Raw genomic sequence first — 50621 nt, 5'->3', positions numbered from 1 at the left:
CCTCACCCTCATGGATCAGACCAAGAAGAATGTGCTCCGTACCGATGTAGTTGTGATTGAGCATCCGGGCCTCTTCCTGAGCCAGGACCACAACCCGCCGCGCACGGTCGGTGAACCTCTCGAACATGTCGGCTCCCTCCGGGAGAACAGTTGCGGAGTTAAGACTCCGGTAAACCACACTACCCGCGAGGGGCCGTGCCGACAGCTCCAGCGGGGGTCCGGCGGTTCGGCGTCGTCGGAAGAAACCGCAGGTAGAAGCCGTGTGCCCGGAACCGTTCGCGAGCAGCGGAATCAGAGACACGGCGTTTGACGCGGTCACGCCCGCCCACATGCGGTCACACAGCCACACACGCGGCCGGGCTCCCGGCGTCATGCCCGCGCGGCCCCCGGAACTGTCGGTGCGGGCCGCCAGAATGGCGTCATCGTGATCAGCACATCGCCGCCCGAGGCACTCACCCGACCCCTGCCCGTCGACCTCGTCGACGGGCCCGCCGGCCTGCTCTACCTGCTTCCGCGAGCGCCGCTCACGGTGGAGGACTGCGAGACGCTGTCGGCCCTCCTCGCCGCCCGGGCCGCCGCGGAACGCCGGCGGCCCCGTCGATCACCCGTGCCGGATCGACGGCCGGAAGACGGCCGTCAGGAGACGGCCGATCGCGCGGCGGGCGGCCGGGCGGCCTCCGGGATGGTCAGGAACGGCCGCTCAGCCGGATGAACTCCTCCAGGGAGAACCGTCCGTCCGCGTCCACATCCGCGACCCGGTCGAGCTCCGCCACGCCCTCGTCCGGCAGGTCGGGGAAGTGCGCACGCAACTCCTCCTCGGTGACGTAGCCGTCGCCGTCGCTGTCGATCGACTCGAACTGCCGCTTGAGATCCGCCAGCCGTTCCTGGGTCAATTCCTCCGCCACCGCGACCTGCCTTCCTACGGAAACCACACCAATGCCGCCAAACTATGACGGACGTCCCGCATGTGGCGACAGGGGCCGGCCGGATACGACCCACGGCCGAATATGATCCGGGGAGGACGCGCGGACACCGTTCGTGGACAGGCTGCGATCACGAGGAGATCAGCGATGACCCACCCCCTGGACACGCGGTACGCGCACCAGCGCACCCCTCTCAGCGCGGAGGAGAAGGTCCGGGCGGAGGCGGGCTTCGTCCCTCTCGTCGCGCAGCACCTCGCCGACAGCGGACGGTTCAGGGTGAGCGCAGACACGCCCGAGTTGGTCGAACTCTTCCAGGGTGTCGCCCGCCGGGTCGGCGAGATGCTCGGGCGGCCCGTCGTCAGCTACGCCAACGGCCGCTACATGGTCATCACCTTCGGCCCGGACGCCGGGCAGGACTCCGGCGCGATCGAGCGGGGACCCCGCTCGTTGGGCGAGTAACACTCCGGGCGTCACTCACGCGGCGATCGATCGAGGCAGTCGATCGAGGCGGTCGAGGCGATCGCGGCGGCTCGTGAAAGTTTCCGGCGCGCGATCGCTCGGGAGGCCCGCGGCGCTGGTCGGCGAGGAAAGGCGGACCACCGCGTTCGCCGTCCGTTGTTTCCGCCCGCGGACGCCGGGTAGCGTCCGGCTGCCGAGGAGCTCACAGCCGACGTCCAGGTTCTGGAGAGCACGTGATGCCCAAGCGTCTCAGCCCACCCCCCATCGCCGTCCTCCCCACGCTGGCCGCTGTCCTGGCCACCGTACTCACCACAGTGCTGGCCACCGTCCTGACCACCGCGGCGTTCGTCGTCGTCGATCCGCTCACCGCCGGGGCGGCGACCGGCGGGTTCGACTTCACCCGGGCGCAGGTCGCCACGACAGGTCTGCAGGCGCCGTGGGGAATGGCCTTCCTCCCCGACGGCAGCGCCATCGTCTCCGAACGCGACACGGCCCGGATCATGCAGGTGCGGCCGGGCTCGGCGCCAACGCCGGTGGCCACCGTGCCGGGCGTCACGCCCAGCGGCGAGGGCGGCCTGCTCGGCATCGCCGTCTCCCCCTCGTACGCCCAGGACCAGTGGGTGTACGCGTACTACACGAGCAGCACGGACAACCGTGTCGTCCGGTTCCGGCTCAACGCGCCGCAGACCCAGCAGGTGCTCCTCTCCGGCATCGCGAAGGCGAGCTTCCACGACGGCGGGCGGATCGCGTTCGGCCCCGACGGCATGCTGTACGTGTCCGCCGGCGACGCGGGCACCACGTCCAACGCGCAGAACGTCAACAGCCTGAACGGCAAGATCCTGCGCATGCGGCCCGACGGGAGCGTGCCCCCGGACAATCCCATCGCGGGATCGCGGGTCTACAGCTACGGTCACCGCAACGTCCAGGGGCTGGCCTGGGACGGTCAGGGACGGCTGTACGCCACGGAGTTCGGCCAGGACACCTGGGACGAGATCAACCTCATCGTCGGCGGCGCCAACTACGGCTGGCCGACCTGCGAGGGCAAGTGCAACGACACGCGCTTCCGCGACCCCCTGGTGACCTGGCGCACCGCCGACGCGTCGCCGAGCGGCCTGGCCTACGCGAACGGCACCCTGTTCGCCGCGGCGCTGCGCGGGACGCGCCTGTGGACCATCCCGGTCAACGGCTCGACCGTCGGCACCCCGGCGGCCGAGTTCCAGGGCACCTACGGCCGGCTCCGCACGGTGGCGGTCGGACCGGACGGCTGGCTCTGGATCGCCACGAGCAACCGGGACGGCCGGGGGACCCCGACGACGGGCGACGACCGCGTCCTGCGCGTTCCCCCGGCCGGAAACCCCTCCCCGAGCGCCACGCCCAGCCCGTCGCCCAGCGCCACCCCCAGCCCGGCCGTGAGCCCGACTGTGAGCCCGACCGTGAGCCCGACGCCGCCGGTCAGCCCTCCTCCCGGCGCGGGTTGCGCGGCGACGTACCGGGTGACCAACGAGTGGCCCGGCGGCTTCCAGGGCGAACTGACCGTGGTCAACACGCGGACGACGGCCATCTCCTCCTGGACCGTCACGTTCACCTTCCCCGGCGGCCAGCGCGTCACCCAGCTCTGGGGCGGCCGCTACACCCAGTCAGGGGCGAGTGTGACGGTAACCAACGAGTCGTGGAACGGCGCCCTCGCCCCGAACGCCTCGACGACCGCCGGCTTCACCGGCAGCTGGTCGGGCACGAACGCGACTCCGTCCGCGATCGGCTGCACGGCCACCTGAGGCCGCCTGAGGCCGCCCGGGCCCGATCGAGCACCGGCCGCGCGCGCACGCGGCCGGTGCGGCACTCTGGGAGGTGAGATCGGGACAGGGCGGAGAGGTCGCCGATGGCGGACGGGAAGATCACCAGAATCGGGCGATGCTACGCGTGCCGGGAGACCTTCGGATACGACCCCGACACGGTCACCACTGTCCTGATCGATCCCCAGACGAGGCTGCCCCCGGGCATGACGCCCTTCGGAACGCGACGGCAGCCGTCTCCCGCCGCGCTCGCCCGAGCGGAACGTGAACCGATCTGCCCCCGCTGCGTCGAACGGGCCCGCCGGTTCAGGGAGGAGCAGACGGCCGACCCGTCGGCGGGCTGGCCCACGTGGCGGCGTGATCAGGGCGATTCCGGAAGCCAGGCGCCGTAGCGCCGTCAGCCCGCAAGCGTCCCGTCGCGCAGCTCGATCACCCGGTCGGCGAGGCCGAGCAGGCTGGGGTCGTGCGTGGCGACAAGAGCGGTCACGCCCTCGCTGCGGACCAGTACCCGGAGCAGTTCCATGATCTGCAGGGCCGTCTGGGAGTCGAGCTGGCCGGTGGGCTCGTCGGCGATGAGCAGCCGGGGCCGGTTGGCCAGCGAACGGGCGACGGCCACCCGCTGCTGCTGCCCTCCCGACATCTCGTACGGCCGCTGCCCGGCGTGCTCGGCGAGGCCGACGAGCGACAGCAGCACGCGCACCCGCTCGTCCCGCTCGGCGGCGGGGACCCGGGCCAGCCGGAGCGGCACGCCGACGTTCTCTGCGGCCGACAGCACCGGGATCAGCCCGAACGTCTGGAAGACGAAGCCGATCACGTCGCGACGCAGCGTGAGCAGTTCCGCCTCGGCCAGCTCGGTCACCCGGCGCCCGGCCACCTCGACGGTGCCCTCGTCCGGCCGGTCGAGACCGCCGACCAGGTTGAGCAGGGTGGTCTTGCCGGAGCCCGACCGGCCGCGTACCGCGACCAGCTCGCCGGGGTGCGCCTCGAACGACACGCCGCGCAGGGCCTCCACGCCGCCGGGATACACCTTGCGCAGCCCCTCGACCACAATCACCGGCCGGTCGCTCATGTGGTCGGGCATCTGGTCACTCACCGGCGTCGCCTCCCTGGTCCGCGGGCCAGACGCCGATGTGGTCGCGTTCCAGCTCCAGCCGCACCCGCTGCTCCATGCTGAGCGCGGTCATGAACTCGCGCGGCAGCTGGAGCCGGCCCGCCCGGTCGAGAACGGCGTACTCCTCGGCCACCACCTCGCCGTCCGAGGAGGCCCGGCGGAGCGTCTCGCTCGATGTGCGGCCGTCCCGGATGCCGATCGTCCGGTCGACCTGCTCGGAGACCAGCGAATCGTGCGTCACGACGACCGTGGTGACGCCCAGCTCGCGGTTGGCGTGGCGCAGGGCGGCGAACACCTCGTCCGAGGTCTCGCTGTCGAGCTCGCCGGTCGGCTCGTCGGCCAGGATCACCTCGGGCGCGTTGGCCAGCGCGACCGCGAGGGCCACCCGCTGCTGCTGCCCGCCCGACATCTCCCCGGGCCTGCGCTCGGCGCAGTCGGCGACCCCCATGAGCTCGAGCAGCTCGCCGGTGCGCGCCCGCCGCTCCCGCCGGCTCCCGCGGCCGGCGAGCCGCATGGGCAGCGTCACGTTCTCGAACGAGGTCAGGTACGGCAGCAGGTTGCGGGCCGTCTGCTGCCAGATGAACCCCACCACCGACCGGCGGAAGCGCAGCCGGTCGCGCGGAGTCATCGACAGCAGGTCGACGCCGGCCACCCGGGCCAGCCCGGCCGTGGGCACGTCGAGCCCGGACAGGACGTTGAGCAGCGTCGACTTCCCCGACCCGGAGGCGCCCACGATGGCCACCAGCTCGCCCCTGCCGATGAGCAGGTCGAGCCCCTGGAGCGCGACCACCTCGACGGCGGAGGCCCCTCCGGTCTTGTAGATGCGCACGAGGTTGTCGCACAGGATGTGCGCGTCCGCGCCGAACACGGGCGCCCGGCCGGCGGCCCGTGCCTCCAGATCAGCGAGAGTGTCCACGACTGCCTCCAAGGTAGGCGCCGGCGAGTGCGATCGCGGTGACGGCCGCCGCCACGAGGAGCGGGAGGACCGGCATCCCGGTGTAGGCGGCCGGATCCGACGCCGGCGAGCCCCCCGCGTAGGCCGCCGGGTCGACACCGCGGCCGAGCAGCCACGGCAGGCCGAGCCCGAGCAGGAGTCCCGCCGCGGCCGTCACGAGCAGCGGCGGCGCCGTCTCCACGACCGCCGTCGCCCCGGCCTGCGGGCGCGTGAGACCGAGTGAGCGCAGGAGGGCGAGCACCCGCGCCCGGCGGGGCGCCCCGGCGACCAGCGCGATCAGCACGGCGGCCAGCGCGTACGCCGCCAGCGCGGCGGCCATGACCCGCAGGCCGCCGGTGACGGCCGACATGAGCGGTTCGCGCGCCAGCTCCGCGAGCGCGCGGTCGACCGTGGTGATGCGGACGCCCGCCTCCACGATCCCCCGCACCGCCGCCTCGTCCCCGTCCACGAGCAGGGTGTTGGGGTGCTTCGGCGCGCCGGGCACGACGATCAGCGCGCCGTCCGCCGGATCGACGGCGGGCATCCCGGTCACGACGCCCTTCGGCGTCACCGTCGCCGGTTCCGGCCAGTCGATCTCGAAGCTGCGCATGGCGGACAGGTCGCGCGAGACGAGCGCTCCCCCGGCCCCCGGCGACGCCGGAAGGGTCACCGGGTCTCCCGCGACCAGCCGCCGGTAGGCGTCGAGGTCGACCGCGAAGACCGTGGCGGCCCGGCCGCCGAAGCCCACCTGGGCCGTCGCCCGGCCCACCGCGGCGGGAACGACGTCCCGGACCCCCGGGAGGCGGCGGACCCGTTCCACCTCGGCGGCCGTGACCTCCCGATCCCATTCCAGCCGGACCGGGGCGCCGACCTGCTGCCACGCGGTGACGCGCTGGGCGACGCCGATCGCGTCCTGGGTGACGCCGGCGTACGTGCCGACGGCCAGCGCGGGCAGGAGGGTCAGCGCGGGCAGGACCGCGCCCGCCCCGGCGCGCGCCCCCATGATCAGCCCGAGGTACGGCAGGGGCCCGCGGCGGCGGGACGCCAGCCGTACGGCCAGGCGGAGCGGCAAAACGTAGAGGCGCAGGACGACGAGGGCGAGCGCGACGGCGAGCAGCGCAGGCACGGCGACCAGGGTGAGGTCGCCGCCCGCGAGGCCGCGCGTCCGGAGCAGGATCGTCCCGCCCACGCCGAGAACGAGTACGAAGCCCTCCAGCACCAGGCGGCGGCCGGACGGCGACGCCGACACCAGGTCGTCGCGGGCCTCCTGGAGCGGCCCGCTCTGGGCGCGGACCGCCGCCGCGCAGCCCGTCGCCGCCGCCGCCAGGGCGAGCGCCACGGGTCCGAGCACGGTGACGAGTGTCGCGGGTCCGGGCACGAGGGTGGCCAGGGCCGCACCGATGATCGCCGCGGGGACCGTCGCCAGCGCGACCGCTCCCCCGCCCACGGCCGCGATGTACGGCAGTGAGGCGCCCCTGGCCCGCATCAGGCGCAGGGCCGGGCCCATGTGCTGGGCGAGCAGCAGGATGCCGAGCGCCAGGGCGCCGAGGCAGACCAGGACGAGGGCGCTCAGGGCCACCCCCATCAGGGCCCGGGTGGCCCCGAGCTTGTTCAGATACTCCGTCAGCACCCGGTCGAGACCGGTCGACAGGGCGACGTCGAAATCCTGCCCGCCCAGCCGCCTGCCGTAGACGTCCAGCCCGGCCAGCGCCGGCGCCGCGTCGCCCGCGGTGACCTTGGCGGCGTCCACATCGACGATCCACGAATAGACGAGCGGCGTGTCGGCGGCTGCGGCCAGCCCGTCGCCGTCCGTGAGGCCGGTGACGTAGAGGTCCTCCTCGTCCGCGAGCGGGGGGAGGCGGTGCACGACACGGGTGAGGCCCGACTGCGACGCCCAGAACCGGTCGGCCGGGCGCACCGGCTCGAACAGACCGCTGACGCGTGCCGTGATCGAACCGGCGTGCAGCACGTCGCCGACGTCGAGTGAGAGCTCCTTGGCGGGCGCCGCGGCCAGGGCCACGTCCATCCGGCCGCCGGAGGCCGGGCCGGGCGGAGCGCCGCGCACGAATCGGACGCGCCCCTCGATCCCGGAGAGCCACTGCAGGGTGAGGTACGTGTGGCGGCGGACGCCCGTCGCCGGGGTGGCGAAGCCGTAGGTCCCGGTGTCCGCCACGATCTGCCGCAGGCCCGGGGGCACCAGGGCCCGCAGGGCGGCGTCGCGCGCGCCCGCCTGGGACACGCCGTGCGCTCGTAAGGGATCGAACGGGCTGCTGGTGTAGGTGAGGAGCATCGAGGTCGCGACCGGCGGAGCCGTACGGACCGTCTCGGCCGCGGCGGCGTCGAGGGACGACTCGATCATCCGGGGCAGGCCGGAGACGAGCAGTGTGGCGCCCAGCATGAGCGCGGCGAGCAGCGCCGCCGTCCCGCGGTGGACCGCCGACAGCCGGATCACCGGTCCTCCCCGAGACGCAGGGCGCCGGCCGGGCCGCGGCGGTGCAGCGCCCGGGTCAGCGCCGTCACGATCACGGTCAGCACGGCGAGCAGAGTGGCGATCAGCGCCGCCACCGCGGCCCACGGGACGTGGAGCAGCACCGGCGGGGTGACCACGGCGGCCTGCCCGGTCACCACGATCGCGGGGACGACGGTGGAGAAGAGGGCGGCGGCCACCAGGACGCCTCCCGCGAGCGAGATGCCGATCACGAACGACTGCTCCACGACCATGAGGCCGAGCATCTGCCGGAACGTCACACCGAGCGCGCCCAGCACGCCGAACTCCGCCCTGCGCTCCCGGGCCGAGACCGCGGCGTTGACCAGGAATCCCAGCACGGCGAAGACGAGGGCCGCCGCGAATCCCAGCAGCAGCGCGCCCTGCAGCCCGGCCGCGAGCGGGTCGTCCCGCAGCCGCCGGGTGAGCGCGCCGAGGTCGGTCACCGCCAGACCGGGATCGCGGGCGAGTACGGCGGCCGCCGGGGCCGTGTCGTGACCGGCGACGGCGAGCCACCATTCGGTGACGTCGGCCGGGCGGCCGCTCGCGCGCAGCGCGGACAGGTCGGCGAGCAGCGCGGAGCCGCCCGCGGGCGTGCCCGGCACGGCCGCGACCACCGCGACCACACGCACGGGGAGGGCGGCGGAGCCGAGGGTCACCCGGGTCGTCTCCGCCAGGTCCGGAGTGACGGCCACGGGCAGCGGACCGCCGGCGGCGGCCAGCCGCGTGGCTATCACGCCGAGGGGCACGTCAGAAAGGTCGGGACGCAGCGCCATCACCCGGCTCAGCCGCGACGCGTCCACGGCCAGCAGCGTCGCCTGCGTGCTGCCCACGAAGGCGTCACCGCGGTGGACGGCGGCCGCGGCGGTCACCCCGGGGAGCCCGGCGAAGCCGCGACCGCCTCCCGAGGATCCCGAGGATCCCGAGGATCCCGAGGATCCCGAGGATTCTGAGGATTCTGAGGCTCCGCCGGTCCCCGAGGTCCCCGGCGGGACGGCCACCCGCAGGTCCGCGCCCGCGAGGTGCCGCGCCTGGTCCTCCTGGGATCCACGCCAGGTGGCCGCCGTCGTGAGTGACAGAACGCCGATCGCCACGGCCATGGTCAGCAGGAGCGCGGGACCGGCGTGGCGGCCCGGTCGTCTGCTCACCTGCCGCGCGGCGAGCGCGGCGGCGAGCCCGGCCCGCCGCGCGGTGAGCCGTTCCACCAGCCGCGACGCCAGGGGGACCAGCCGCAGGCAGAGCAGTCCTCCGCACAGGAGGGCCAGCGCCGGGCCGGCCACCGTCAGCGGGTCGACGCCGAGGTCGCCGCCCACCCGGGCGGACAGCGCACCGCCCTGGTCGCGGAGCTGCCAGACGGCCGGCACCGCGATCACGATCAGGACCAGGTCGGCGCCGGTCCGCTGGATCAGCCCGCGCCGCTCGCCCCGGCCCCGCGCGGCCTGCTCCTCCACATACGTACGGCGGCCACCCAGCACGGCGGGCGCGGCCAGCAGCGCAGCGCACACCGGCGCGACCGCGGCGGCGACGGCGAACGCGGACGCCCCGGGCGTCGCCGGGATCCGCACGCCGGAGGCGCCGATCCACGGAAACGCGCCCACCGCGCGCAGCAGCAGGGGCGCGAGGAACGGCGCCGCGACCGCGCAGGGCAGCGCGACGAGCAGGGCCTCCCCGGCCGCGAGCGCCGCGAGACGCCCCGGGCCGCCGCCACGGGAGCGCAGCAGGGCCAGTTCCGGCCTGCGGTGCTCGGCCAGCAGCCGGGCGGTCAGCGCCAGGGCGTAGGCGGCCAGCACGATCAGTTGAAGCGCCGGGACCAGCATCGTGGACCGGGCGACCACGGCCGCCCGGTCGAGCTGGCCGAGCATGTCGGGCAGCGGGCTGACCGCGGCGCACTGCCCGCAGTCGGCCCTGAGCGCGGCGCCGATCCCGGCGATCGACGCCGCGCTGGAGCGGAGCCGCTCCGGTGGCAGCCGCCGCAGGTCGGGCTCGGCCAGCCAGGTGGCCGTCACGCCGGTCGCGAAGCGTCCGAGGAAGGTCTCGGCGGGCACCACCAGCGGGCCGTACGTCGTGAAGTCGCCCCCCTGGACGCCCGTGCGGAGCAGTTCGTCCCCGGCCCAGCGGCCGTCGTACGGGTCGCGGAGCCGGAACACGCCGCTCACCCTGACCGTGATCCTGCGCCCGTCAAGCCGTCCGACGATCGTCAGCTCGTCTCCGGCGGAGAGTCTCATGGCCCGGGCGGCCGGCTCGGACACCGCCACAGGGACCGCCGGCTCCGTCCCACCGCCTGTTCCGGCTCCGGATGCGGGGGCGGGGGCGGGCCAGCCGCCGCTCACGAGTTCGGCCCGGCCGTCCAGCCCCTCGTAGGTGGCGAATCTGGTCAGGTCCGGGTCGGATGGCTTCCCCTGACCGGTCTTCCGGCCGTTCCCCTGGCCGGTCTTCTGACCGGACTTCTGGCCGGACTTCTGGCCGGTCTTCTGGCCGGACTTCTGGCCGGACAGGGCGTACGAGTCCGACTGGATGCCCACGGTCACCTGGACGGGGATCGTGCCGTAGCCCTGGGCGACACGGGTGCGGACCGTCCGGTCGACGCCCGGGAAGTCGTCCGCCCCCACGGTCGAGGTGACGGTCGTCGCCCGCACGGACAGCGGTGCGAGGTCCATCGCCCGCCGCACTCCGGCATCGGTGACCAGCGCCGTGTAGAGCGCGAGGGCGGAGAGCGTCGTCGTGGCCAGCAGGATGGAGCCGAACGCCGCGAGCAGCAGGGAGGGCTCGCTCATGGCCCGCCGCACGATCAGCGGGCGCCGCCCCCGTCTGTCCCGTCCCACTGGTGCTGCCGCTCCGCGTTTCTGGCGTTGTCTCTGGCGCCATTTCCGGCGCCATTTCTGGCGCCATTTCTGGCGCATTTCTGACGCTATTGCTGGCGTTCACGCAAGCCCACAGGGCTATCGCCCCAATATATTTGGCTCGTCATCTAAGCACATAACGGCGCGCCAAAACAACCCCTCCGCACGGCACGGCTTCGGACGGCCGCGTCCGTGACTGCATCGTGATCATTGCCGGGGAGGATGCGTGGGCGCCGCGAGGGACGCGGCCCACGACGGGAGGAACGCCCATGAGGCGAACGATCGCCGCCCTGATCTGCGCCGCGTCGGCCGTGCTCGCCGCGCCGGGACTGGTCGCACCCGCCCACGCGCGGACGCGGCCGGCGGCCGGCGCCACGGATCCGGCCGCGGCGCTGCGTGCTCAGTACGTGCCCGGCCGCGGCGTGCACGTCGCCACCACCACCGTGCTCGGCTCGCGGGGGCAGCGGAACACGATCTCGACGCACGACGAGGGCGACGTCGAGTTCGGCCGCTCGGGCGTCGCGGCGTCCGACTTCACCGCGTCCGTGACGCTGAGCGGGGCGCCGGACGAGATCGCCGGCCTCCTGGGCGACCAGACGGCGCCCACCCGGACCGTCATCGTGAAGGGCGTCGCCTACACGCAGGGCGGCCTGTTCTCCGACGTGCTGCCGCAGGGCAAGACCTGGCTGCGGTCACCGAAGGCCGACCCGGCCGCTCCGCTCTGGTCGAGCCTGCAGGTCGTCCAGGCCCTCGACCCGGCGATGCTGGCCGCCACCCTCGCCGCCACGAACGCGACCGGACGCGGGGGCACCGTGGACGGCACCCCGACGACGCTCTACCGCGGCACCATCACGCTCCAGCGGCTCTACTCGGCCGTCCCCACCCTGAAGCCACAGCTCAAGTACATGTCCGCGCGGGAGCGCGCGACACGCGTCTACTGGCGGATCTGGATGGGGGCCGACCGTCTGGTACGGAAGGTGACGACGGCGACGCGCGCGACGCTCAAGGTCGGCAAGACCGAGGACGAGATGATCATGACGGGCACCACCCGGTACACCCACTGGGGAAGGAAGTTCCGCGTCACGCCGCCGCCCGCCTACCTGGTGGCGGACATCTCGGAGATCAACTTCCCCACGCCTGCCGCCCTGCCGGACTACATCAACCTCGGCGACTGATCCCGGGACCCGGCCGGCATCCGTCCGGCCGACCTCCCGAACCCGCAAAGAGAAGGTCAGCCGCAGGTCAGCGACGGTGTTGACGGTTTTCCCAGGGGCACAAGCCTGGCACCCGACAAACGAGGAGGGTGAAGCATGACCGTCTCGGGCATCATCTCCGCGATCATCATCGGCGCCATCATCGGCGCGCTCGGCCGACTGATCGTGCCCGGCCGCCAGCCCATCCCGATCTGGCTGACCATCGTGATCGGAATCGTGGCCGCCCTCATCGGTTCCGCCATCGCCCGCGGAGCGGGGGTGGCCACCACACCGGGAGTCGACTGGATCGAACTGCTCATCCAGGTCGCCCTCGCCGCGCTCGGCGTCTTCGTCGTCGCCGGCCTGTACAAGCGCCGCAGCGTCGGTTGACCGGCGAACCCGGTAGATCTTTACATAATCACCGACATCGCTTTTGTCCCGGCCAGCCGGGCCGGGCGTACGGTCGATTTCGAGGGGCTCTCCGGGCCGGGGGATCTCCCCCGCCCGGAGCGGAAAGACACTCGCGACCTGGGGAAGTGGTCCGTCGTGGACCAGTCCGTCCTGGCATCCGTCGCGGAGATCTTCGCCCGCCGTACGCGCCCGGCACGCGATCTGGCCCTGGAGGCGGACGCGGTGGCGCGGGCGTGCCACGCGATGGCGAGGCGCTTCCACGACGGCGGTCGCCTCATCGTCTTCGGCAACGGTGAGGCCGCGACCGACGCCCAGCACATCGCGGTGGAGTTCGTCCACCCGGTCATCGTCGGCAAGCGGGCGCTGCCGTCCTTCTCACTCACCGGCGACGTGGCCACAATCACGGGCGTCGCCGCGGGCGGCGGCGTCGACGACGTCTTCGCGCACCAGATCAGGACCCTCGCCGTGGCGGAGGACATGGCGCTCGGCGTCTCGCCGTACGGACACTGCGGCAACGTGCTGCGCGCCCTGGAGACCGCCAGGTGGATGGGACTGCTGACGCTCGCCCTGACGGGCGGCGACGGCGGTGACATCGGGCGCAGCCCGGCCGTCGACCACGTCGTGATCGCCCGGTCCGACGATCCACGGGTGATCAAAGAGGTGCACGTCACGACGTACCACATCCTCTGGGAGCTGGTCCACGTGTTCTTCGAGCAGCCCGGAGTGCTCGCCCCCCGGGTGGTCGCGTGACGGCCCCCGAGCCCGGCGCGCCTCGGGCCTGTCCCACGGGGACCCCCACGGGGACCTGCGTCACGTGCTCCGACGAGGCGGTGGCGGTCGTCGTGGTGAAGATGCTCGGGGACGGCCTCGCCACCGTGGAGACCGGCCGCGGCCGCGAGGAGGTGAGCGTCGCCCTGGTGGACGCCCGGATCGGCGACACCGTGCTGGTCCACGCCAAGGAGGCGATCGCGGTGGTGAGGGGGTGACCGCCCGATGAGCGGACCGGACAAGCCGACGCAGCCGACGGACCCGATGGACCCGATGGACCCGACAAAGTCGACGGACCCGATGGCGTCGCTGTACCCGTTCCTCTACTCCGGGACGGACGAGGCGGACGCGACCCCCGGCTCGGGGTCGGCCTCTGCACAGTCCTCTGTCCTGGCCCCGGTGCTCGCCGCCGTCCGTGACTCGACCGTCGAGAAGGCGAACGAGATCGTCGCCCTGCGCCGGACCGTGCTCGAACGCGACGGCGACCGGCTGGCCGCCTGCGCCCTCGCGATGGCCGAGGCGTTCCGGCGGGGCGCGCGGCTGTTCGCCTTCGGGAACGGCGGCAGCGCCACCGACGCCCAGGACGTCGCCACCCTGTTCCTCCACCCGGCACCCCGGCCCGGCGGCGCGGCTGTGTCCCTTCCACAGCCACCGCCACCCCCACTGCCCCTGCCCGCGTTCGCGCTCACCGCCGACGTGGCGGTGGTGACGGCGCTGGCCAACGACATCGGGTTCGACGTGGTGTTCTCCCGCCAGCTCGCCGCATCCGGCCGCGCCGGGGACATCGCCGTCGGCCTGTCGACCAGCGGGAACTCACGCAACCTCGTCACGGCCTTCCAGGAGGCGGCACGGCGCGGCATGCTCACCGTCGGGCTGGCCGGATACGAGGGCGGCCAGATGGCCGAGATCGGCACGATCGACCACCTGTTCGTCGTGCCCTCCTCCTCGGTGCACCGCATCCAGGAGGCGCAGACCACGATCTACCACGCGCTGTGGGAGCTGACGCAGGACGCGCTGGCCACCGCGCGGGCAGGCACGTCGTCACGGGGATGGAGAGACCGATGACAGCGCCCGTGAACACCCAGGAAGACACCTCGGCGGCCCGGGAGGAGCCGGTCGTCCACCTCCTGTGGATCAACGCAGGACTCAGCTGCGACGGTGACTCCGTCGCGCTCACCGCGGCGACCCAGCCCAGCATCGAGGAGATCGTGATGGGGGCGCTGCCGGGGCTGCCGAAGATCGCCGTGCACTGGCCTCTGATCGACTTCGAGTGCGGGCCCATGCAGGGCGCCGACACCTTCATCGAGTGGTTCCACCGGGCCGACCGCGGCGAGCTCGAACCGTTCGTCCTGGTCGTCGAGGGATCGATCCCGAACGAGTCGATCAAGCGGGAGGGCTACTGGTGCGGTTTCGGCAACAACCCCGACACCGGCCAGCCGATGACGACCAGCGAGTGGCTCGACCGTCTCGCGCCCAAGGCCACGGCGATCGTCGCCGCCGGCACCTGCGCCACGTACGGCGGGATCCACGCCATGGCGGGCAACCCCACGGGGGCGATGGGCGTCGCCGACTACCTGGGGTGGGACTGGCGGTCGAAGGCCGGACTGCCGATCGTGAACGTGCCGGGCTGCCCGATCCAACCGGACAACATGTCGGAGACGCTGCTCTACCTGCTGCACCAGCTGGCCGGGCAGGCGCCGATGATCCCGCTGGACGAGGCGCTGCGGCCCACGTGGCTGTTCGGCCAGACGGTCCACGAGGGGTGCGACCGGGCCGGCTACTACGAGCAGGGCCAGTTCGCCACCGAGTACGGCACGCCCACCTGCCTGGTGAAGATCGGCTGCTGGGGTCCGGTGGTGAAGTGCAACGTGCCCAAGCGGGGCTGGATCAACGGGATCGGCGGCTGTCCCAACGTGGGCGGCATCTGCATCGCGTGCACGATGCCGGGCTTCCCCGACAAGTTCATGCCGTTCATGGACGAGCCTCCCGGCGCCCGGATCTCGTCGACGACGAGCGCGGCGTACGGCACGGTGGTCCGCGCCCTGCGCGGCTTCACCCTCAAGACGGTGGACAAGGAGCCGAAGTGGCGCAGACGGGGCCGCGAGCTGCTCACCGGATACAAGGCGCCCTGGAGCTGAGATGAGCCTGGAGCCGAGATGACCCTGGAGCCGAGATGACGCTGCAACACGAGAAGGACCAGGCGTTCCGCCAGGAACAGGACCGCGAGCTCGTCGAGATGGCGTGGGATCCCATCACCAGGATCGTCGGCAGCCTCGGCATCTACGCGAAGGTCGACTTCGCCAACCGGGAGGTCGCCGAGTGCTACAGCACCTCGTCGGTGTTCCGCGGCTACAGCATCTTCATGAAGGGCAAGGACCCGCGCGACGCGCACTTCATCACCAGCCGCATCTGCGGGATCTGCGGCGACAACCACGCCACGTGCTCGGTCTACGCGCAGAACATGGCGTACGGGGTCCGCCCGCCGCACCTCGGCGAGTGGATCATCAACCTCGGCGAGGCCGCCGAGTACATGTTCGACCACAACATCTTCCAGGAGAACCTGGTCGGGGTCGACTACTGCGAGAAGATGGTCCGGGAGACCAATCCCGGCGTGCTCGCGCTGGCCGAGCGCACCGAGGCGCCGCACGCGCGCGACCATGGCTACCGGACGATCGCCGACATCATGCGCTCGCTCAACCCGCTGGAGGGCGGGTTCTACCGCGAGGCGCTGGCCATGAGCCGCGTCACCCGCGAGATGTTCTGCCTGATGGAGGGCAGACACGTGCACCCGTCCACGCTCTACCCGGGCGGGGTGGGCACCGTGGCGACCGTCCAGCTCTTCACCGACTACCTCGTCCGGCTGATGAGGTACGTCGAGTTCATGAAGCGGGTCGTCCCGATGCACGACGATCTGTTCGACTTCTTCTACCAGGCGCTGCCCGGATACGAGGAAGTGGGCCGCCGCCGGGTGATGCTCGGCTGCTGGGGCAGCCTCAACGACCCCGAGCACTGCGACTTCTCCTACGAGACCATGGGCGACTGGGGCCGGCGCATGTTCGTCACCCCCGGGATCGTCGTCGACGGCAGTCTGGTCACCAACGACCTGGTCGACATCAACCTCGGCATCCGCATCCTGCTCGGCAGCTCCTACTACGACGACTGGGAGGATCGGGAGCCGTTCGTGACCGCCGATCCGCTGGGCAACCCGGTGGACATCCGGCATCCATGGAACCAGCACACCATCCCGCATCCGCAGAAGCGCGACTTCAGCGGCAAGTACAGCTGGGTGATGTCGCCCCGCTGGTACGACGGGACCGACATGCTCCCCCTCGACACCGGCGGCGGCCCGCTGGCCCGGCTGTGGTCGACGGCGCTCAACGGGCTGGTGGACATCGGCTACGTCCGGGCCACCGGGCACAGCGTGCTGATCAACCTGCCGAAGACCGCCACCCGGCCGGAGACGACGTTCGAGTGGCGCATCCCGGAACGGGGCGGCGAGCTGCTGTCCAACGCCATCGAACGCAACCGGGCCAGGACGTACTTCCAGGCGTACGCGGCGGCCTGCGCGCTCCACTTCGTCGAACGGGCGCTGGACGAGGTGCGGCAGGGCCACACGATGACCTGGTCGCCGTTCACCGTGCCGGAGGAGGCCATCGGCTGCGGCTTCACCGAGGCCGTCCGCGGTGTGCTCTCCCACCACATGGTGATCAGGAACGGCAAGATCGCGAACTACCACCCGTACCCGCCGACGCCGTGGAACGCGAGCGTCCGGGATCCGTACGGCACGCCGGGGCCCTACGAGGACGCGGTGCAGAACACCCCGATCTTCGAGGAGAACCCGCCGGAGTCGTTCAAGGGCATCGACATCATGCGGGCCGTGCGGAGTTTCGACCCGTGCCTCCCGTGCGGCGTCCACATGTACCTCGGCCGGGGCAGGGAGCTGCGCCTCGTGCACAGCCCGCACGCCTTCGCGCCCGGAGAGTGAGCCGTGCCCCGCGGCCCGGAGGTGCAGGCGGCCGGCGAGCGCGTCGAGGCGCTCGTGGGGGAGCTCGGCGCGCTCGCCGACCCCGTCGCGCGCGCCAGGGCGGAGGAGCTCGTCCGGGTCCTCGTCGAGCTGTACGGCACGGGGCTCGAACACGTGATGACGATCGTCACCGACGCCGGGGCCGGGGACGTGCTGCATGGGCTGATCGAGGACGAGCTGGTCTCCGGGCTCCTGGTGCTCCACGATCTGCACCCGCTGACCACGGAGGAGCGGGTGCGGATCGCGCTCGACGAGGTCCGGCCCTACCTGGGGTCGCACGAGGGCGGCGTCGAACTGCTGGGCGTGGACCGGGCCGGGGTCGTGAGGTTGCGCCTGGAGGGCACCTGCCACGGCTGTCCCTCCTCGCGGGTCACGGTGACCCAGGCCATCGAACGCGCGATCACGAAGGCCGCCCCCGAGGTCGTCCGGGTGGACGTGGACGGGGTGGACGTGGACGGGGCGACCGCGCCGGTCCGGCCGCTGCTGCACATCGCGCCGCGCCCGCCCGGACCGTGCCCGGTGCCGGAGGAGGTGCCGTGACGAACGGACTGCGCCGCTTCCGCGCGCCCCCGAGTGCCGGGCCCGCCCCCGAGGCCGCCCAGGCAAACGCCCAGGTAAACGCCCAGGCGACCGCCGGGGTGGCTGGCCCGGTAGCTGGCCCGGTGGCTGGCCCGGTGACCGCCCGGTGCGAGATGTGCGCCGAGCCGGTCGGCGACGACCACGGTCACGTGGTCGACGTGGAGACCCGGTCGCTGATGTGCGCCTGCCGCGGCTGCCGCCTGCTGTTCACCGCGCGGGCCGCCGCGCGGGGCCGGTATCGGGCCGTGCCGGACCGCTACCTCTACGCGCCGTCCTTCCGCATCGCCACCGCCGACTGGGAGGAACTGAGCATCCCTGTCCGCACCGCGTTCTTCTTCCGCAACAGCGCCCTCGGCCGCACGGTCGCGTTCTACCCCAGCCCGGCGGGCGCCACCGAGTCGCTGCTGCGCCTGGACATCTGGGAGCGGGTGCTGGCCGACAACCCCGAGCTCGCGGACGCCGAGCCCGACGTCGAGGCCCTGCTGGTCGACCGGGGTCCGGCCGACCGGGGTCCGGCCGACGGGGGTCCGGCCGGGTTCGCCTGCCATCTCGTGCCGATCGACGCCTGCTATCACCTGGTCGGCCTCGTGCGGCTGCACTGGAAGGGCTTCGACGGCGGCCAGGAGGCGTGGAACGCCATCGACGGCTTCTTCGCCGGGCTGCGCGAACGGGCGAAGGTCGTCGAGCCCGAGAGGGGCCCGCATGGCCGATGACCTGAGCATCGAGTGCCTGGGCGCGCGGGCCGACCCGTACGCGGCCGCGCCGACGCTGGTCTTCCGGCTGCGCCTCGCCGACCCCGCCCCCGAGGGCGTGCACGCCGTCGCGCTGCGCTGCCAGATCCGGATCGAGCCGCGCCGCCGGTCGTACGCGCCGCAGGAGGCGGACCTGCTCGCGGACCTTTTCGGCGAGCCGTCGCGGTGGGGCGACACGCTCAAGCCGATCCAGTTCGCCGCCGTCTCCACCGTGGTGCCCGGCTTCACCGGCGAGACCGAGGCGGATCTCCCCGTGGCCTGCGGATACGACCTGGAGGTGGCGGCCGGGGCCTACTTCGCCGCCCTCGACGAGGGCGAGATCCCCCTGCTCCTGCTGTTCAGCGGCACCGTCTTCGGCGCGGTCTACGGCCGGGACCATGCCCGGTTCGCCGCCCGTCCCGTGCCGTGGGACCGCGAGGCGCGGCACCGCCTTCCCGTCGCGGTGTGGCGTGATCTCATGGACCGGGCGTTCCCCGGCGCCGGTTGGCTGCGGCTGGGCCGCGACACCCTGCGTGACCTGCGCCGATTCAAGACCGAGCACGCCCTGGCCACCTACGACGAGGCGCTGGGACTGCTGCTGAGGGAGAAGGGCCGATGAGCGCGCGGCTGGAGGCGGCGTGCCGGGTCGCCGACGCCGTCCTCTACGAGGGATACCTGCTCTATCCCTACCGGGCGTCCGCCGCGAAGAACCGGCTGCGCTGGCAGTTCGGCGTGCTGGTTCCGCCAGGCTTCTCCGCCACCGAGGAGCCGTCGGCGAGCGTCACCGAGTGCCTGCTCGAAGCGCCCGGCGAGGCGACCGTCGAGCTGTGGCTGCGGTTCCTGCAGGTGCGGGCCAGGACCGTCGAGCGCGCCGAGGCCGGCGGCTACCGGCCCGTCGCCGAACTGGAGGCGGGCGGACGGACCCACCTTTCGTACGACGACGCCACCGACCGCGAGGTGCGGCACGTCCTGCCGCTCGGCCGCATCCTGGAGGCGGAGCGGGTCATCGGGGTGCACCTGCCCCCGGACTCGTGGACCGAGCCCCTCCTCTCCCCCACCGGTGAACGGCTTGGCCGGGTCGTCGCCGCCCGCCAACGGGTGGACGCCGCCCTCCGGGTCGCCGCCGAGCGGCTGCCCGGGCCGTACCGGCTGGTCCGGCTGCACGTGCGGATCGAGAACCTGGCCGATTGGGACCTGCCCGACGCGCCGCGTGAGCACGCGCTGCGCCGCTCGCTGGTCGCCGCGCACGTGCTCCTCGGCGTGACCGGCGGGGCCTTCGTCTCGATGCTCGACCCGCCCGAATGGGCGAGGCCGGCCGCCGAACTCTGCCGCAACGAGCACACCTGGCCGGTGCTGATCGGCGACCGGGACCACCGTGACGCCGTGCTCTCCTCGCCCATCATCCTGTACGACTACCCGTCCGTCGCCCCGGAGAGCCAGGGCGACCTGTTCGACGCCACCGAGATCGACGAGCTGCTCACCCTGAGCACCCTCGCCCTGACCGACGCCGAGAGGCGCGAGGCGCGGGCCACCGACCCACGGGCCGCGGCGATCCTCGACCGGATCGGCGACCTGCCGCCTGCGGTGCTGGAACGCCTGCACGGCGCCGTCCGCGAGACCGAGGTGATCACGGGCGGCACCGCTGACAGCACCACTGGCGGTGCCACCGGCGAGACCCCGTGGTGGGATCCGCGCGCCGACCACGAGGTGTCGCCCGAGACCGACGGCGTGGTGATCGGCGGGGTGCCGGTAGCGCGCGGCAGCCGGGTCAGGCTCGCCCCCGGCCGGCGCCGCGCCGACCCGTACGACATGTTCCTGGCCGGGCGGACCGCCCGCGTGGAGGCCGTCCTGCTCGACGTCGACGGGAGGCGGCACCTGGCCGTCACCCTGGACGACGATCCGGGGGCCGACCTGCACCGCGCGCACGGGCGGTACCTCTACTTCGCCCCCGACGAGGTCGAGCCGATCGAGGAGGAGTCGTCATGAGGATCCTGGTGGCGGGGGTCGGCAACGTCTTCCTCGGAGACGACGGCTTCGGTGTGGCGGTCGCCCACCGCCTCGCCGAACGAGATCTCCCGCCGCAGGCCGAGGTGGGCGACTTCGGCATCCGCGGAGTACACCTCGCCTACGAGCTGACCTCCGGGTACGACCTGGTGATCATCTTGGACACGGTGTCGCGGGGCCGTCCGCCCGGAACCCTCTACGTCCTTGAGCCCTCTCCAGCCGACCTGGCGCCGTCCTTCGTCGATGCGCACGCGATGACCCCGGACGCGGTGCTGGCGCTCGCGGTCACGCTGGCCACGAAGTTCACCGGCCGGATCCTGCTGGTCGGCTGCGAGCCGGCCGACGCCTCGCCCGGCATGGAGCTGAGCCCCGCGGTCTCCGGGGCCGTCGGCCGGGCCGCCGATCTCGTGATCGAAATGATCGCGCAGGAGACGGGAGCGCCCGCCGTTCCCCGGCGCGAGGAGGAGAGACGATGCTGAAACGACTGATCATCATGTTGTTCCTGACCGGCCTGGCCGTCCTGGTCGTCCAGTCCATCCCGGACATCAGGCGTTACCTGCGGATCCGCAGGATGTTTCTCGCCCCCGCGCCGTGTCGCGGGGCGCGGCGGGGAGGCGGCCATGCATGAGTTCGGCATCGCCGAGGCGGTGCTCGACGCCGTGGAGCGCCGGGCGAACGGCAGGCCGGTGCGGCGGGCGCGGCTGCGGGCCGGCGCGCTGCTGCGGATCGCCGAGCCCGCCATGGGCCGGGCGTTCGCCCTGGTCACCGAGGGAACGGTGGCGGAGGGCGCGACGCTTGAGCTGGTCATCGAGCCGGTCCGGCTGAACTGCAGGACCTGCGGGGAGAGCACCGAGTCGGCCGACCCGCTCGCGTTCTGCCCGTCCTGCGGCGGCGCGGACCTCGACAGCGAGGGCGGGGACGGCCTCGTCCTCGAATCCATTCAGATCGGGGAGGTCTCCCATGTGCCTGGGGATTCCCGGCGAGATCGTGGAGATCGAGCCGGATCGGAGTGATCTCGCGAAGGTCGACGTCAGCGGGGTGCGGCGGGCGATCAACATCGGCCTCCTCGAAGGCGAACGGCTGGAGCCGGGCGACTGGATCCTCATCCACGTCGGCTTCGCGCTTTCGAAGATCGACGAGGCCGAGGCGAAGGCGGCGCTGGAGTTTCTGGAGGGCATCGGCCAGGCCTACGACGACGAACTGGCCGCGCTCCGGGACTCGTCCATCGACAGGGGGTGATCGTGATGCGATTCGTCGACGAGTACCGAGACGCCGACAAGGCCCGGGCCCTGTCGGCCAGGATCGCCGAGCTGTGCGAACCGGGCCGGTCGTACAAGTTCATGGAGGTGTGCGGCGGCCACACCCACACGATCTACAAGCACGGGCTTGAGGACTACCTGCCGGAGTCGATCACGCTCGTGCACGGTCCCGGATGTCCGGTCTGCGTGATCCCGATGGGCCGGGTGGACGACGCCATCCACATCGCCGGGCAGCCGGACGTCCTGATGACGTCATTCGGCGACATGATGCGGGTGCCCGGCGGGCGCGGGTCGTTCTTCGACTCCACGGCCCAGGGGGCCGACATCCGCATGGTCTACTCGCCGCTGGACGCCCTGAAGATCGCCCGGCGCGAACCGGACCGCCAGGTCGTCTTCATGGCCATCGGGTTCGAGACCACCGCGCCGTCGACCGCGATGACCGTGCTGCGCGCGGCGGCCGAGGGCGTGACGAACTTTTCGATCTTCTGCAACCACGTGACGATCATTCCGGCGATCAAGGCGATCCTCGACTCGCCCGACCTGCGGCTCGACGGCTTCATCGGCCCGGGTCACGTATCGACGGTCATCGGCTGCCGGCCGTACGAGTTCATCGCCCGCGAATACGGCAAGCCGCTGGTGGTGGCGGGCTTCGAGCCGCTGGACATCCTCCAGTCGATCTACCTGCTGCTGCGTCAGCTCGCCGAGGGCCGTTCCGAGGTCGAGAACCAGTACTCCCGGGTGGTGCCGTGGGAGGGCAACCCCAAGGCGCTGCGCGTGATCAGCGAGGTGATGGAGCTGCGGCCGTACTTCGAGTGGCGCGGCCTCGGCTTCATCTCGCACTCCGCGCTGCGGGTCAGGCCCAAGTACGCCGCCCACGACGCCGAGCAGATCTTCGAGATCCCCGGCGGCCGGGTGGCCGACCCGAAGGCGTGCCAGTGCGGCGAGGTGCTCAAGGGCGTGCTCAAACCGTGGGAGTGCAAGGTGTTCGGCACGGCCTGCACGCCGGAGACCCCGATCGGCACCTGCATGGTGTCGTCCGAGGGCGCCTGCGCCGCGTACTACAACTTCGGCCGCTTCTCACGGAAGCGGGTACGGGAGGCGACGCGGTGACCGGAACGCGGGAAGACCGCGAGGAGCAGGTCCTCGAACGGATCGACCGGGTGCGGGCCCGCCGGGCCAGGGTGAAGGAGGAGCACATCACCATGGCCCACGGCTCGGGCGGCAAGGCCACCCAGACGCTGATCGAGGCCGTGTTCCTGGACGCGTTCCGCAACCCGGCGCTGGAGCCGCTGGAAGACAGCGCGGTCGTCGAGGTCGGCACCGAGCGGCTCGCGCTCACCACCGATTCCTACGTGGTCTCCCCGATCTTCTTCCCGGGGGGCGACATCGGCGACCTCGCCGTCAACGGGACGGTCAACGACCTGTCGGTGTCCGGGGCCCGGCCGCTCTACCTGTCGGCCGGCTTCGTCCTGGAGGAGGGCTTCCCGGTCGCCGACCTCCGGAGAGTCACCGCGTCGATGGCACGGGCCGCCGCGACGGCGGGCGTGGGCGTCGTCACCGGCGACACCAAGGTCGTGCAGCGCGGCAAGGCCGACGGCTGCTACGTCACCACCGCCGGGGTCGGGCTGCTCGACCGGCCGGCGCGGCTCGGCGTCGCCCACGCGCGGCCCGGCGACACCGTCATCGTCTCCGGCCCCATCGGCGAGCACGGCGTGACGATCATGCTGGCCCGGGGGGAGCTGGACATCGAGGCCGACCTGATCTCCGACACCGCACCGCTGAACGGTCTCGTCGCCACGCTGCTCGACGCCTGTCCCGGCGGGGTCCGCTGCATGCGGGACGCCACGCGCGGGGGTGTCGCGACGATTCTCAACGAGATCGCCCGTGCCTCCGGCGTCGCGGTCGTGGTCGACGAGGACGCCGTCCCGGTGCGGCCGGCCGTACGGGGAGCCTGCGAACTGCTCGGGATCGACCCGCTCTACGTGGCGTGCGAGGGGCGCATGGTCGTCGTCGTGGACGGCCCGTCGGCCGGGGCCGCGCTCGACGCGCTGCGCGGGCACCCGCTGGGCGGGGAGGCGGAGATCGTCGGACGGGTGCGGGACGACCCGCCCGGCCTCGTACTGCTGCGCACCACCTTCGGCGGCACCCGGATCGTCGACATGCTCGTGGGCGACCCGCTGCCGCGCATCTGCTGACCCGCATCTGCTGACCCGCGGTTACAGGACCAGCGGCTACATGACCAGCGTCGCCGACGCGGAAAGGAGGTCGGACCATGAACGAGTCCCGCGAGCCGGATCGGCCCGGCCGTTTCGAGGAGGAGGACGGGCACGGGTTCTCCCCCGACGTCGAGAAGGGGAGCGAGGATGCCCGCCGGGCAGGAGACAAGGCCTTCTCGCCGGAGGCCGCCGGGGAGCCCGGCCCCGGACGGTCGCCGTCCCGGGAGGAGGAGACCGGCGTCCCCTCCACCGACACCTCCGCGCGGTCCCCGCTGGGTGTGGGCACGAGCACCGGGAGGAGTGCCGAGGAGATCGCCGCCACGGAGCAGGAGCCGGGGCGGGAGCCTTCCGGCGTGAAGGGCGAGTCCGGGCGGCCGTACGGCGGATCCACCATGGAGGACTCCACCGGCGTCGAGCCCTCCGGTCCCGTGGACGAGGAGAGCCCCACCCTGCCGTCCGGCGATCAGGCGGGCTGACGGCCCTCGCGTCCTGCGCCGGGGCCACGGCGTTCAGACGAGGCCGTTCTGGTGGGCGTAGATGACCGCGTGGATCCGGTCGCGCAGGCCGAGCTTGGCCAGGAGCCGGCTGACGTGGGTCTTCACCGTACCCTCCGTGACGACGAGGCGGTGGGCGATCTCCAGGTTCGACATGCCCTGCGCGACGAGCAGCAGCACGTCCCGCTCCCGCGCGGTCAGCGCGGCCGCGGCCGCCTCGTTCCTGACCGTGGGCGAGCCGTCCACGAAGTGCCGGATCAGGCGACGGGTGACGGTGGGCGCGGCGACGTTCTGACCGCTCGCGACGGCGCGGATCGCTCCGACGAGGTCCGCGGCGAGCGTGTCCTTCAGCAGGAAGCCCGCCGCGCCCGCGCGCAACCCGGCGTAGACATACTCGTCGAGGTCGAACGTGGTCAGGATGATCACGTGCGGCGGCCGGCCGGGTCCGGCGGCGCTCCGCAGGCGGCGGGTCGCCTCGATCCCGTCGATGCCGGGCATGCGGACGTCCATCAGGACCACGTCGGGGGCGGTGCGGGCGACGACCGCCAGGGCGTCCAGGCCGTCGCCGGCCTCCCCGACGACCGCGATGTCGCCGGTCTCGTCGAGGATCATGCGGAAGCCGGTGCGGACCAGGGCCTGGTCGTCGGCGACGACGACGCGGGTCACGCCGTCGTCTCCGCCGTCGTCTCCGCTGTCGCCTCCGCCGTCGCCTCCGCCGTCATCTCTGCTGTCATCTCTGCCGTCGTCTCCAGGGGAAGCGTGGTCCTGAGCTCGAAGCCTCCTCCGGATGGCCCGGCGTGCAGGGTCCCGCCGAGCGCCGCCACCCGTTCGGCGATCCCGCGCAGCCCGTTCCCCGGTGCGGACGGCGGCGCCGTGACGTCGAGGCCGGGGCCGCCGCTGTCCCGGACGCGGATGCGCAGCTCGCCGTGGGCGAACTCGAGGTCGACGGCGCACCGGCTGCTCGGTCCCGCGTGCTTGATGCTGTTGGTCAGCGCCTCCTGGACGATCCGGTACGCCGACAGCTCCACCGCCGCCGGCAACATGAGCGGCTCCCCCACCACGGTGAAGGTCACCGGAGTGCCGCCCGCCCTGACCCTGTCGACGAGCTCCGGGAGCGCGGCCAGGCCGGGCTGCGGGGCGCGGGCGGGGTCGTCGGCGCCGAGGTCCTGCCGGACGAGGCTGAGCAGGCGGCGCATCTCGGCCAGGGACGCCCGGCCGGTGGTGATGACGGTGTCCAAGGCCGCCCCGGTTCGTTCCGGATGCCGGTTCAGCGCGGCCCGGCCGCCCTGGGCCTGGACCACCATCACCGACAGGCCGTGCGCGACGACGTCGTGCAGCTCCCGGGCGATGCGGCCGCGCTCGGCGGCCACCGCGAGCGCCGTCCGCTGCTCCTGCTCCCGGGCCAGGTCGGCCGCGCGCTCGCGGAGGGTCGCCAGATGGGCCCGGCGGGTGCGGGCGCCGTCCCCCGCCGTCCAGGCGACGGCCAGCAGCAGCGCGGGCACCACCGCCTGGGAGGCGGCGAGCAGCAGCAGGTTGTCCTGCTCCAGAACCGGGAAGAGGTCCGGGGGCTCGACGAGGGCGTATTTGCCGAACTTGCCGTCGGGCAGGCCGTTAACGGCGGCCAGCGCGAGGCCGTAGAGACCGATCTGAGCGGCGGACAGCAGCGCCAGCGACACGCGCCGATCGGCCGCCGCGGCGGCCACGCCGTACAGGGCGAGCGCGACCACCAGGTCGGCGGGCAGGTGCGGAAGCGCCGGGCTCAGCACGTGCGCGACCGATCCCAGCACCGCCAGCGCGAAGGCCGTCATCGGGCGCCGGTGCCGGACGAACACGGCCGCGGCCGTGGGCGCCAGTGACAGCCACCACCACAGGACCTGCTGCCGCCAGTTCTCCTCGGTCCCGAACCGCTTCAGCAGCACCATCCACTCCGCGTTGGCACTCTTCGGCAGGCGCTCCATCGGCGTGGGCACGTTGAGCAGCGCGGTGGCGCCCATCAGGAGGCCCGCCACGACCACGACGGCGACCACGCCGCCGTCGGTCACCAGCCGTCGGATGCCGATCACGCCATCAGGGTATGGATCGCACGATAAGCCCGTCGTCTGTCCTGGGACAGACGACAACCTCCGTCGGCCGCCGGACGCGCGGGAGGGCCCCTCGGGGCCAGCCTCATGGCATGCCACGGACAAGAACCGGCGCCGCCCTGGCCGTCATGGCCCTCGCGCTCGCCGCCTGCTCCTCGTCGCCGCCCGCGACGACCACCGCCGCCGCCTCGCCGGGCGCCACCCCGTCGGCCGACGCCATGCGGATCGCCCTGCGGTTCGTCGCGTGCGCCCGCGCCCACGGCTACCAGATCCCCGACCCCACGCTGGTCGGGGGACGGATCAGATTCGAGGTCCCGGCTCAGAGCGGTCAGCCTCGCCCGGAGGACATGAAGGCCGCCAGGAACATCCCCCAATGCGAGGCGCTCTACAAGCAGATCCCCGACCAGCGGCGCCGGACCCAGGCGCCCAGCGCGGCGGACATCGCCAGAGGACGCAAGTTCGCCGACTGCGTGCGGCGGCACGGCATATCGGACTTCCCCGACCCCAGCTCGGACGGCACGTTCAAGCTCAGGGGCACCCGGTTGGAGAGCAAGGCCAAGGACCCCGAGATGAGGGCCGCCTACGACGCCTGCGTCGAGTTCGCCGTGGAGTTCCCGTTCTCATGAAGATCACGAAGATCACGAAGACGTCCCCCGTCGCCGGTGCCGTGCTCGTAGCGCTGCTGGCCGCCGGATGCGCGGCCTCCCCACAGCCAACCTCCGCGCCGCAGGTGGCCGTGACCTCCGCCCCCATGCGCCGCACCGATGTCGTCTCCACGATCCAGCTTCCCGGCGTGCTCGGCTTCGACCGCACCTACTCGGTCGTCAGCGAGCTGCCCCCCGGGGTCGTCACCGCCGTGCCCCGGCCGGGCGCCGTGCTGGGGCGCGGCGCCCGGCTGTTCGCCGTCGGCGGCATCCCCGCCGCCCTGCTGTACGGATCCGTGCCGGCCCACCGCGACTTCGCCCTCGGCATGAGCGACGGGCGCGACGTCCGACGGCTGGAGGCCAACCTCCGGGCCCTGGGCATGGACCCCGGTCACGCCATGACCGTGGACGACCACTTCTCCACGGCCACCGCCGCCGCCGTACGGCGCTGGCAGCGCAAGCAGGGCCGGCCCCAGACGGGCCGCCTCGACCTCGGGGCCGTGGTCTTCCTGCCCGGCCGCGTCCGGATCCGCACGATCGTGACCGAGGCCGGCGCATCGGCCGGGCCCGGCACGCGCATGCTCGTCGTCAACTCCGCCACCCGCGTCGTCCAGATGTCGCTGACCACCGACCGGCTGGGCCAGGTGCGCCCCGGCGACCGGGTCGAGATCACCCTCCCGAGCGGCGGGAGCACCGTGCGCGGCCGCGTAAGCAGGGTCGGCAGGGTCGCCACCGCCCAGGACAGCGGCCCGGCCACCGTTCCCGTCACGATCACACTCATCCGGCCCGGCCGCGCCGTCGCCGGCCTGGACCTCGCCCCCGTCCAGGTCGCCGTCGTGACCGCCCGGCACGAGAACGTGCTCACCGTGCCGGTCACCGCGCTGCTGCCCCGCCCCGGCGGCGGCTACCAGGTGGCGGTCACCGCACCCGGCCCCCGCCGCCTCGTGCCCGTCCAGCCCGGGCTGTTCGACGAGGACGGCGGCACCGTTGAGATCACCGGCGAGATCACCGGCGACGCGACCGACGGTGCGCAGGTGGAGGTGCCGCTGTCATGAACGACGACGTCGTGCTGTCCTTCCACGGGGTGTCCAAGACCCATCCCGGCACCCCGCCCGTCACGTCGCTGCGGGAAGTCGACCTGACCGTGCGCGCGGGAGAGCTGGTCGCGGTCGTCGGGCCGTCCGGGTCGGGCAAGACCACGCTGCTCAACCTCGCCGCGGGACTGGACCGGCCCACCGACGGCACCATCCAGCTGGCGGGACACGCCATCGAGAGCTCGGGCGACCGTCGCCTGTCGGGCGTGCGGGCACACCTCCTGGGCGTGGTCTTCCAGCGCTTCCACCTCCTCGACCACCTCACCGCCGTCGAGAACGTGGCGACCGGCCTGCTCTACCGCGGCCTGCCGCGGCGCCGGCGCCGCGCGGCCGCCCTCAGCGCGCTGGAACGCGTGGGACTGAGCCACCGCGCCCACCAGGCCGCACGGACCCTGTCGGGGGGCGAGCAGCAGCGCGTCGCCATCGCGCGCGCCCTCGTCGGACGGCCCGCCCTGGTGCTCGCCGACGAACCCACCGGCAACCTCGACACCGCCACGGGCGGGCAGATCCTGCGGCTGCTCACCGAGCTGAACGCCGACGGGGTGACCATGCTCGTCATCACTCACGACCCCGTCGTCGCGGCCGCGTGCGGACGCCGGGTCGAGATCCGCGACGGCCGCGTCGGCTCGGCGGTCGCCCGATGACCGCCCCGCCGGGCGCCGGGGCCGGTCTCGCCTCCCGGCTGCGGCCCGCCGACCTGCTCCCGCTGGCGACCATGGGCCTGCGCGGCCGCCGTGTGCGCACCGCGCTGTCCACGCTGGGGATCGCCATCGGCATCGCCGCCATCGTCGCCGTGCTCGGCATCACCCGCTCCAGCCAGTCGGAGCTGCTGGCCCGCATCGACCGGCTCGGCACCAACCTGCTCACTGTGACCGCCGGGCAGAGTCTCGGCGACGAGGTCCCGCTGCCGGCGACCGCCGGCCTCGGCGTCGCGCGCGTCGAGGGGGTGGAGCACGTCGCCGTCACCGCCGTGCTGAACAACGTCCAGGTCTACCGATCCGACAGGATCCCGCTCACGCACACGGGCGGGCTGGACGTCCGCGCGACCGGCACCGGCCTGCTCGCCACCCTCGACGGCCGCGTGGCGGCCGGCGTCTTCCTCAGCGCGGCCACCGCCCGCTACCCGGTCACCGTCCTCGGGCAGCAGGCCGCCGTCCAGCTCGGGGTCGCCCGGCCCGGCCCCGGCACCCGTGTTCGGATCGGCGGTCACTGGTTCGTGGTCGCGGGCGTCCTCGCCCCTCTGGAACTGAGCCCCGAGCTCGACCGGGCCGCGCTGATCGGCCTGCCCGCCGCCCGCGCCCTCTTCGGCTACGACGACCACCCCACCCGCCTGTACGTCCGGGCCGACACCGCACGCGTCGCCCAGACCGTGGACCTGCTCGCCCGCGCCGTCAACCCGGCCGATCCTCCCGGCGTACAGGTCAGCCGGCCCTCCGACGCGCTGGCCTCGCGGCTGCTCGTCGCCGACTCGGGCACCTCCCTGTTCCTCGGCCTCGGCGCCGTCGCCCTGTTCGTCGGCGGTGTCGGCATCGCCAACGTCATGGTCATCTCGGTCCTGGAACGCCGCGCGGAGATCGGCCTGCGCCGCGCGCTGGGCGCCAGGCGCCCGCACATCGCCGGGCAGTTCCTCGTCGAGTCGCTCGTCCTGGCGACGCTCGGCGGGCTGACGGGGACCGCGTTGGGAGCGCTCATCACGTACGTGACCGCGCTCGAACGGGGCTGGCCTCCCGTCGTCCCGCCCGGGGCCCCGGCGCTGGGCCTGGGCGCCGCCCTGGCCGTCGGGGCTCTGGCCGGCCTCTACCCGGCCGTCCGCGCGGCCGGACTGCCTCCCACGGACGCCCTGCGCGCGGTCTAGCCGCGCTCGGCAGAAAGCGCGGTCTAGCCGCGCTCCCTGTCGAGGGCGGCGGCGACGGCGGCCTGGCCGAGGCTGACGCCGCCGTCGTTCGGCGGCACCCGGCGGTGTGTCAGGACCCGGAAGCCGTCGGCCTCCAGCAGGTCGGTGGCCCGCTCCAGGAGCAGCATGTTCTGGAAGACGCCGCCGGAAAGGGCCACCGTGGACGGTGCCCCGGCGTCGCGCAGGCGCGCGCAACCGTCCGCGACCAGCCGGGCGACCGCGTTGTGGAACCGGGCGGCGACCACCTCGGCGGGCGTCCCCGCGCCCAGGTCGTCGACGACGGCCGCGACCAGCTCAGGCCCGGCCGCCGTGAACAGCGCCGTGGTGGCCGGCGCCCCGGCGAGCAGGGGACATTCGTACGCGCCCGGTTCGGCCGGGTCTGCCCGCCGCTCCAGTTCCACGGCGGCCTGGCCCTCATAGGTGATCACGTCCCTGCCGCAGGTGATCGCCGCCACGGCGTCGAACAGGCGGCCCATGCTGGACGTACGCGGAGAACCGACACCGGCGCGGGCGAGCGCGACCACGGCCGGCCAGCGGTCGGCGTTGCGCCGCACCACGTCCATGTCGTCAGGGACGCAGCCGCCGAGGGCGAGGTCGAGGTAGGCGGCGGCCATGCGCCACGGCTCCCTGATCGCCGCCGCACCGCCCGGCATGGGCAGCGGCTCCAGATAACCGGCCCGCTCGAACCGGGCCAGGTCGGCGATCAGGAACTCCCCGCCCCACAACGTGCCGTCCAGGCCGTAGCCCAGGCCGTCGAACGCGACGCCGATCACCGGGCCGCACTCGCCGTTGTCGGCCAGACAGGAGGCGACGTGGGCGTGATGGTGCTGGACACCCACCAGATCGACGCCCTCCCGCTCCAGGGCGTACTTGGTGGACAGATATTCGGGGTGCAGATCGTGCGCCACCACCTCGGGGACCAGGTCGAACAGCCGGCGGAAGTGCTCGATCCCCTGCGTGTACGCCCGCAGCGTCTCGTAGTTCTCCAGGTCGCCGATGTGGTGGGAGACGAACGCACGACGGCCTTTGGCCAGGCAGAAGGTGTTCTTCAGCTCGGCGCCGCAGGCCAGCACGGGCCGGGGGACGCCGGCCGCGAGCGCCATCGGCTGGGGCGCGTACCCGCGGGACCGCCGGACGGGCAGCTCTCGTCCGCGGAACGTCCGGACGACCGAGTCGTCGGCCCGCACGTGGATCGGCCGATCGTGGGTGAGGAACACGTCGGCGATGCCGGCCAGCCGTTCCATCGCCTCCTCGTCGACGTACGCGATCGGCTCGTCGGACACGTTTCCGCTGGTCAGCACGAGCGGGCAGGCGAGCTCCCGGAGCAGGAGGTGGTGCAGCGGGGTGTAGGGCAGCATCAGGCCGAGCCAGGGATTGCCGGGCGCCACGGAGGGGGCGATCGCGGCCCCAGGCAGCTCGGGCGGCTCGGGCAGCCGCCGCAGCAGCACGATGGGCCGGGCCGGGCCGGTCAGCAGCCGCTCGGCCGTTTCGTCGACGGCGCACAGGCGGCGGGCGGCGGCCAGGTCGGGCGCCATGACCGCGAACGGCTTGTCCTCCCGGTGCTTGCGGGAACGCAGCGCCGCGACGGCGGGCTCGCGGGCGGCGACGGCGGCAAGATGGTAGCCGCCGAGCCCCTTGACGGCCAGCACGGCGTCGCGTCGGAGCCACCGGACGGCCTCGGCCACCGGGTCGCCGGCGATCGTCCGGCCCTCCCGATCGACCAGCCGGAGCCGCGGGCCGCAGGCGGGGCAGCACACCGGCTGGGCGTGGAACCGCCGGTCGGCCGGATCGTGATATTCCCGGGCACAGTCCGCGCACATCGCGAAACCGGCCATCGTCGTGTTCGGCCGGTCGTACGGCACGTCGCGGACGATCGTGAACCGGGGGCCGCAGTTGACGCAGTTCGTGAAGGCGTAGCCGTACCGGCGATCGGCCGGGTCGGCCATCTCCCGCAGGCAGTCGACGCAGGTCGCGACGTCGGGTGAGACCAGGGCCCGCCGGTCGCCCCCCACGGCGCTGCGCACGATGACGAACCCGGTGCCCCCCGGCCCGGCCCGGACGCGCTCGACACTGATCCGCTCGATCACGGCGAGCGGCGGCGGATGGCCCCGCAGCGCGGCGAGAAACTCCCCCACCGGCGCCCGGCCACCCTCGACCTCGATGAACACGCCGCGCTCGTCGTTGCCGACCAGCCCGTCGAGCCCCAGCTCGATGGCCAGACCGTACACGAAGGGCCGGAAGCCCACCCCCTGCACGATGCCCTCGACCCTGATCGCGGCGCGTACCCGCCTGCTCACCTGGCCATTGTCGCGCCGCGATAAGATCCGCAGGCCGTCGGCCCCCCGCGGAGGGCGTCGTCGTCTTCCTGTTCGCCGTCGCATACCGTTGGGAATTCGCCCTGCGGCGGCCCCTCGGTCACCCGGTGGCCGAGCGTCACCTGCTTTGATCTCGGCGGCGTGCCGTGACCAAACCGCCGGGACCGAACCGCCGGGACCGGCGTGGCAGGCCGCCACCCGTCCATCGTCTCTGTCTGTCGAGGAGCCAGATCGATGAGCCCGAACCCGGACCGCACCGGCGTGCCCGGCGCCGACGCGATCCTGCGACGCCAGCGCGCCAGGGAGTCCGCCGCCCGCACCTACGCCCGATCGTTCCCGATCGTGCCCGTCCGCGCGTCGGGCATGACGATCGAAGGCGCCGACGGCCGCCGCTACCTCGACTGCCTGTCGGGAGCCGGTTCGCTCGCGCTCGGCCACAACCACCCCGTCGTCGACGAGGCCGTACGGCGCACGCTCGACCGCGGCGTGCCGCTGCACGTGCTCGACCTGGCGACGCCGGAGAAGGACGACTTCACCGACGCCCTCTTCGCGACCCTGCCCGGACGGTTCCGCGACCGGGCCCGCGTCCACTTCTGCGGCCCGGCCGGCACGGACGCCGTGGAGGCCGCGCTGAAACTGATGGAGACCGCCACCGGGCGGCGCGGCCTGCTCGCGTTCACCGGGGCCTACCACGGGATGACGGCCGGCGCGCTGGCCGTAACCGGCAACGTCGCGGTGAAGGCCCCGCTCCCCGCGACCGGGGCCGAGGTGACCCGGCTGCCCTACCCGTACGCGTACCGGTGCCCGTTCGGAGTCGGCGGTGACCGCAGCGCGGAGATCGCGGCGACCTACACCGAGCGGCTGCTCGACGACCCCGCCGGCGGGGTGGTGCCGTCCGCCGCCATGATCATGGAGATCGTGCAGGGCGAGGGCGGCGCCGTGCCCGCGCCCGACGGCTGGGTGCGCGAGATGCGCAGGATCACGGCCGAACGGGAGATCCCGCTGATCGTCGACGAGGTGCAGACCGGCGTCGGACGCACGGGCGCGTTCTGGGCCGTCGAGCACAGCGGCGTCGAACCGGACGCCATCGTGATGTCCAAGGCGATCGGCGGGGGGCTGCCGCTCGCCGTGATCGTCTACCGGGACGAGTACGACGGCTGGCTCCCCGGCGCGCACACCGGCACCTTCCGCGGCAACACCCTCGCCATGGCGGCGGGCGCCGCCACCCTCCGGTACGTCGCCCGCGAAGGGCTGTCCGAGCGGGCCGCGGCCATCGGCGCCCGCATGATGTCGCGGCTCGACGGCCTGCGCGCCGCGCTGCCCGCCATCGGAGACGTACGGGGCCGCGGTCTCATGATCGGCGTCGAACTGGTCGACCCGGAGGGCCCCACGGACTCCTGCGGAGCGCGCCCGGCCGCCCCCCGCACCGCCGCCGCCGTCCGCGCGGCCTGCCTGCGCCGTGGCCTCATCGTGGAGCTCGGCGGCCGTTACGACGCCACACTCCGGCTGCTGCCGCCCTTGACGATCACCGACGAGGAGGTCGAGGCCGTCCTCGATCGGCTGGCCGACGCCGTCGCCGAGGTCTCCGTCGCTCCCCGGCTCGCGGGACGGCCGGCGTGACGGCGCCGATCTCCCGGCAGCCGGTGGAAGCCGGCGGCCCGCGCCACACCGCTCCCGCGCCGGTCGAATCCGGACAGCAGGACCGCGCCGCACCTGAACCTGTGGGAGCTGGAGGGCCGGACCACGCCACACCTGGACCGGTGGAGGCTGGAGGGCCGGACCACGCCACACCTGGACCGGTGGATGCTGCGCGCCTGGACCGCGGCGCCCTGGGACCGCTGCTCACGACTGTGCTCGACGCCCTGGCCGCTGGCGTGACGCGGCGCGGCGGGCCGATCCCCGCCGTGTCGCCTGAGGACCTCGCCGCCGAGATCGCCCGCGCCTTCGCCCCTGGAGCCGACCCCAGCCCTGAACTGGACTCCGGACGAAGCACCAGCGGAAGCACCGGCCCAGGCTTCAGCCGGGACCCCGGACGGGACCCCGGACGGGGCTCTGGCCTGGACTCCGGAGGGGGCGACCCGGACGCCCTGCGTCGGCTGACCGAGATCCTCGCCTACGGGAGCGCCGACCCCGCCGACCCGTACTGCGCCGCGCACCTGCACTGCCCGCCGTTGCCCGTCGCGGTCGCCGCCGATCTCGCGGTGAGCGCGCTGAACCCCTCGATGGACTCCTGGGACCAGGCCCCCGCCGCCACTGCCCTGGAGACGCTGCTGATCGACGAGCTGGCGGGGCTGGTGGGATACCCGCCGGGTGCCGCCGGAGTGCTCACCTCCGGCGGCACCGAGTCGAACCTGATGGGGCTCATGCTCGCCCGAGACCACGTACTCGGCCGGGCCACCGGGCGCCGGGTCGAGGTCACCGGCCTTCCGGGCGACGGCCCACGCCCACGGATCTTCGCCTCGTCTGTCGCGCACTTCTCCGTCCAGCGGGCGGCCGCCCTGCTGGGCCTCGGCGAGGAGGCAGTCGTCCCGGTGGCCGTCGGGGACGACCTGCGGATGGATCCCGGCGCCCTGGCCGCCGAACTGGCGGCGAGCGCCGGGCGAGGTGAGCTGCCGATGGCGGTCGTGGCGACGGCCGGGACCACCGACACCGGGGCGATCGATCCCCTGCCGGAGTGTGCCCGCCTCGCCGCCGCGTACGGGGCCTGGCTCCACGTCGACGCCGCGTACGGCGGCGGCGCGCTGCTCTCCGATCGGCTGGCCCCGCTGCTGGACGGCGTCAACCTGGCTGACTCGGTCTCGCTCGACTGGCACAAACTGGGATGGCAGCCCGTCGCCGCCGGAATCTTCCTGGTCCGGCAGGCCGAGACGTACGCCTCCCTGGCCAGGCGCGCGGCGTACCTGAACCCCGCGGACGACGAGGATGCGGGATATGGGAGCCTGCTCGGCCTCTCCCTGCGCACCACCCGCCGCGCCGACGCGGTCAAGATCGCCGTGACCCTGCGTACGCTGGGCCGCCGTGGGCTGGGCGAACTGGTCAACGCATGCCACGACCTGGCGCTCGCCGGAGCCGCCGCCGTACGCGCCCATCCTCGCCTGGAGTTGCACACGGAGCCGGTGCTCACCGCCTTTCTGTTCCGCTACCTGCCCACGGATCCGGCCGCAGGTCCTGCCGGCCCGGCCGAGATCGACCGGGTGAACGCGGCGCTCCGCCGAAGACTCCTGCGAGAGGGACGCGCCGTCGTCGGTCGGACGGAATTGCCCGGCGACGGCCCCGGCCGGGTCAGGCTCAAGCTGACCTTGCTCAACCCCACCACCACGCCGGAGCAGATAGAGCGGCTCCTGGAGACCGTCGTCGAGGCCGGGCAGGCCGAGGAAGCTCGGTGACCGGGTCCGGCCGCGCCTCAGCACCGTCGGTATCCGTCGGTATCCGTCGGTATCCGTCGGTATCACCGTCGATCTCGGAGTCGGCTTCGTGGGTGGTAGAGGAGGGTCCAGGTGCCGTTTGGGTTGCGGTGGGCGGTGTAGCGGTCGGGGTGGGCGAATTTGTCGCGGTTGTGGAAGGTGCAGGCGGGGGCGAGCAGGTCGAGGTTGGTGACGCCGTCGTCGATCCAGCCGTTGACGTGGTCGACTTCGGCCATGGTGGCGGGGATCGGGCAGCCCTGGCAGTAGCAGGTGGCGTACTGCGCCAGCAGGGCTTTGCGCTGGGCGGGGGTGGCCAGCCGCACCGAGCGGCCCATGTCCAGGACCTGGCCCTTGGCGTCCATCACCATCCGGGTCAGGCGTGAGGTGCGGGCCAGGCGGTGGACGTCGCTGACGGGCAGCAGGTGCCCGGTGGCGACCAGCAGGCCGGGAGCGAGCCGGTCCGGGGCATGCCCACACGTCCGGCACGCGTCAGCCCGCGCTCCGGCCGCCTGTGCCTCCGTCCGCCCACCCGCCCGCGACTCCGCGTCTGCGCCCGCGGCAGCGCCTACGGCAGCGGCAGCGGCAGCGGCAGCGGCAGCGGCAGCGGGCATGCCACCACCCCAACCGCCGCTCCCCGTGCCGTCGGCAGGCCACGCGGCATCGTCAGAACCCGCACCATGGTCGGGCTCTGCGGCATGGTCGGGCTCCACGGCATGGTCGGGACGGGAGTCGCCAGGACCCGCCTGCTCGGGAGCGGACTCAGGTGGAGCGGCCTCAGGTGGAGCGGACTCGGGTGAAGCGGACTCGGGTGGACCATCCCTGGGAGGAACCGCCTCGTCGTTTGGACCGTCTCGGTCGGCGCCGGCCGCAGGAGGTGCCTCATCATCGCCGCGCGCACCCGCCGCACCCGCCGCACCCGCGGTGCTGCGTGCGCCCGTCGCCCGGCTGGCGCCCGGCGACGTGTTCTGAGTCGTGGGATCGGTTGTGCCGATCGTCGTGTCGGAGTCGGTGCCGGTCGGGGTGGCGTCCTGCGCTCCGGCCGGCGGGGCCTTCGGTGCGCCGGTGGGGGCGAGGATGTCGTCGGGCAGGGACTCGGCGCGGACCATGACGACGAGTTCCGTGGAGACCTTCTCGCTCAGCAGGGCCGAGAAGGCGTCGGCCTGGCGGACACGTAGCGGCCGGTCGTCGTCCTTGTCCTTCGGGCGGGCATAGGAAGTCAAAAACGCGCGCAGCCGCGCCGCGGCCTCTCTGGGCAGGCGGAACTCCCCCTCCACGCCACCGGTGCTGGACGGGCGGACCAGCAGGAACCGGGACGCGTAGTCGTCCTCACACTCCTCAACCAGCGCGCCGGGGTCGAGGATCTCCCGGATGTAGCGGCCGGCCTTGGCCACCTCCGCGCAGGACGCGCTGTCGGACAACTGCAGCAGGATCGGCTCGGCCTCCGCCGCCTGCGCGTCGGTCAGCTTCGCCGTCACGGTGGTGATCGCATCCACCGCTCCACCGGACAGGGAACCATCCCGGTAGCGGGCCTTCACCAGGGGAAGGCGGGCCACCTCACCGGAGATCCGCAACCACCGCGACGCCTGCGCACCCGTCATCCCCGGACCACGCCGCACCACCACCGGCACCACGGGCGCGCCCGGTACCTCAGCGCCGGTCTCTGCGGCGTCTGGTGCGAGGGTGTTCGGATCGGGGGTGCTCGGTCTGTCTGAGCGGAGCCACGAAGCGGTGGAGGCATGTCCATATGCCTTTGCCCCACCGGTGACGTTCACCCGGTGCAGCATCGCCACCATCGCCGAATTCAGCAGATCCACCGCCTGAATCAGCGTCTCAGCCCGCTGCAGGCACACCGCCGAACTGTCCGGCAGCTCCGCCGCCGCCCACCGGGCCGCGAGCTCCAGCAGCTCCGCCTCCGACAGCCCCAGCCCCAGCCCCAGCCCCGCGGCATCGCCGCCCTCGGCACCTGCCACAAGACCGGCCACAGGACCGCCCGCACCGGGCTCCCCCGTCCCCCTCGACTCCCCGACACCCGAGTCGCCCGAGCCGGACGGGGCGGATGCCTGACCGCGCCCGTCAGCGGATCTCTCATCGGTTGGCCGCCCCAGCGGAACGACCCGAGAGTCCCCCTGTGGGTCCAGGCACGTGCCCGCAAGGACCGGCGGCACAGACGCCGCCGACCGCGACGACCGCGCCGTAACGCCTTCGGTGGGACCCGGAGGAACGGCACCAGGGTCGGCGCCCTCCGGCCGGACCGGGTCGGAGCTGTCCCGAACAGGATCGTGAAACGCCGGCACCGAGACACCTCCCCCTACCATCAGTCCATTTGCGTAACACCAACACTACAAAACGTCACCAGCAAACCGCAAGCCTGTTCGAAAAACTGAGGAAACGTCTGCCCCGCACGGCAAAGCCGGCACCACGAGCCGGGACGCGGGGCACCGCCACCGACGGTGACATCGACGGCGATACCGGCGGCGATACCGGCGGCGACACAACCGGCCCCATCCCCCACCATCAATGCGTACGCGCGTTCGACACGCCACAGGCCGCGACCGACAGAATCGGCGGGCCCGCCGCGAATGACCATCCCGATCGGGGGTATCCATAATTCCGATCGGCAAGGTAGGGTAAACGAGTGCAATTCGACTTCACCATGGCGATCGGCTCGTTCCTGGTCGCCATCGTCGTCGGGCTGACGGGGATGGGCGGGGGCGCCCTGATGACGCCCATGCTCGTCACGTTCTTCGGCGTTCCTCCCCTCGCCGCGGTGTCGAGCGACCTCGTCGCGGCGGCCATCATGAAGCCGGTGGGAAGCTTCGTCCACCTCCGGCGCGGAACGGTGAACCTCAAGCTGGTGGGCTGGCTGTGCGCGGGCTCGATCCCCGCAGCGTTCGGCGGAGTGCTCATCGCCCGGGCGCTCGGTCACGGTGACGGCGTCCAGGACATCATCCAGAAGGGCCTCGGCGTCGCCCTCCTGATCGCCGCGACCGGGCTCGGCGTACGCGGAATCCTCGCCCTGCGCGATCGGGCCGAGGGGCGCACCGCCGCGACCGGGCGGCGCACCGCGGAGCCCGGCGCGCCGGCCGCGACCGAGCTTCCGGACGTCGCCGTACGCCCACTGCCCACCGCGATGGTCGGGGCGGTCGGCGGACTGGTGGTCGGCATGACCTCGGTGGGCTCGGGCTCGTTGATCATCGTTGCCCTGCTGGCGCTCTATCCCACCCTCAGGGCCAACCAGCTCGTGGGGACCGACCTGGTCCAGGCCGTGCCGCTCGTCCTTTCGGCCGCCCTGGGACACGTGATGTTCGGCGACTTCCAGCTGCCGATCACCGCCGCGCTCCTGGTTGGGTCGATTCCCGGCGTCTACATCGGTTCCCGGATCTCTTCCCGCGCCCCCGGCGGGCTGATCCGGCGGGCGCTGGCCTTCGTCCTGCTCGCCTCGGCGCTCAAGATGTTCGGCGTCGGAACGGCCCCGACCGTATGGGCGCTCCTCGGCATCCTGATCGCCGCGCCCGCCTTCTGGACCGTCCTTCGCGTCCGGTACGGCCTCCCCGCGTTCGGCTGGTTGCGGCACGGCGAAGACGGGCGGCCCGCCCTGCAGCGGATCAAGTGATCACCTGAGGCCAGGGCGCCCGAGCGGCATGAGGCGGCCTCAGTCTCCGGCGGGCAGGTGCCTGGCCAGGAAGCCGGTCGTGAGCGCCCAGGCCACCGGCGCGGCCTCGGGGTCGTGAAACCGGGCCGAGGTGAAGTTGTGGAACGCGTGCCCGGCGGTCTCCTGCACGTGAATTTCCATTCCGGGCCGCCCCGCGACCGCCTCCTCCACCGCGGCCACCTTGTCCCGCGTGATGAACGAGTCCTGCCCGCCGAAGTGGAACTGGATCGGGCTGTGGACGCGCTCCACGAGATCGAGCGTCTCGGGAACGGCCGAGCCGTAGAAGGAGACGACCGCGCCGAGGTCCGTGCGGGCCGCCATGAGGTACGCGAGCGAGCCGCCCAGGCAGAAGCCGACCACGCCGGTCCCGCCGCGCACCTCGGGCAGCGCGCCAAGCGCCTCCAGCGCGGCGAGACAGTCGGCCACGCCCCGCTCGACGTCGAATCGCGCGCCCCTCTCCAGCCCCTGCGCCAGCCCCTCGTCGCCCCGGCCGGCCGTCCAGTTGCGGCCCGATCTCCAGAAGAGGTCAGGGGCCCCGACGACGTAGCCGAGAGCCGCCAGATCGCGCGAGACCGTCCGGATGTACTCGCCCACGCCGAAGATCTCCTGGATGACCACGAGCCCCGGGCCGTACCCGCGCTCCGGCAGCCACAGGTGCAGGTCGAATTCCCCATCGGGGACGTTGACGGAATGCGTACGTTCGGTCATGAGGTCCTCTCCCGGTCATACCAGCACAGAAAAGGATCTTCCCACCACGCCGTTCCCGCCGGACAGTGTTTCGACGGTTCGTACGAGCGCAACAGGCGCGCCCTACAGCCCGCGCCCTACAGTCCGCGCAGGGCGGGCAGCAGTTCCTTCTCCGACCACTCGAAGAACTCGCGCTGGTGCCCGGCTCCGATCTGCACGAGCGCCACATGGGTGAAGCCCGCGTCGGTGTACCGCGCCACCGCCTCGGCCACGGCGTCCGCGTCGGAGCCGCACGGCACCTTCGCCGCGACGTCCTCCGGGCGGACGGTCTCGGTGCTCGCCTCGAACGCCACCGGGCCGGGCAGCTCCGACATCACCTTCCAGCCGGGCAGCGACCATCTCCACAGCCGGTGCGCCCGCTCGACCGCCGCGTCGCGATCCTGGTCGTAGCAGATGGGCAGCTGGCCGTACACGGGTCTGCCCCCACCGCCGGACCCAGACCCGCCTGACCCGCCGGACCCGCCTGACCCGCCGGAACCGTGGAACCGCTCCACCACGGAGCCGTCCGGCTCGGTCGCCACCAGGGCGTCGCCCAGCTCCGCGGCGATCTCGGCCGACTGGGCGCCGGAGGCCGCGACCGCGACCGGGACGGGCCGCTCCGGGAGGTCGTACAGCCGGGCGGAGTCGATGGAGAAGTGCGTGCCGCGGTAGTCCTGGTATCCGCCCCGGAAAAGCTCCTTGATGATCTCGATGGCTTCCCGGAACATCTCGTGCCGGGTGTTCACCGGCGGCCATCCGTGCCCGACGACGTGCTCGTTCAGGTTCTCGCCCGCGCCGACGCCGAGCGTGAAGCGGCCCTCGCTGAGGACCCCCATCGTGGCGGCCTTCTGGGCCACCACGGCCGGGTGGTAGCGCATGATCGGGCAGGTGACGTAGGTCATCAGCGGGAGCCGCTCGGTCGCCTGCGCCACCGCACCGAGGACCGACCAGGCGTACGGCGAGTGGCCCATCTCCTCGAGCCAGGGGAAGTAGTGATCGGAGATGACGGCGTAGTCGAAGCCGATCCGCTCCGCCGTGACCGCGTCCTCCACCAGCTGCCTCGCGGGTGTCTGCTCGCTCATCATGGTGTATCCGATCTCAGCCATACCGCGCCCCTACCCAGCGCGACCCGGAACTCTCCACCGATTCCGGACCGGGCGACCGGCCCGGCTGAGCTGCACATCTACCGTGGAAGTGAGGCGCCGCCGCGCCGTCACCGCTGGAGGGATGCCGATGCCGGACGACTCACGCGCCCCCGTCAGAACGCCTCCCGCGATCGTCAAGCCCATCCCGGCCGAGCTCATGGAGGATCCGGGCACCGGTCTCGACTACGGCATCCGGCCCGACCGGATGATCGGCGACATCACGCCCGTCGACCGTTTCTTCGTCCGCAACCACGCTTCGACGCCGCGTGTCGACGCGGTGACCTGGGCCCTGCGCATCGAGGGCGACGGCGTGCGGCGGCCGGTGACCTACACCTACGACGAGCTGTGGCGGTGTTTCCCCCTCGTCTCCGTCGTACGGACCATCGAGTGCGCGGGCAACCGGCGCCGCCTGTTCGCGGAGGAGCTCGGCCGGCCCTTCACGGGCGTCTACTGGGGCCGGGGCGCCATCGGCACGGCCGAGTGGACCGGGGTCCGCCTGCGCGACCTGCTCGACACCGCGGGGATCACGCCGGCGGCGTGTGACGTGATGCCGGAGGGGCTCGACGCGGCGCGGGGACGCCGCCCGCTCCCCCTCGCCAAGGCCCTCGCCGACGACACCCTGCTGGCCCTCGGGATGAACGGCGAGATCCTGCCGCCCGACCACGGTTTCCCGGCCCGTGTGGTGGTCTCCGGGTGGCTCGGCGCGGCGAGCGTGAAGTGGGTCGGCCGGATCGTCGTCTCCGAACGGCCGCTGCGGGCGCCGTGGACCACCGAGGACTATGTGCTGATCACCGCGGCCGGGACGGCGCCGATTACCGGCACGCCGGTGGCCAGCCTGGTCGAACTGCCCTGGGCGGCCCGCCTGCCGGCCGGGCCGAGGATCGTCCGAGGTACGGCGTACGCCGGGGAGGACCGCGTCCGATCGGTGGACCACCGCGTGGACGGCGGCCCCTGGCGGCCGGCCGTGCTGGACACTCCGGGCGGCCCCGGGCTGTGGGCGCGGTGGCACTTCCGGTGGAGCCCCGAGCCGGGAGATCACACGATCGAGGTCCGCGCCACGGACGACCGGGGCCGCGCCCAGCCCGCCGCCACCCCCTGGAACGCGCTGGGCTACTGCCACAACTCGGTGCTCGTCCACCCCGTCACGGTTTTCTGAGGCCGGTGTTCTGCCGCCGACGGTCTGACGCGGCCTCACCGGCGCCCGGCTCGGGAACTGGCAAAAGTCGGTGAATCTTGTGTTACGCGCAGCGTGTCGTATTTCGCCGGGCGTGCGGGACACGCCACCCTATGGACCAACCCGGCCACTGGGGAGGATCCATGCTCAAGCGCAACCGACTTTTCGGACAAAAGACTCGAATCACCTTTACCCTGCCGGCGGAACACCCCGACGGCGTCGTCAGCGTCGTAGGCGACTTCAACGAATGGCGGCCGGGCCACCACGAGCTCAGGCCGCGCCGGAACGGCACCCGTACCGTGTCGGTGATCCTCCCGCCGGGCGCGCACCGCTTCCGCTACCTGGCCACCGGCGGCGTGTGGTTCGACGACGAGAGCGCCGACCACATCGACGATCACGGCAGCGTCCTGCACCTGTAGCCGAGAGACGGCGCGGGCGGGGTGCTCACGATCCCGTCGCGGTCGCGAGCCTGCGCGCGGCGGCGCGGCCCGCTCGGGTGCGCGCCGCCGAGCCGAGGAAGGCCAGGCCGAACGCCAGTCCCACGAGCAGGGCGATGGACGCCCCGGCCGCCACGTTCCACAGGGTCGACACCCACACCCCGGCCACGCCGCAGCCGACCCCGATGGCCGCGGCGAGCGGGAAGAGCATGGCGAGCCGGTCGCTGAGCAGCCGCGCCGTCGCCGCGGGCCCCACGAGCAGGGCCACGGCGAGAACGGCGCCGAGCGCGGGCACGACCGCGACCACGGTCACCTCGATGAGCGCCAGCAGCACGAAGTCGAGGACGGCGGTCGGCAGCCCCAGCGCCGACGCCCCGGTGGGGTCGAAGGCGGCCAGCAGGAGCTCCTTGCCCAGCAGGATCAGTACGAGCACCACCCCGACGGCCACCACCCCGGTGGCGGCCAGGTCGCCCGTACTGACCGCGAGGATGTCGCCGACCGTGTACGCGGTGAGGTCCTTGGAGAAGCCGTCCTGGGCCGACACGAGCACGACGCCGAGCGCGAAGCCCCCGGACAGGGCGATACCGGTCGCGGCGGTGAAGTCCTGCCCGCGGCCGCGGCTGAGCGCGACGACGGCGAGGACGACGAGCAGCCCGAACAGTCCGCCGCCGAGATAGAGATCGACTCCCAGCAGGGCGGCGATGACGATGCCGGGGAAGGTCGCGTGGGTGAGGGCCATCGTGAAGAACGGCAGCCGCCGCGCCACCACGAGGACGCCCACCACGCCCCCGAGCGCGCCCACCGTCGCGGCCTCGATCATGGCCCGGTGGACGGTGGAGTCGAACCAGTTCACCGCAGTGCCTCCAGTCCCGCGGCGCCCGAGGCCCGGTCCAGCCGGACCCGCCGCCGCGCCACTCCAGCCGCCCAAGCCAGGCCGTACATCGCCACGAGGATCAGCACGACGGCGCCGCCTGAGGCGAGCCGCAGCCCGTGGCCGACGGACGCCTCGTAGCTCGCGGCGAGGCCGAGCCAGCCGGCCGCCGCGCCCATGACGCAGGCGAGCGGCACGATGACCGCGATCCGGTCGGACAGCACGCGGGCCGCGGCGGCGGGAACGATCAGCAGGGCGATCACGAGGATCGTCCCGACGGCGCGCACGGCCGCGACGACGACGAGGGCCACGGCGATGTTCGACACCAGGTCGAGCAGGCCCACCCGGATCCCCGCCGCGCGGGCTCCCTCGGGGTCGAAGGCGCGCAGCGTCAGCGGCCGGCGCAGCACCGCCAGCAGCACCACGATCAGGATCGTCACGACGCCCGTCTGCGCGAGCTGCTCCTGCGTCACCGTGAGCACCCGGCCGAACAGGAACGCGGTCAGGTCCGCGGTGTAGCCGGTCTGCCGCGACACGAGCACCACCCCGACCGCGAACAGCGTGGTCAGCAGCATGGCCAGCGCGGCGTCCTCGCTCACCCTGCGACGGTGCGTGAGGAGGGTGAGCAGCACGGCCGTGACGACGCCGGCGGCGAGCGCGCCCCAGAAGACGCCGCCCTCCCCGGCCATGAGGTAGCCGATCACGACGCCCGGGAACACGGTGTGCGTCAGCGCGTCGCTGACGAACGCGAGGCGGCGCAGCAGGACCAGCACGCCGACCGTGCCGGCGAGCGCGCCGAGGATGACCAGCTCGGCCAGGGCGCGGGCCATGAACGGCAGGTGGAACGGCTCGAACAGGATCATGTCTGGGTCACGATCACCCGGTCGCCGCGCAGTTCGAGCGCGTGGCCGCCGTACGTCGCGCGCAGCCGCTCGGGGGTGAGCGTGGCGTCGGTCGGGCCGAAGCCGAACTGGTGCCGGTTGAGCAGGCACACCTCGTCGCAGGCGAGGTGGGCGATGGCGAGGTCGTGCGTGCTGACGACCACGGACGTGCCCCGGCCCTTGAGCGCGTCCATCGCCTCCAGGATCGTGTGCTGGCTGACCGCGTCCACGCCGTTGAACGGCTCGTCGAGCAGCAGCAGCCGGGGCTGGGCGGCGATGGCCCTGGCCAGCAGCACCCGCTGCCGCTGACCGCCCGACAGCGTGCCGAACCGGTGCCTGGCCCGCTCCGCGAGCCCCACCTGCTCCAGCGCGGCGGCCGCGTGCTCCCGGTCGGCCGCGGACGGGCGGCGCAGCCAGCCGATCTTCCGGTAGCGGCCCATCATCACGACCTGCTCGACCGAGATGGGGAAGTCAGGGTCGAGGGTGTCGGCCTGCGGCACGTACGCCACGTCGCGCCTGGCCCGATCCGGGGAGGTGCCGAGCACCTCGATCCGGCCCCGTACGACCGGGACCAGGCCGAGAAGCGCCTTGATCAGGGTGGACTTGCCCGCGCCGTTCGGCCCGATCAGGGCGACCGCCTCACCCTCGTAGACCGTGCCGTGCAGTTCCTCCAGCACGGGCACGTCGCCGTACGCGACGCTCGCCCGGTCGAGGACCAGCGCGGCGGTACGGCCCGGGGGACCCGCCACGTCGGCGACAGTACCCGCGGCAGTACCCGCTGCAGGACCGTCGGCCGCGCCGACAGCAGCACCGGCAGCAGCACCCACGGCCGCGCCGGCGACGGCGGCGCCGTTCTCCGTGGGCCCTGTCATGTCGGCGAGCCCGTGAGAGCGTTGACAATCATGTCCGTATTGTGCTCTTCCATCTGGAGGTAGGTGGCACCGGCCGACCCTTCCGGGCCGAGCGTGTCACCGTACAACGAGTCCTCGCCCGCCACGACCTTGACGCCGGCCTCGCGGCCGATGGCTTCGGCCGTCTTGGGCGGCAGCGACGACTCCGAGAAGACGGCGGACACGCCGCTCGCCTTGATCTTCGCCACCAGGTCGGAGATCTGCTTGGCGGACAGCTCGGCCGAAGTGTCGAAGCTCGGGATGATCGACCCGACGAACGTCAGTTTGTACCGCTCGATGTAGTAACCGAACGCGTCGTGGTTGGTGACGAGTTTGCGCCGGTCAGGGGGGATGGAGTCGATCCGCCGGGCGATGTCCGCGTCCAGGGAGTCGAGCTTCGCGTCGTACGCGGCGAGGTTGGCCTGGTAGGCGCCCGCGTCGGCCGGGTCCTTCGCGGCGAGCGCCTTCTCGATGGACGCGGCCATGATCTTCACGTTCTGCGGGTTGTGCCAGATGTGGGGATCGCCCTCCGCCTCCTCCTCCGTGCCGTTGCCCTCGCGGATCGGCACGCCCCGGCTCGCGTCGACGATCGGGCCCTCGAACCCGGCGGACTCGATCACCGGGTCGAGCCACTTCTCCAGGCCGACGCCGTTTTTCACCACGACGTCCGCCTCGGCGATCGACTGGATGTCGAGCGGGGACGGCTCATAGTCGTGCGGATCGACGTTCGGCTTGAGGATCTGGTGGACCTCGACCTCGTCACCGCCGACGTTGCGGACGAAATCGGCGATTTGCGTGGTGGTCGCCACGACCTTGAGCCGGTCGCCGGACGCCGCCGATCCGGATTGGCCGGAGCCGGCCGAGCCGCAGGCTCCGGCGAAGAGGACGACGAGCGTGGCCGCCGCGAGGGAACGGACATGAGGGGAGAGCACGGGAGATCCTCGGGAAGTCGACATACGTGATGTGAAACGCGATCCTTCCAGATCGTCCCAAGAATGAAAATGATTGTCAAGTTCGTTTTGGCCTGCTGCGGATACTGTGCCCGGATACGCGAACGGCCCCCGCCGTCGATGGCGGGGGCCGCGCGATCGGATCGATCCGGCTCCGGGGCCGAGGCCCTGTTCCCGGCCTCGGTCTCAGGCTCGGTCTCAGACCTGGCCGGCCTTCTCCAGTGCGGAGCAGACGGTGCCCACGATCAGGCGGGTGACCACGTACGGGTCGATGTTGGCGTTGGGACGGCGGTCCTCGATGTAGCCCTTCTTCTCCAGGGCGACCTGCCACGGGATGCGCACGGAGGCGCCGCGGTTGGACACGCCGTAGCTGAACTCGCTCCACGGCGCGGTCTCGTGGTGACCGGTCAGGCGCTGCTCGATGCCGTAGCCGTAGCCCTTGATGTGCTCCATCGCACGCTCGGAGAGCGCCTCACAGGCCGTGATGATGGGGTCGTAACCCTCGCGCATGGCCTTGGTGGAGAAGTTGGTGTGGGCGCCGGCGCCGTTCCAGTCACCCTTGGCGGGCTTGGGGTCGAGCGTCGCGGCCACGCCGAAGTCCTCGGCGATCCGGTAGAGGAGGTAGCGGGCGATCCAGAGGTGGTCGGCCACCTCGACCGGCCCGGCGGGGCCGATCTGGAACTCCCACTGGCCCGGCATGACCTCGGCGTTGATGCCGGAGATCTTCAGGCCGGCCGCGATGCAGGCGTCGAGGTGCTTCTCGACGATGTCGCGGCCCACCACCTCGTCGGCGCCGATGCCGCAGTAGTACGGGCCCTGGGGCCCGGGGAAACCGCCGACCGGGAAGCCGTACGGGCGGCCGTCCTTGAAGAGGGTGTACTCCTGCTCGATGCCGAACCAGGAGTCCTGCTCGGCGTACTGCTCGGCCAGGGGGGTGAGCATCGCCCGGGTGTTCGTCGGGTGCGGAGTCATGTCGGTGAGGAGGACCTCACACAGGACCAGCACGTCGGCGCCGCCCCTGATGGGGTCGGGGCAGATGAAGGCCGGCTTGAGCACGCAGTCCGACGCGTCACCGGTGGCCTGGTTGGTGCTGGACCCGTCGAAGCCCCAGATCGGCGGCTCGGCGCCGTCGGCCAGGACCTTGGTCTTGGACCGGAGCTTCGCGGTCGGCTCAGTGCCGTCGATCCAGATGTACTCAGCCTTATATGTCACGTCGTCCCCTCCGGGCAGCCTGTGTGCATTCGTCCGCGAGGCTTGAGGGTGGTGGTTTTACATTTCGCGACCTTTGCCCATTTGTGAACGTGGTGTTACGAAGCTACTTTTTGCCGTCGAATCCCCGGCCCCCGCTCGGGACGCCTCCGGGTGGGCCCTCTCCGCGCACATGATCCCCGCTCTCGTGGGCAGTGGCGATGTCACCCACGAAACGGACTCCTCTGGGAGTGAGGTCAAATGGTCATACTGGGCCTTCTTCTCGTACTGGTCGCGGCGGCGGCCCTGGTCGAAATCTCCTGGACCGACACCGCCACCTCGATGCCGGTCACCGTGTTCGACCGGACGATCAACCTCAGCGCGTTCGAGCTGTTCATCGCCGGTGCGGTGACGGCCGCCGTGTTCGTCGCCGGGCTGCTGCTCATCACCGGCGGCATGCGCCGCGCCTCCGTCAGGCGTCGCAGGCTCCGCGAGACCCGGACCGCCGAGCGCGAGCGCGTGGCGCGTCTCGAAGCCGAGAAGCGCGACCTGGAGCGCCGGCTGAGCGACGACCGGGCGGCAGCCCCCACAGCCCCGGCAGCACCGACGGCCCCCGCGCCCGTGCCCACGCCCGTCGTCGACCGGGACCGCGACGGAGTGGACGACCGAACCGAGGACGGCGCCAAGGACGGTGCCGAGGACCGCGGCCGGGTCTCCGTCCCGGCGCAGCAGACGGGCGGCCACCTCGACCGGCTCGTGGCGGGCGGCACCCGGCGGAACGACCCCGGCCGGCGTGCCTGACCCGGGTCTCAGCCGCGGCCGTGCCCCTCGGCCGCGGCGACCAGGCTGTCGGGTGAGCGCACCCGGCTCACCTCGCGTCCGGCCGCGCGGGCCAGCTCGGCGAAGGTGACCGCGTTCCGCACGGCCGCGGCGCCCGGGTCGTTGTTGAAGTACACGTACGCGTCGCCGGTCCCGCCGAGCCGGTGCACCCATCCGGCCAGGGCCTGCCTGCCGTAGCTCGGCCAGGGACGCGCCACGCCCTCGTGGCAGCGGAGGTAGGCCCAGTCGGCCGTACGCCAGAGGGGGGTCGCCGGCCGGCCGAGCCGGTCCGCCCAGCACAGCGCCGCGCCGAACTCGGCCAGCAGTTCGCGGATCTCGTCCGTCCACCACGAGTCGTGCCGGGGTTCGACCGCCACCCGCACCTTCCGGGGGAAGCACGCCAGGCACGCCCGCAGCCGCCCGGCGTCGACCCGCAGCGTGGGCGGCAGTTGCAGCAGGATCGGGCCGAGCTTGCCGCCCAGGCCCTCCGCCACGCCCATCAGCCGCCGCACCGGCTCCTCCGGGTCCTTCAGCCGCTTGATGTGAGTGAGGAACCGGCTGGCCTTGACCGCCATGACGAAGTCGTCCGGGGTCCGCTCCCGCCACGTCTCGAACGTCTCCCGCTTGGGCAGCCGGTAGAAGGCGTTGTTGTTCTCGACCGTGGCGAACATCTCGCCGTAGCTCTCCAGCCACAGGCGCTGGGGCGCGCCGTGGTAGACCGGGTCGCGCCAGTCGGCGTACTGCCAGCCCGAGGTCCCCACGAACAACGGCATACGGTCCCCCTACCCCATACGAACCCCCATACGAACCCGCATAGTTCATCCGGAGACGGGCAGGCGAGCCCACGACCGAACGGCACGAGTAGGCACACGGATGAGAAGGGGAGCACGATGATTCAGGGCAAGACGATCGCATTTCTCGTCGCCCCCGAGGGGATCGAGCAGGTCGAGCTGACCGAGCCGTGGGAGGCCGTCCGGCAGGCCGGGGGGACACCCAAGCTGATCTCCACCAAGGGCGGACGGGTCCAGGCGCTCAACCACCTCGACAAGGCCGACACCTTCCCCGTCGACGCCACCGTGGACGAGGTCTCGGCCGCCGATTTCGACGGCCTGGTCCTGCCGGGCGGGGTGGCCAACCCCGACTACCTGCGGACGCGGCCCGCGGCCGTTGAGTTCGCCAAGGCGTTCTTCGAGGCGGGCAAGCCGGTCGCGTCGATCTGCCACGCGCCGTGGACGCTGGTGGAGGCCGACGTGGTGCGGGGCCGCACCCTCACCTCCTGGCCGAGCGTGCGGACGGATCTGCGCAACGCCGGGGCCACGTGGGTCGACCAGGAGGTCGTGGTGTGCACCGCCGGGCCGAACACGCTGGTGAGCAGCCGCATGCCGGACGATCTGAAAGCCTTCTGCCAGGCTGCCCTGGAGGCGTTCGGCGGCTGATCTCCGGCGTCAGGTGAGGGAACCGGCCGTCGCCGGAGCCGGCGCGCGGGCGTCCGCGGCACGTTGCGGCATCGGTACCGTCCCGTAACAACCGGCTCCGACAATGTGATCAATGGTCAGAAGCCAGACCAGAGGAGCCGGGCATGCCAGATCCCGCCCCGGCATCCCGCTGGAGCGGTGATCGCCGGCACGGCACGGACGGCGGCCGGGCATCCCGCACCGGTTTGAGGAGGCCACGTGGCGCAAACCCTCGACGACGACGCCCGACGACTCGCTGAACTCGGCTATCGGCAGGAACTCTCCCGCACGTGGAGCGGGTTCTCCAACTTCGCCATCTCGTTCTCGATCATCTCGATCCTGGCCGGCTGCTTCACCACCTTCAGTCAGGCGTGGAACAACGGAGGGCCGCTCGCCGTCTCCATCGGCTGGCCGCTGATCTCCGCCTTCATCCTGATCATCGGTTTCTGCATGTCGGAGCTGGTCTCGGCGTACCCGACGGCCGGCGGCATCTACTGGTGGGCGGCCCGGCTCGGCAGGCCGGTGCACGGCTGGTTCACCGGGTGGCTCAACCTCATCGGGCTGATCGCGGTGACCGCGTCGGTCGACTACGGCTGCGCCACGTTCCTCAACATCGTGATCGGCCGGTTCAGCGACGGCTGGGCCGCCGGGAACGGCCTGCACCAGACGTTCCTGCTGTTCGCGATCGTCCTGGTCCTGCACGCGTTGATCAACATCTACAGCCACCGGCTGATCTCCGTCCTGCAGAACGTCTCCGTCTGGTGGCACGTGTTCGGCG

General features: G+C 72.6%; 52 protein-coding genes (1 of these 52 only partly in view). 34 read left to right on the top strand and 18 right to left on the bottom strand.

All coding sequences use genetic code 11. The annotated features are described in order from the left end of the window. The coding region (locus tag JOL79_RS22305) for a Clp protease N-terminal domain-containing protein (protein ID WP_146605600.1) at positions 1–127 on the bottom strand (127 nt) is incomplete at its 3' end. A 297-nt stretch (positions 128–424) separates the two neighbouring features. On the opposite strand from JOL79_RS22305, the gene JOL79_RS22300 reads away from it, so the two are divergent. Then, complete coding sequence (locus JOL79_RS22300) at positions 425–712, top strand: hypothetical protein (protein WP_210157821.1); 288 nt, start codon at positions 425–427, stop codon at positions 710–712. On the opposite strand, the gene JOL79_RS22295 is transcribed toward JOL79_RS22300, so the two are convergent. Then, positions 687–905, bottom strand: a complete 219-nt coding sequence (locus JOL79_RS22295; RefSeq protein WP_210157820.1) for an EF-hand domain-containing protein — start codon at positions 903–905, stop codon at positions 687–689. The genes JOL79_RS22300 and JOL79_RS22295 overlap by 26 nt on opposite strands. A 165-nt stretch (positions 906–1070) precedes the next feature. On the opposite strand from JOL79_RS22295, the gene JOL79_RS22290 reads away from it, so the two are divergent. From JOL79_RS22290 to JOL79_RS22280, 3 genes are all read left to right on the top strand, one after another. Then, positions 1071–1382 (top strand): hypothetical protein, encoded by a 312-nt coding sequence (locus JOL79_RS22290; protein ID WP_210157819.1) that lies wholly within the window; start codon positions 1071–1073, stop codon positions 1380–1382. A 236-nt stretch (positions 1383–1618) separates the two neighbouring features. Then, a complete protein-coding gene (locus JOL79_RS22285) occupies positions 1619–3157 on the top strand; it encodes a PQQ-dependent sugar dehydrogenase (protein ID WP_210157818.1) in 1539 nt (512 codons plus the stop codon). Between the two features lie 104 nt (positions 3158–3261). Further along, a complete protein-coding gene (locus tag JOL79_RS22280) occupies positions 3262–3567 on the top strand; it encodes a hypothetical protein (protein WP_210157817.1) in 306 nt (101 codons plus the stop codon). A 5-nt stretch (positions 3568–3572) separates the two neighbouring features. Here the strand turns inward: JOL79_RS22280 and JOL79_RS22275 are convergent, their stop codons facing one another. From JOL79_RS22275 to JOL79_RS22260, 4 genes are read right to left on the bottom strand one after another with little or no spacing between them, the layout of a single operon-like run. Then, positions 3573–4268, bottom strand: coding sequence for an ABC transporter ATP-binding protein (locus JOL79_RS22275; RefSeq protein WP_307848672.1), 696 nt, complete (start codon positions 4266–4268; stop codon positions 3573–3575). Beyond that, positions 4261–5202, bottom strand: a complete 942-nt coding sequence (locus JOL79_RS22270) for an ABC transporter ATP-binding protein (RefSeq protein WP_307848671.1) — start codon at positions 5200–5202, stop codon at positions 4261–4263. Before JOL79_RS22270 ends, JOL79_RS22275 begins: the two co-directional genes overlap by 8 nt. Continuing rightward, the gene (locus tag JOL79_RS35115; protein WP_210157815.1) at positions 5186–7672 is read right to left on the bottom strand and encodes an FtsX-like permease family protein; all 2487 of its coding nucleotides are present in this window, start codon (positions 7670–7672) and stop codon (positions 5186–5188) included. The genes JOL79_RS22270 and JOL79_RS35115 overlap by 17 nt, the downstream gene beginning before the upstream one ends. Continuing rightward, a complete protein-coding gene (locus JOL79_RS22260; RefSeq protein WP_210157814.1) occupies positions 7669–10479 on the bottom strand; it encodes an FtsX-like permease family protein in 2811 nt (936 codons plus the stop codon). The genes JOL79_RS35115 and JOL79_RS22260 overlap by 4 nt, the downstream gene beginning before the upstream one ends. A 335-nt stretch (positions 10480–10814) precedes the next feature. Between JOL79_RS22260 and JOL79_RS22255 the strand changes: the two genes are divergently transcribed. The 18 genes from JOL79_RS22255 (at position 10815) to JOL79_RS22170 (ending at position 24206) form a co-directional block, all read left to right on the top strand. Beyond that, positions 10815–11720, top strand: coding sequence for a hypothetical protein (locus JOL79_RS22255; protein WP_210157813.1), 906 nt, complete (start codon positions 10815–10817; stop codon positions 11718–11720). A 135-nt stretch (positions 11721–11855) separates the two neighbouring features. Beyond that, complete coding sequence (locus JOL79_RS22250; RefSeq protein WP_210157812.1) at positions 11856–12128, top strand: GlsB/YeaQ/YmgE family stress response membrane protein; 273 nt, start codon at positions 11856–11858, stop codon at positions 12126–12128. A 156-nt stretch (positions 12129–12284) separates the two neighbouring features. Continuing rightward, positions 12285–12899 carry a D-sedoheptulose-7-phosphate isomerase gene (locus JOL79_RS22245; protein WP_210157811.1) on the top strand — a complete coding sequence of 205 codons (615 nt, stop codon included), beginning with the start codon at positions 12285–12287 and terminating at the stop codon, positions 12897–12899. Next, positions 12896–13135: a HypC/HybG/HupF family hydrogenase formation chaperone gene (locus tag JOL79_RS22240; protein WP_210157810.1), complete on the top strand. Its 240-nt coding sequence runs from the start codon at positions 12896–12898 to the stop codon at positions 13133–13135. Before JOL79_RS22245 ends, JOL79_RS22240 begins: the two co-directional genes overlap by 4 nt. Positions 13136–13142: 7 nt before the next feature. Then, entirely contained in the window at positions 13143–13982 is an 840-nt protein-coding gene (locus JOL79_RS22235) for a D-sedoheptulose-7-phosphate isomerase (protein WP_230985212.1), read from the top strand. Beyond that, positions 13979–15055, top strand: a complete 1077-nt coding sequence (locus JOL79_RS22230; RefSeq protein ID WP_210157809.1) for an NADH-quinone oxidoreductase subunit B family protein — start codon at positions 13979–13981, stop codon at positions 15053–15055. The genes JOL79_RS22235 and JOL79_RS22230 overlap by 4 nt, the downstream gene beginning before the upstream one ends. A gap of 35 nt (positions 15056–15090) precedes the next feature. Continuing rightward, positions 15091–16902 (top strand): nickel-dependent hydrogenase large subunit, encoded by a 1812-nt coding sequence (locus JOL79_RS22225; protein WP_210157808.1) that lies wholly within the window; start codon positions 15091–15093, stop codon positions 16900–16902. Between the two features lie 3 nt (positions 16903–16905). Next, positions 16906–17481, top strand: coding sequence for a NifU family protein (locus JOL79_RS22220; protein WP_210157807.1), 576 nt, complete (start codon positions 16906–16908; stop codon positions 17479–17481). Further along, positions 17478–18233 carry a DUF5947 family protein gene (locus tag JOL79_RS22215; RefSeq protein ID WP_307848670.1) on the top strand — a complete coding sequence of 252 codons (756 nt, stop codon included), beginning with the start codon at positions 17478–17480 and terminating at the stop codon, positions 18231–18233. The genes JOL79_RS22220 and JOL79_RS22215 overlap by 4 nt, the downstream gene beginning before the upstream one ends. Beyond that, a complete protein-coding gene (locus tag JOL79_RS22210; RefSeq protein WP_210157806.1) occupies positions 18223–18870 on the top strand; it encodes a DUF6084 family protein in 648 nt (215 codons plus the stop codon). The genes JOL79_RS22215 and JOL79_RS22210 overlap by 11 nt, the downstream gene beginning before the upstream one ends. After that, on the top strand, positions 18867–20237 hold the full coding sequence (locus tag JOL79_RS22205) for a hypothetical protein (protein WP_210157805.1): 1371 nt from the start codon (positions 18867–18869) through the stop codon (positions 20235–20237). The genes JOL79_RS22210 and JOL79_RS22205 overlap by 4 nt, the downstream gene beginning before the upstream one ends. Next, positions 20234–20734 (top strand): hydrogenase maturation protease, encoded by a 501-nt coding sequence (locus JOL79_RS22200; protein ID WP_210157804.1) that lies wholly within the window; start codon positions 20234–20236, stop codon positions 20732–20734. Before JOL79_RS22205 ends, JOL79_RS22200 begins: the two co-directional genes overlap by 4 nt. Then, on the top strand, positions 20728–20883 hold the full coding sequence (locus JOL79_RS22195; protein WP_210157803.1) for a DUF6893 family small protein: 156 nt from the start codon (positions 20728–20730) through the stop codon (positions 20881–20883). The genes JOL79_RS22200 and JOL79_RS22195 overlap by 7 nt, the downstream gene beginning before the upstream one ends. After that, a complete protein-coding gene (locus JOL79_RS22190; RefSeq protein WP_210157802.1) occupies positions 20876–21268 on the top strand; it encodes a hydrogenase maturation nickel metallochaperone HypA/HybF in 393 nt (130 codons plus the stop codon). Before JOL79_RS22195 ends, JOL79_RS22190 begins: the two co-directional genes overlap by 8 nt. Beyond that, positions 21243–21494 (top strand): HypC/HybG/HupF family hydrogenase formation chaperone, encoded by a 252-nt coding sequence (locus JOL79_RS22185; protein WP_307848669.1) that lies wholly within the window; start codon positions 21243–21245, stop codon positions 21492–21494. The genes JOL79_RS22190 and JOL79_RS22185 overlap by 26 nt, the downstream gene beginning before the upstream one ends. A gap of 5 nt (positions 21495–21499) precedes the next feature. After that, complete coding sequence (gene hypD / locus JOL79_RS22180; protein ID WP_210157800.1) at positions 21500–22624, top strand: hydrogenase formation protein HypD; 1125 nt, start codon at positions 21500–21502, stop codon at positions 22622–22624. Next, entirely contained in the window at positions 22621–23709 is a 1089-nt protein-coding gene (gene hypE, locus JOL79_RS22175) for a hydrogenase expression/formation protein HypE (protein ID WP_307848668.1), read from the top strand. Before hypD ends, hypE begins: the two co-directional genes overlap by 4 nt. A 77-nt stretch (positions 23710–23786) precedes the next feature. Beyond that, positions 23787–24206 (top strand): hypothetical protein, encoded by a 420-nt coding sequence (locus JOL79_RS22170; protein ID WP_210157799.1) that lies wholly within the window; start codon positions 23787–23789, stop codon positions 24204–24206. Positions 24207–24239: 33 nt separating this feature from the next. On the opposite strand, the gene JOL79_RS22165 is transcribed toward JOL79_RS22170, so the two are convergent. Further along, the gene (locus JOL79_RS22165; protein WP_210157798.1) at positions 24240–24890 is read right to left on the bottom strand and encodes a response regulator; all 651 of its coding nucleotides are present in this window, start codon (positions 24888–24890) and stop codon (positions 24240–24242) included. Further along, entirely contained in the window at positions 24887–26287 is a 1401-nt protein-coding gene (locus JOL79_RS35110) for a sensor histidine kinase (RefSeq protein ID WP_210157797.1), read from the bottom strand. Before JOL79_RS35110 ends, JOL79_RS22165 begins: the two co-directional genes overlap by 4 nt. 110 nt (positions 26288–26397) lie before the next feature. Here JOL79_RS35110 and JOL79_RS22155 point away from each other — a divergent pair, with 110 nt between their 5' ends. Genes JOL79_RS22155 through JOL79_RS22140 form a run of 4 tightly spaced genes read left to right on the top strand, consistent with a single transcriptional unit; the run spans position 26398 to position 29898 of the window. Continuing rightward, positions 26398–26931, top strand: coding sequence for a hypothetical protein (locus JOL79_RS22155; RefSeq protein ID WP_210157796.1), 534 nt, complete (start codon positions 26398–26400; stop codon positions 26929–26931). Then, positions 26928–28004 (top strand): peptidoglycan-binding protein, encoded by a 1077-nt coding sequence (locus JOL79_RS22150; protein WP_210157795.1) that lies wholly within the window; start codon positions 26928–26930, stop codon positions 28002–28004. The genes JOL79_RS22155 and JOL79_RS22150 overlap by 4 nt, the downstream gene beginning before the upstream one ends. Next, positions 28001–28687 (top strand): ABC transporter ATP-binding protein, encoded by a 687-nt coding sequence (locus JOL79_RS22145; RefSeq protein WP_210157794.1) that lies wholly within the window; start codon positions 28001–28003, stop codon positions 28685–28687. The genes JOL79_RS22150 and JOL79_RS22145 overlap by 4 nt, the downstream gene beginning before the upstream one ends. After that, positions 28684–29898, top strand: a complete 1215-nt coding sequence (locus JOL79_RS22140) for an ABC transporter permease (protein ID WP_210157793.1) — start codon at positions 28684–28686, stop codon at positions 29896–29898. The genes JOL79_RS22145 and JOL79_RS22140 overlap by 4 nt, the downstream gene beginning before the upstream one ends. A gap of 23 nt (positions 29899–29921) precedes the next feature. Here the strand turns inward: JOL79_RS22140 and hypF are convergent, their stop codons facing one another. Continuing rightward, positions 29922–32234 (bottom strand): carbamoyltransferase HypF, encoded by a 2313-nt coding sequence (gene hypF, locus JOL79_RS22135; RefSeq protein ID WP_307848667.1) that lies wholly within the window; start codon positions 32232–32234, stop codon positions 29922–29924. Between the two features lie 252 nt (positions 32235–32486). On the opposite strand from hypF, the gene JOL79_RS22130 reads away from it, so the two are divergent. Together JOL79_RS22130 and JOL79_RS22125 are read left to right on the top strand one after the other, a co-directional pair. Continuing rightward, on the top strand, positions 32487–33872 hold the full coding sequence (locus JOL79_RS22130) for a diaminobutyrate--2-oxoglutarate transaminase family protein (protein WP_210157791.1): 1386 nt from the start codon (positions 32487–32489) through the stop codon (positions 33870–33872). Positions 33873–34051: 179 nt separating this feature from the next. Next, positions 34052–35638, top strand: a complete 1587-nt coding sequence (locus JOL79_RS22125) for a pyridoxal phosphate-dependent decarboxylase family protein (RefSeq protein WP_307848666.1) — start codon at positions 34052–34054, stop codon at positions 35636–35638. A gap of 62 nt (positions 35639–35700) precedes the next feature. On the opposite strand, the gene JOL79_RS22120 is transcribed toward JOL79_RS22125, so the two are convergent. Then, the gene (locus JOL79_RS22120; protein ID WP_210157790.1) at positions 35701–37638 is read right to left on the bottom strand and encodes a DUF222 domain-containing protein; all 1938 of its coding nucleotides are present in this window, start codon (positions 37636–37638) and stop codon (positions 35701–35703) included. A 653-nt stretch (positions 37639–38291) separates the two neighbouring features. Between JOL79_RS22120 and JOL79_RS22115 the strand changes: the two genes are divergently transcribed. Next, entirely contained in the window at positions 38292–39269 is a 978-nt protein-coding gene (locus JOL79_RS22115) for a sulfite exporter TauE/SafE family protein (RefSeq protein ID WP_307848665.1), read from the top strand. A 39-nt stretch (positions 39270–39308) separates the two neighbouring features. Here the strand turns inward: JOL79_RS22115 and JOL79_RS22110 are convergent, their stop codons facing one another. Together JOL79_RS22110 and JOL79_RS22105 are read right to left on the bottom strand one after the other, a co-directional pair. Then, a complete protein-coding gene (locus JOL79_RS22110; protein ID WP_210157789.1) occupies positions 39309–40016 on the bottom strand; it encodes a dienelactone hydrolase family protein in 708 nt (235 codons plus the stop codon). 116 nt (positions 40017–40132) lie between these two features. Further along, positions 40133–41140, bottom strand: coding sequence for a TIGR03557 family F420-dependent LLM class oxidoreductase (locus tag JOL79_RS22105; protein WP_210157788.1), 1008 nt, complete (start codon positions 41138–41140; stop codon positions 40133–40135). A gap of 127 nt (positions 41141–41267) precedes the next feature. Between JOL79_RS22105 and JOL79_RS22100 the strand changes: the two genes are divergently transcribed. Both JOL79_RS22100 and JOL79_RS22095 read left to right on the top strand, forming a co-directional pair. Continuing rightward, the gene (locus JOL79_RS22100; protein WP_210157787.1) at positions 41268–42335 is read left to right on the top strand and encodes a sulfite oxidase; all 1068 of its coding nucleotides are present in this window, start codon (positions 41268–41270) and stop codon (positions 42333–42335) included. A gap of 161 nt (positions 42336–42496) precedes the next feature. Then, positions 42497–42772, top strand: a complete 276-nt coding sequence (locus JOL79_RS22095; RefSeq protein WP_210157786.1) for an isoamylase early set domain-containing protein — start codon at positions 42497–42499, stop codon at positions 42770–42772. Between the two features lie 25 nt (positions 42773–42797). Here JOL79_RS22095 and JOL79_RS22090 read toward each other — a convergent pair whose 3' ends face one another. The 5 genes from JOL79_RS22090 to glnII all read right to left on the bottom strand — a co-directional run bounded on the left by JOL79_RS22090 (position 42798) and on the right by glnII (position 47594). Then, positions 42798–43643 carry a metal ABC transporter permease gene (locus JOL79_RS22090; protein ID WP_210157785.1) on the bottom strand — a complete coding sequence of 282 codons (846 nt, stop codon included), beginning with the start codon at positions 43641–43643 and terminating at the stop codon, positions 42798–42800. After that, a complete protein-coding gene (locus JOL79_RS22085) occupies positions 43640–44524 on the bottom strand; it encodes a metal ABC transporter permease (protein WP_210157784.1) in 885 nt (294 codons plus the stop codon). Before JOL79_RS22085 ends, JOL79_RS22090 begins: the two co-directional genes overlap by 4 nt. Next, the gene (locus JOL79_RS22080; RefSeq protein ID WP_307848664.1) at positions 44521–45291 is read right to left on the bottom strand and encodes a metal ABC transporter ATP-binding protein; all 771 of its coding nucleotides are present in this window, start codon (positions 45289–45291) and stop codon (positions 44521–44523) included. The genes JOL79_RS22085 and JOL79_RS22080 overlap by 4 nt, the downstream gene beginning before the upstream one ends. A 119-nt stretch (positions 45292–45410) precedes the next feature. Beyond that, complete coding sequence (locus JOL79_RS22075; RefSeq protein WP_210157782.1) at positions 45411–46364, bottom strand: metal ABC transporter substrate-binding protein; 954 nt, start codon at positions 46362–46364, stop codon at positions 45411–45413. Positions 46365–46580: 216 nt separating this feature from the next. Further along, on the bottom strand, positions 46581–47594 hold the full coding sequence (glnII, locus tag JOL79_RS22070; protein ID WP_210157781.1) for a glutamine synthetase GlnII: 1014 nt from the start codon (positions 47592–47594) through the stop codon (positions 46581–46583). A gap of 237 nt (positions 47595–47831) precedes the next feature. Between glnII and JOL79_RS22065 the strand changes: the two genes are divergently transcribed. Then, positions 47832–48371 (top strand): hypothetical protein, encoded by a 540-nt coding sequence (locus JOL79_RS22065; RefSeq protein WP_210157780.1) that lies wholly within the window; start codon positions 47832–47834, stop codon positions 48369–48371. 8 nt (positions 48372–48379) lie between these two features. On the opposite strand, the gene JOL79_RS22060 is transcribed toward JOL79_RS22065, so the two are convergent. After that, entirely contained in the window at positions 48380–49162 is a 783-nt protein-coding gene (locus JOL79_RS22060) for a DUF72 domain-containing protein (RefSeq protein WP_210157779.1), read from the bottom strand. Between the two features lie 117 nt (positions 49163–49279). On the opposite strand from JOL79_RS22060, the gene JOL79_RS22055 reads away from it, so the two are divergent. Together JOL79_RS22055 and JOL79_RS22050 are read left to right on the top strand one after the other, a co-directional pair. After that, complete coding sequence (locus tag JOL79_RS22055) at positions 49280–49825, top strand: type 1 glutamine amidotransferase domain-containing protein (RefSeq protein WP_210157778.1); 546 nt, start codon at positions 49280–49282, stop codon at positions 49823–49825. Positions 49826–50062: 237 nt separating this feature from the next. Further along, positions 50063–50621, top strand: the 5' portion of a protein-coding gene (locus tag JOL79_RS22050) for an amino acid permease (RefSeq protein WP_210157777.1). Its footprint extends 989 nt past the window's final position; 559 of the gene's 1548 nt are visible here — the first part of the coding sequence; its start codon is at positions 50063–50065; its stop codon lies beyond the right edge, outside the window.

It is taken from the genome of Microbispora oryzae (assembly GCF_017896165.1).
GTDB classification, from domain to species: domain Bacteria; phylum Actinomycetota; class Actinomycetes; order Streptosporangiales; family Streptosporangiaceae; genus Microbispora; species Microbispora oryzae.
The sequence above is the reverse complement of the archived record's forward strand: the minus strand, read 5'-3'. Positions and strand labels throughout refer to the sequence as shown.

Bases quoted from the DNA above. Each gene is read 5' to 3' on its own strand.
- JOL79_RS22290 (WP_210157819.1), top strand. From the start codon at position 1,071: ATGACCCACCCCCTGGACACGCGGTACGCGCACCAGCGCACCCCTCTC.
- JOL79_RS22285 (WP_210157818.1), top strand. From the start codon at position 1,619: ATGCCCAAGCGTCTCAGCCCACCCCCCATCGCCGTCCTCCCCACGCTG.
- JOL79_RS22280 (WP_210157817.1), top strand. From the start codon at position 3,262: ATGGCGGACGGGAAGATCACCAGAATCGGGCGATGCTACGCGTGCCGG.
- JOL79_RS22260 (WP_210157814.1), bottom strand. From the start codon at position 10,479: ATGAGCGAGCCCTCCCTGCTGCTCGCGGCGTTCGGCTCCATCCTGCTG.
- JOL79_RS22255 (WP_210157813.1), top strand. From the start codon at position 10,815: ATGAGGCGAACGATCGCCGCCCTGATCTGCGCCGCGTCGGCCGTGCTC.
- JOL79_RS22250 (WP_210157812.1), top strand. From the start codon at position 11,856: ATGACCGTCTCGGGCATCATCTCCGCGATCATCATCGGCGCCATCATC.
- JOL79_RS22235 (WP_230985212.1), top strand. From the start codon at position 13,143: ATGAGCGGACCGGACAAGCCGACGCAGCCGACGGACCCGATGGACCCG.
- JOL79_RS22230 (WP_210157809.1), top strand. From the start codon at position 13,979: ATGACAGCGCCCGTGAACACCCAGGAAGACACCTCGGCGGCCCGGGAG.
- JOL79_RS22225 (WP_210157808.1), top strand. From the start codon at position 15,091: ATGACGCTGCAACACGAGAAGGACCAGGCGTTCCGCCAGGAACAGGAC.
- JOL79_RS22210 (WP_210157806.1), top strand. From the start codon at position 18,223: ATGGCCGATGACCTGAGCATCGAGTGCCTGGGCGCGCGGGCCGACCCG.
- JOL79_RS22205 (WP_210157805.1), top strand. From the start codon at position 18,867: ATGAGCGCGCGGCTGGAGGCGGCGTGCCGGGTCGCCGACGCCGTCCTC.
- JOL79_RS22200 (WP_210157804.1), top strand. From the start codon at position 20,234: ATGAGGATCCTGGTGGCGGGGGTCGGCAACGTCTTCCTCGGAGACGAC.
- JOL79_RS22195 (WP_210157803.1), top strand. From the start codon at position 20,728: ATGCTGAAACGACTGATCATCATGTTGTTCCTGACCGGCCTGGCCGTC.
- JOL79_RS22190 (WP_210157802.1), top strand. From the start codon at position 20,876: ATGCATGAGTTCGGCATCGCCGAGGCGGTGCTCGACGCCGTGGAGCGC.
- hypD (WP_210157800.1), top strand. From the start codon at position 21,500: ATGCGATTCGTCGACGAGTACCGAGACGCCGACAAGGCCCGGGCCCTG.
- JOL79_RS22170 (WP_210157799.1), top strand. From the start codon at position 23,787: ATGAACGAGTCCCGCGAGCCGGATCGGCCCGGCCGTTTCGAGGAGGAG.
- JOL79_RS22155 (WP_210157796.1), top strand. From the start codon at position 26,398: ATGCCACGGACAAGAACCGGCGCCGCCCTGGCCGTCATGGCCCTCGCG.
- JOL79_RS22150 (WP_210157795.1), top strand. From the start codon at position 26,928: ATGAAGATCACGAAGATCACGAAGACGTCCCCCGTCGCCGGTGCCGTG.
- JOL79_RS22145 (WP_210157794.1), top strand. From the start codon at position 28,001: ATGAACGACGACGTCGTGCTGTCCTTCCACGGGGTGTCCAAGACCCAT.
- JOL79_RS22140 (WP_210157793.1), top strand. From the start codon at position 28,684: ATGACCGCCCCGCCGGGCGCCGGGGCCGGTCTCGCCTCCCGGCTGCGG.
- JOL79_RS22130 (WP_210157791.1), top strand. From the start codon at position 32,487: ATGAGCCCGAACCCGGACCGCACCGGCGTGCCCGGCGCCGACGCGATC.
- JOL79_RS22110 (WP_210157789.1), bottom strand. From the start codon at position 40,016: ATGACCGAACGTACGCATTCCGTCAACGTCCCCGATGGGGAATTCGAC.
- JOL79_RS22105 (WP_210157788.1), bottom strand. From the start codon at position 41,140: ATGGCTGAGATCGGATACACCATGATGAGCGAGCAGACACCCGCGAGG.
- JOL79_RS22100 (WP_210157787.1), top strand. From the start codon at position 41,268: ATGCCGGACGACTCACGCGCCCCCGTCAGAACGCCTCCCGCGATCGTC.
- JOL79_RS22095 (WP_210157786.1), top strand. From the start codon at position 42,497: ATGCTCAAGCGCAACCGACTTTTCGGACAAAAGACTCGAATCACCTTT.
- JOL79_RS22085 (WP_210157784.1), bottom strand. From the start codon at position 44,524: ATGATCCTGTTCGAGCCGTTCCACCTGCCGTTCATGGCCCGCGCCCTG.
- JOL79_RS22065 (WP_210157780.1), top strand. From the start codon at position 47,832: ATGGTCATACTGGGCCTTCTTCTCGTACTGGTCGCGGCGGCGGCCCTG.
- JOL79_RS22060 (WP_210157779.1), bottom strand. From the start codon at position 49,162: ATGCCGTTGTTCGTGGGGACCTCGGGCTGGCAGTACGCCGACTGGCGC.
- JOL79_RS22055 (WP_210157778.1), top strand. From the start codon at position 49,280: ATGATTCAGGGCAAGACGATCGCATTTCTCGTCGCCCCCGAGGGGATC.